At 65.4% G+C, this 56,412-nt stretch carries 50 protein-coding genes (1 of these 50 only partly in view); 25 read left to right on the forward strand and 25 right to left on the reverse strand.

Annotation, left to right across the window (positions count from 1 at the left end):
- Positions 1-198: 198 nt before the first annotated feature.
- The 7 genes from BLU17_RS06840 to phnG are packed head-to-tail and all read right to left on the reverse strand — an operon-like array spanning position 199 to position 6,169.
- Positions 199-1,332 carry an alpha-D-ribose 1-methylphosphonate 5-triphosphate diphosphatase gene (locus tag BLU17_RS06840; RefSeq protein ID WP_091995962.1) on the reverse strand — a complete coding sequence of 378 codons (1,134 nt, stop codon included), beginning with the start codon at positions 1,330-1,332 and terminating at the stop codon, positions 199-201.
- 49 nt (positions 1,333-1,381) lie between these two features.
- A complete protein-coding gene (gene phnL / locus BLU17_RS06845; protein ID WP_091996072.1) occupies positions 1,382-2,173 on the reverse strand; it encodes a phosphonate C-P lyase system protein PhnL in 792 nt (263 codons plus the stop codon).
- Positions 2,174-2,183: 10 nt separating this feature from the next.
- Positions 2,184-2,954, reverse strand: coding sequence for a phosphonate C-P lyase system protein PhnK (gene phnK, locus BLU17_RS06850; protein WP_091995963.1), 771 nt, complete (start codon positions 2,952-2,954; stop codon positions 2,184-2,186).
- A complete protein-coding gene (locus tag BLU17_RS06855) occupies positions 2,951-3,886 on the reverse strand; it encodes an alpha-D-ribose 1-methylphosphonate 5-phosphate C-P-lyase PhnJ (RefSeq protein ID WP_091995964.1) in 936 nt (311 codons plus the stop codon). The genes phnK and BLU17_RS06855 overlap by 4 nt, the downstream gene beginning before the upstream one ends.
- The gene (locus BLU17_RS06860) at positions 3,883-5,010 is read right to left on the reverse strand and encodes a carbon-phosphorus lyase complex subunit (RefSeq protein ID WP_091995965.1); all 1,128 of its coding nucleotides are present in this window, start codon (positions 5,008-5,010) and stop codon (positions 3,883-3,885) included. Before BLU17_RS06860 ends, BLU17_RS06855 begins: the two co-directional genes overlap by 4 nt.
- Positions 5,010-5,660 (reverse strand): phosphonate C-P lyase system protein PhnH, encoded by a 651-nt coding sequence (gene phnH / locus BLU17_RS06865; protein WP_245746747.1) that lies wholly within the window; start codon positions 5,658-5,660, stop codon positions 5,010-5,012. The genes BLU17_RS06860 and phnH overlap by 1 nt, the downstream gene beginning before the upstream one ends.
- Positions 5,657-6,169 (reverse strand): phosphonate C-P lyase system protein PhnG, encoded by a 513-nt coding sequence (gene phnG / locus BLU17_RS06870; RefSeq protein WP_091995966.1) that lies wholly within the window; start codon positions 6,167-6,169, stop codon positions 5,657-5,659. The genes phnH and phnG overlap by 4 nt, the downstream gene beginning before the upstream one ends.
- A 195-nt stretch (positions 6,170-6,364) precedes the next feature.
- Here phnG and phnF point away from each other — a divergent pair, with 195 nt between their 5' ends.
- The 4 genes from phnF (at position 6,365) to BLU17_RS06890 (ending at position 9,425) form a co-directional block, all read left to right on the forward strand.
- Positions 6,365-7,120: a phosphonate metabolism transcriptional regulator PhnF gene (gene phnF, locus BLU17_RS06875; protein ID WP_091995967.1), complete on the forward strand. Its 756-nt coding sequence runs from the start codon at positions 6,365-6,367 to the stop codon at positions 7,118-7,120.
- Positions 7,117-7,842, forward strand: a complete 726-nt coding sequence (locus BLU17_RS06880) for a DUF1045 domain-containing protein (protein ID WP_245746748.1) — start codon at positions 7,117-7,119, stop codon at positions 7,840-7,842. The genes phnF and BLU17_RS06880 overlap by 4 nt, the downstream gene beginning before the upstream one ends.
- Positions 7,839-8,390, forward strand: a complete 552-nt coding sequence (gene phnN / locus BLU17_RS06885; RefSeq protein ID WP_091995969.1) for a phosphonate metabolism protein/1,5-bisphosphokinase (PRPP-forming) PhnN — start codon at positions 7,839-7,841, stop codon at positions 8,388-8,390. The genes BLU17_RS06880 and phnN overlap by 4 nt, the downstream gene beginning before the upstream one ends.
- 114 nt (positions 8,391-8,504) lie before the next feature.
- Positions 8,505-9,425, forward strand: a complete 921-nt coding sequence (locus tag BLU17_RS06890) for a LysR family transcriptional regulator (protein WP_091995970.1) — start codon at positions 8,505-8,507, stop codon at positions 9,423-9,425.
- A gap of 20 nt (positions 9,426-9,445) precedes the next feature.
- On the opposite strand, the gene BLU17_RS06895 is transcribed toward BLU17_RS06890, so the two are convergent.
- The gene (locus BLU17_RS06895; protein ID WP_091995971.1) at positions 9,446-10,270 is read right to left on the reverse strand and encodes an IclR family transcriptional regulator; all 825 of its coding nucleotides are present in this window, start codon (positions 10,268-10,270) and stop codon (positions 9,446-9,448) included.
- A gap of 647 nt (positions 10,271-10,917) precedes the next feature.
- Here BLU17_RS06895 and cyoA point away from each other — a divergent pair.
- The 5 genes from cyoA to pcaF all read left to right on the forward strand — a co-directional run bounded on the left by cyoA (position 10,918) and on the right by pcaF (position 16,268).
- Complete coding sequence (gene cyoA / locus BLU17_RS06900; RefSeq protein WP_091995972.1) at positions 10,918-11,814, forward strand: ubiquinol oxidase subunit II; 897 nt, start codon at positions 10,918-10,920, stop codon at positions 11,812-11,814.
- A gap of 6 nt (positions 11,815-11,820) precedes the next feature.
- The gene (cyoB, locus tag BLU17_RS06905; protein ID WP_091995973.1) at positions 11,821-13,830 is read left to right on the forward strand and encodes a cytochrome o ubiquinol oxidase subunit I; all 2,010 of its coding nucleotides are present in this window, start codon (positions 11,821-11,823) and stop codon (positions 13,828-13,830) included.
- Positions 13,830-14,441 (forward strand): cytochrome o ubiquinol oxidase subunit III, encoded by a 612-nt coding sequence (cyoC, locus tag BLU17_RS06910; RefSeq protein WP_091995974.1) that lies wholly within the window; start codon positions 13,830-13,832, stop codon positions 14,439-14,441. The genes cyoB and cyoC overlap by 1 nt, the downstream gene beginning before the upstream one ends.
- Positions 14,442-14,762 (forward strand): cytochrome o ubiquinol oxidase subunit IV, encoded by a 321-nt coding sequence (cyoD, locus tag BLU17_RS06915; RefSeq protein WP_091995975.1) that lies wholly within the window; start codon positions 14,442-14,444, stop codon positions 14,760-14,762.
- Positions 14,763-15,065: 303 nt separating this feature from the next.
- A complete protein-coding gene (gene pcaF / locus BLU17_RS06920; protein WP_091995976.1) occupies positions 15,066-16,268 on the forward strand; it encodes a 3-oxoadipyl-CoA thiolase in 1,203 nt (400 codons plus the stop codon).
- 195 nt (positions 16,269-16,463) lie between these two features.
- Here pcaF and gabD read toward each other — a convergent pair whose 3' ends face one another.
- Both gabD and gabT read right to left on the reverse strand, forming a co-directional pair.
- Positions 16,464-17,915 (reverse strand): NADP-dependent succinate-semialdehyde dehydrogenase, encoded by a 1,452-nt coding sequence (gene gabD / locus BLU17_RS06925; RefSeq protein WP_091995977.1) that lies wholly within the window; start codon positions 17,913-17,915, stop codon positions 16,464-16,466.
- 137 nt (positions 17,916-18,052) lie between these two features.
- Positions 18,053-19,345 carry a 4-aminobutyrate--2-oxoglutarate transaminase gene (gene gabT / locus BLU17_RS06930; protein ID WP_091995978.1) on the reverse strand — a complete coding sequence of 431 codons (1,293 nt, stop codon included), beginning with the start codon at positions 19,343-19,345 and terminating at the stop codon, positions 18,053-18,055.
- A 126-nt stretch (positions 19,346-19,471) separates the two neighbouring features.
- On the opposite strand from gabT, the gene pdxR reads away from it, so the two are divergent.
- The gene (gene pdxR / locus BLU17_RS06935; RefSeq protein ID WP_091995979.1) at positions 19,472-21,085 is read left to right on the forward strand and encodes a MocR-like pyridoxine biosynthesis transcription factor PdxR; all 1,614 of its coding nucleotides are present in this window, start codon (positions 19,472-19,474) and stop codon (positions 21,083-21,085) included.
- Positions 21,086-21,095: 10 nt separating this feature from the next.
- Here pdxR and BLU17_RS06940 read toward each other — a convergent pair whose 3' ends face one another.
- The 4 genes from BLU17_RS06940 to phnC form a co-directional block, all read right to left on the reverse strand.
- The gene (locus BLU17_RS06940; protein ID WP_091995980.1) at positions 21,096-21,932 is read right to left on the reverse strand and encodes an EamA family transporter; all 837 of its coding nucleotides are present in this window, start codon (positions 21,930-21,932) and stop codon (positions 21,096-21,098) included.
- A 225-nt stretch (positions 21,933-22,157) separates the two neighbouring features.
- Complete coding sequence (gene phnE, locus BLU17_RS06945) at positions 22,158-22,991, reverse strand: phosphonate ABC transporter, permease protein PhnE (RefSeq protein ID WP_091996074.1); 834 nt, start codon at positions 22,989-22,991, stop codon at positions 22,158-22,160.
- A 50-nt stretch (positions 22,992-23,041) separates the two neighbouring features.
- Positions 23,042-24,028: a phosphonate ABC transporter substrate-binding protein gene (gene phnD / locus BLU17_RS06950; RefSeq protein ID WP_091995981.1), complete on the reverse strand. Its 987-nt coding sequence runs from the start codon at positions 24,026-24,028 to the stop codon at positions 23,042-23,044.
- Between the two features lie 59 nt (positions 24,029-24,087).
- Positions 24,088-24,915, reverse strand: coding sequence for a phosphonate ABC transporter ATP-binding protein (phnC, locus tag BLU17_RS06955; protein ID WP_091995982.1), 828 nt, complete (start codon positions 24,913-24,915; stop codon positions 24,088-24,090).
- 320 nt (positions 24,916-25,235) lie between these two features.
- Between phnC and BLU17_RS06960 the strand changes: the two genes are divergently transcribed.
- The 4 genes from BLU17_RS06960 (at position 25,236) to BLU17_RS06975 (ending at position 29,127) form a co-directional block, all read left to right on the forward strand.
- On the forward strand, positions 25,236-26,270 hold the full coding sequence (locus BLU17_RS06960; protein WP_091995983.1) for a M14 family zinc carboxypeptidase: 1,035 nt from the start codon (positions 25,236-25,238) through the stop codon (positions 26,268-26,270).
- Positions 26,267-27,040 (forward strand): alpha/beta fold hydrolase, encoded by a 774-nt coding sequence (locus BLU17_RS06965; protein WP_091995984.1) that lies wholly within the window; start codon positions 26,267-26,269, stop codon positions 27,038-27,040. Before BLU17_RS06960 ends, BLU17_RS06965 begins: the two co-directional genes overlap by 4 nt.
- A 105-nt stretch (positions 27,041-27,145) precedes the next feature.
- Positions 27,146-28,225 carry a selenide, water dikinase SelD gene (gene selD, locus BLU17_RS06970; protein ID WP_091995985.1) on the forward strand — a complete coding sequence of 360 codons (1,080 nt, stop codon included), beginning with the start codon at positions 27,146-27,148 and terminating at the stop codon, positions 28,223-28,225.
- Complete coding sequence (locus BLU17_RS06975; RefSeq protein WP_091995986.1) at positions 28,222-29,127, forward strand: cation diffusion facilitator family transporter; 906 nt, start codon at positions 28,222-28,224, stop codon at positions 29,125-29,127. Before selD ends, BLU17_RS06975 begins: the two co-directional genes overlap by 4 nt.
- A gap of 181 nt (positions 29,128-29,308) precedes the next feature.
- Here BLU17_RS06975 and BLU17_RS06980 read toward each other — a convergent pair whose 3' ends face one another.
- Both BLU17_RS06980 and BLU17_RS06985 read right to left on the reverse strand, forming a co-directional pair.
- A complete protein-coding gene (locus tag BLU17_RS06980; RefSeq protein ID WP_091996075.1) occupies positions 29,309-29,584 on the reverse strand; it encodes a DUF4148 domain-containing protein in 276 nt (91 codons plus the stop codon).
- Positions 29,585-29,770: 186 nt separating this feature from the next.
- The gene (locus tag BLU17_RS06985; protein WP_091995987.1) at positions 29,771-30,775 is read right to left on the reverse strand and encodes a LysR family transcriptional regulator; all 1,005 of its coding nucleotides are present in this window, start codon (positions 30,773-30,775) and stop codon (positions 29,771-29,773) included.
- A gap of 190 nt (positions 30,776-30,965) precedes the next feature.
- Here BLU17_RS06985 and BLU17_RS06990 point away from each other — a divergent pair, with 190 nt between their 5' ends.
- The 9 genes from BLU17_RS06990 to BLU17_RS07030 all read left to right on the forward strand — a co-directional run bounded on the left by BLU17_RS06990 (position 30,966) and on the right by BLU17_RS07030 (position 43,636).
- Positions 30,966-31,859 carry an alpha/beta hydrolase gene (locus BLU17_RS06990; protein ID WP_091995988.1) on the forward strand — a complete coding sequence of 298 codons (894 nt, stop codon included), beginning with the start codon at positions 30,966-30,968 and terminating at the stop codon, positions 31,857-31,859.
- A 69-nt stretch (positions 31,860-31,928) separates the two neighbouring features.
- Positions 31,929-33,149: an efflux RND transporter periplasmic adaptor subunit gene (locus BLU17_RS06995; protein ID WP_091995989.1), complete on the forward strand. Its 1,221-nt coding sequence runs from the start codon at positions 31,929-31,931 to the stop codon at positions 33,147-33,149.
- Between the two features lie 79 nt (positions 33,150-33,228).
- On the forward strand, positions 33,229-36,414 hold the full coding sequence (locus tag BLU17_RS07000; RefSeq protein ID WP_091995990.1) for an efflux RND transporter permease subunit: 3,186 nt from the start codon (positions 33,229-33,231) through the stop codon (positions 36,412-36,414).
- A 23-nt stretch (positions 36,415-36,437) separates the two neighbouring features.
- The gene (locus BLU17_RS07005; protein ID WP_091996076.1) at positions 36,438-37,982 is read left to right on the forward strand and encodes an efflux transporter outer membrane subunit; all 1,545 of its coding nucleotides are present in this window, start codon (positions 36,438-36,440) and stop codon (positions 37,980-37,982) included.
- Between the two features lie 415 nt (positions 37,983-38,397).
- Complete coding sequence (locus tag BLU17_RS07010) at positions 38,398-39,159, forward strand: MetQ/NlpA family ABC transporter substrate-binding protein (RefSeq protein WP_245746757.1); 762 nt, start codon at positions 38,398-38,400, stop codon at positions 39,157-39,159.
- Positions 39,160-39,207: 48 nt separating this feature from the next.
- The gene (locus BLU17_RS07015; RefSeq protein ID WP_091995992.1) at positions 39,208-40,332 is read left to right on the forward strand and encodes a methionine ABC transporter ATP-binding protein; all 1,125 of its coding nucleotides are present in this window, start codon (positions 39,208-39,210) and stop codon (positions 40,330-40,332) included.
- Positions 40,325-40,981 (forward strand): methionine ABC transporter permease, encoded by a 657-nt coding sequence (locus tag BLU17_RS07020; protein WP_091995993.1) that lies wholly within the window; start codon positions 40,325-40,327, stop codon positions 40,979-40,981. Before BLU17_RS07015 ends, BLU17_RS07020 begins: the two co-directional genes overlap by 8 nt.
- Before the next feature lie 81 nt (positions 40,982-41,062).
- Entirely contained in the window at positions 41,063-42,259 is a 1,197-nt protein-coding gene (locus tag BLU17_RS07025) for an acyl-CoA dehydrogenase family protein (RefSeq protein ID WP_091995994.1), read from the forward strand.
- Between the two features lie 51 nt (positions 42,260-42,310).
- Complete coding sequence (locus BLU17_RS07030) at positions 42,311-43,636, forward strand: Nramp family divalent metal transporter (protein ID WP_091995995.1); 1,326 nt, start codon at positions 42,311-42,313, stop codon at positions 43,634-43,636.
- Positions 43,637-43,793: 157 nt separating this feature from the next.
- Here the strand turns inward: BLU17_RS07030 and flhC are convergent, their stop codons facing one another.
- Both flhC and flhD read right to left on the reverse strand, forming a co-directional pair.
- The gene (gene flhC / locus BLU17_RS07035; RefSeq protein ID WP_091995996.1) at positions 43,794-44,399 is read right to left on the reverse strand and encodes a flagellar transcriptional regulator FlhC; all 606 of its coding nucleotides are present in this window, start codon (positions 44,397-44,399) and stop codon (positions 43,794-43,796) included.
- Between the two features lie 11 nt (positions 44,400-44,410).
- Positions 44,411-44,731 carry a flagellar transcriptional regulator FlhD gene (gene flhD, locus BLU17_RS07040; protein ID WP_028209695.1) on the reverse strand — a complete coding sequence of 107 codons (321 nt, stop codon included), beginning with the start codon at positions 44,729-44,731 and terminating at the stop codon, positions 44,411-44,413.
- Positions 44,732-45,496: 765 nt separating this feature from the next.
- Here flhD and BLU17_RS07045 point away from each other — a divergent pair.
- Entirely contained in the window at positions 45,497-45,961 is a 465-nt protein-coding gene (locus BLU17_RS07045; RefSeq protein WP_091995997.1) for a universal stress protein, read from the forward strand.
- Between the two features lie 16 nt (positions 45,962-45,977).
- Here BLU17_RS07045 and BLU17_RS07050 read toward each other — a convergent pair whose 3' ends face one another.
- Genes BLU17_RS07050 through BLU17_RS07075 form a run of 6 tightly spaced genes read right to left on the reverse strand, consistent with a single transcriptional unit; the run spans position 45,978 to position 54,870 of the window.
- Positions 45,978-47,264 (reverse strand): MFS transporter, encoded by a 1,287-nt coding sequence (locus tag BLU17_RS07050; protein WP_091995998.1) that lies wholly within the window; start codon positions 47,262-47,264, stop codon positions 45,978-45,980.
- Positions 47,265-47,297: 33 nt separating this feature from the next.
- Positions 47,298-48,086 carry a peptidylprolyl isomerase gene (locus BLU17_RS07055; protein WP_091996077.1) on the reverse strand — a complete coding sequence of 263 codons (789 nt, stop codon included), beginning with the start codon at positions 48,084-48,086 and terminating at the stop codon, positions 47,298-47,300.
- A 32-nt stretch (positions 48,087-48,118) separates the two neighbouring features.
- Positions 48,119-48,802 (reverse strand): respiratory nitrate reductase subunit gamma, encoded by a 684-nt coding sequence (gene narI, locus BLU17_RS07060; protein WP_091995999.1) that lies wholly within the window; start codon positions 48,800-48,802, stop codon positions 48,119-48,121.
- A gap of 40 nt (positions 48,803-48,842) precedes the next feature.
- The gene (gene narJ / locus BLU17_RS07065) at positions 48,843-49,541 is read right to left on the reverse strand and encodes a nitrate reductase molybdenum cofactor assembly chaperone (protein WP_091996000.1); all 699 of its coding nucleotides are present in this window, start codon (positions 49,539-49,541) and stop codon (positions 48,843-48,845) included.
- Between the two features lie 2 nt (positions 49,542-49,543).
- Positions 49,544-51,070: a nitrate reductase subunit beta gene (gene narH, locus BLU17_RS07070; protein WP_091996001.1), complete on the reverse strand. Its 1,527-nt coding sequence runs from the start codon at positions 51,068-51,070 to the stop codon at positions 49,544-49,546.
- Entirely contained in the window at positions 51,067-54,870 is a 3,804-nt protein-coding gene (locus BLU17_RS07075; RefSeq protein ID WP_091996002.1) for a nitrate reductase subunit alpha, read from the reverse strand. The genes narH and BLU17_RS07075 overlap by 4 nt, the downstream gene beginning before the upstream one ends.
- Before the next feature lie 540 nt (positions 54,871-55,410).
- On the opposite strand from BLU17_RS07075, the gene otnI reads away from it, so the two are divergent.
- Positions 55,411-56,199, forward strand: coding sequence for a 2-oxo-tetronate isomerase (gene otnI / locus BLU17_RS07080; protein WP_091996003.1), 789 nt, complete (start codon positions 55,411-55,413; stop codon positions 56,197-56,199).
- 22 nt (positions 56,200-56,221) lie between these two features.
- Here otnI and BLU17_RS07085 read toward each other — a convergent pair whose 3' ends face one another.
- Positions 56,222-56,412, reverse strand: partial view of a helix-turn-helix domain-containing protein gene (locus BLU17_RS07085; protein WP_091996004.1) — the end only. 640 nt of this gene lie beyond the right edge of the window; the window shows 191 of its 831 coding nt (coding positions 641-831); the start codon falls outside the window, past its right edge; it ends in the stop codon at positions 56,222-56,224.

The following is a 56,412-nucleotide window of genomic DNA, read 5'->3' on the forward strand; positions in this document are numbered from 1 at the left end:
GGGCGGTGCGATGCACGGCCGCAACAGTCGGACGAATGCGGGGCGGCGCAGGCGCGGCCTTCGCAATCGCGTGAAGGGAAGTTGAAATCGAATCGACGGCGCGCCGTTGGTTTGGCCCCGTGGGGCCGGCCCGGCCGGCACGCCGTTGCCGCCGCCGCCGTATCCGCCGCAATGCAGCGGATACGGCGAGCGCGGCGGCTAGACCACGCGCACGCCCGCGCGCCAGGTAGCGCGCGGCACCGGCAGCGAGTCGAGCATCGTCACGCGCACGAAGTCGGCGCGCAGGCCCGGCTCGATCGCGCCGCGGTCGTGCAGGCCCGATTTGCGGGCGGGTTCCCACGAGACCGTGGCGAGCGCGCGCGGGAGCGTCCAGTCGGCCCGGGTCACGAGGTCGAACGCCGCCGTCAAGAGGCTCGACGGCACGTAGTCGGACGAGAGGATGTCGAGCAAGTCCGCCTGCGCGAGTTCCAGCGCCGAGACGTTGCCCGAGTGCGAGCCGCCGCGCACCACGTTCGGCGCGCCCATGATCGTCGCGATGCCGCGCTTTTTTGCTTCCTCGGCGGCCACGCGCGTGGTCGGGAATTCGGCCAGCACGATGCCTTCGGCGGCGGCCTGCTCGACGTGCTCCACGAGCGTGTCGTCATGGCTCGCGAGCGGGATGCCGCGCGCGCGGCAGCGCTGGACGATTTCGAGGCGGTGCGCGTCGGCGTAGCGCTCCTGTTCGTCGGCCATTTCGGCGAGCATCGTGGCCGTCTGTTCGTCGGTCCACTTGCCGTGGCGTTCCTGGAAACGCCGCCATTGTTCGCGGTCGTGCCACTGGCGCTGGCCCGGCGTATGGTCCATCACCGAGGCGAGGCGCAGCAGCGGGTGTTCGCTGAGCGTGTCGAAGAGCTCGATCACGTCTTCGGTGGCGATTTCGCAGCGCAGGTGCAGGAAGTGCTCGGCGCGCAGCAGGTTGCGATCGGAAAAGCGCCGCAGCGCGGCGGCGCTCGCGAGCTGCACGTCGCGGCCGCGCACGCCTACGGCGAGCCGCGTGCCGATGGCGAGCGCGTCGAACACGGTCGTGATGCCGGCCGCGGCGATCTGCGCGTCATGGATGACGAACGCGGCGTCGGTGTTCCAGTGCACGCCGGGGCGTGGCGCGAGATGCTTTTCCAGGTTGTCGGTATGCAGCTCGACGAGACCCGGCAGCAGGAAGTCGCCTTCCCAGTCTTCGGCTTCCGGCGCGGCCGTCGAGCCGCGCGAGAGGTCGTGGATTTTGCCGTCCTGCACGCGCAGCGTGCCGGTGAAAACGTCGTCTCGCGTCACGATGCGAGCGTTCTTGATCAACATCGTCAGGCTCCGTATCAGATATCGGTGTTCAGGCGCGATGCACGCGCCATTACGCAGCGGCGGTGAGCGGCGCTTGCGCGCGCGGGGCGGCGAGTTCGAGCACACGTGTGGCGATGCGCTCGCGCGTGTCTTCGTCGTGGAATACGCCGACGATCGCCGCCCCGCGCTCGCGCGCTTCGCCAATCAGGCTCGCGACGACCTCGCGGTTTTCCGCGTCGAGCGAGGCCGTGGGTTCGTCGAGCAGCAGCACGCGGTGCTGCGCGATCAGGCCGCGCGCGATGTTCACCCGCTGTTGCTCGCCGCCCGAGAACGTGGCGGGCGCGAGCGGCCACAAACGGCGCGGCACGTTCAGCCTCGCGAGCAGCGTTTGCGCACGCTCGCGCGCTTCGTCCTCTTCCACGCCGCGCGAGACGAGCGGCGCGGCCACGATGTCGAGCGCGCAAACCCGTGGAATCACGCGCAAGAACTGGCTTACGTAGCCCACCACGTTGCGACGCAGACGCAGAATGTCGTGCGGGGCCGCGCCCGTGATTTCCAGGTGTTCGAGCGCTGTGCCTTCGTCGCGGATCGCGATCGTGCCGCTGCTCGCGAGATAGTTGCCGTAGAGGCAGCGCAAAAACGTGCTCTTGCCCGCGCCCGAGGGCCCGACCAGCACGATGCATTCGCCGCGTTCCACGTCGAGCGAAACGCCCGCGAGCGCTTCGATGCCGATGCCGCCCTGGCCATGCAGCGTGAAGGTCTTGCGCACGTCCTCGGCGCGCAGCATGAGCGCCGGACGCTCGACGAAGGCGCGCGTGCCTTGCTGGCCGGGCCGCGCCGCCGGTGTTGAAATGAAAGTCATGTCGATCATCCTAGACCGGCAGCACGGAAGCCACCAGCGTCTGCGTATAGGGATGCTGAGGGTCGTCCAGCACCTGGTCGGTCAGGCCCGATTCGACCACCGTGCCGCCTTGCATCACCATCAACCGGTGTGCGAGCAGGCGCGCGACGCCGATGTCGTGCGTGACGATCAGAACCGAAAGATGCAGCGTGGTCGTGAGCGTGCGCAGCAGGTCGAGCAGACGCGCCTGCACGGAAACGTCGAGACCCGCCGTGGGCTCGTCCATGAAGACGAGGCGCGGCCCCGTGACGAGATTGCGCGCGATCTGCAGGCGCTGCTGCATGCCGCCCGAAAACGCCGAAGGCAATTCGTCGATGCGCATGGCGTCCAGCTCGACGCGCTGCATCCAGTGCTGCGCCGTGTCGCGGATCTGCCCGTAGTGGCGCGCGCCTACCGCCATCAGCGGCTCGCCGATGTTGGCGCCCGCCGAGACGCCCGCACGCAGCCCGTCGCGCGGATTCTGCTGCACGAAGCCCCATTCGGCGCGCGCGAGCCGTCGCCGGCGCGGCTCGGACAGCGTGCGCAGGTCCAGCGTTTCGCCGTTCGCGCCCGTGTAGCGCAGGTCGCCCGAATCGGCTTCGGTGCGCAGGGCGAGCGTGTTGAGCAGCGTGGTCTTGCCCGAGCCCGATTCGCCGACGATGCACAGCACCTCGCCGGGATACAGGTCGAAGCTCACGTCGCGGCAGCCGTTGCGGCCGCCGTATTGCTTCGTGAGCGATCGTGCGCTTAGCAGCGGCGTCATGCTTCTTCTCCGTTCGGGCCGGTTGCGCGCGCATCGGTTTCGTCGTCTTTTGCGCGGCGCTCGCGGCAATAGTCGCTGTCCGAGCACACGAACATGCGCTTGCCCTCGTCGTCGACGATCATCTCGTCGAGAAAGCTCTCGCGCGATCCGCACAGCGCGCACGCGTGTTCCCAGCGCTGCACTTCGAACGGATGGTCGTCGAAGTCGAGGCTTTTCACCGGCGTGTACGGCGGGATCGCATAGATGCGGCGTTCCCGGCCCGCGCCGAAGAGTTGCAGCGCGGCGTTCATGTGCAGCTTGGGGTTGTCGAACTTCGGAATCGGCGAGGGCGACGTGAGATAGCGGCCGTTCACCGTCACCGGGTAATCGTAGGTCGTGGCGATGCTGCCGTGCTGCACGATGTCCTCGTAGAGCTTCACGCTGATGAGGCCGTAATCGGCGAGCGCATGCAGCTTCTTGCATTCGGTCACGCGCGGTTCGAGCCGGAACAGCGGTTCCGGCATCGGCACCTGGTAGACGAGGATCTGCTTGTCCGTGAGCGGCGTTTCGGGAATGCGGTGGCGCGTCTGGATGATCGACGCCTGCGTCGTGCGGCGCGTGGTGGCGACGCCCGTGGTGCGTGCGAAGAAGCGGCGGATGTTCACGGCGTTCGTGGTGTCGTCCGAGCCCTGGTCGATCACCTTGAGCGTGTCGTTCGCGCCGATGATGGCCGCCGTCACCTGGATGCCGCCCGTGCCCCAGCCATACGGCAACGGCATTTCCCGCGAGGCGAAGGGCACCTGGTAGCCGGGCACGGCCACGGCCTTGAGGAGCGCGCGGCGCAGCATGCGCTTGGTCTGCTCGTCGAGATAGGCGAAGTTGTAGCCGCCGGCGGCCTGCGTTTCGTGCGATGCGGCCCGGGCCGCGGCTTGCAAGGTATCGGGCGCGTTCATGCGGCCTCCTCGTTCTGCGCATCGGCGCCGGCGTCTTTCCCGTGCCCGGCTCGCAAGCGCCGCACGAGCTCGAGCTCGGCCTGGAAGTCCACATAGTGAGGCAGCTTCAGATGCTGGACGAAGCCCGAGGCTTCCACGTTGTCGCTGTGCGAGAGCATGAATTCGATGTCCTGGGTGGGCGAGGCGAGCGTCTCCCCCAGTTCCCCGGCGCGCAGCGCGCGATCGACGAGCGCCATCGCCATCGCCTTGCGCTCGGCGTGGCCGAACGTGAGGCCGTAGCCTTGCGTGAACTTCGGCGGCACGTCTTTGGCGCCGGCGAACTGGTTGATCATCTGGCATTCGGTCAACTCGATCTCGCCGATTTCGACGGCTTCGTCCAGTTCGTCAAGCGCCATTTCTACGGATACCGAACCAAACCGGATCTCGCCGGCGAACGGGTGCGAATGCGCGTAGCCGCGCTGCGTCGCGTAGCCCATCGCGAGCAGAAAGCCTTCGTCGCCGCGCGCGAGATTCTGCAGGCGCACGGTGCGGTCGGCGGGGAATGCCAGCGGTTCGCGCGAGAGGTCGCCGGGTTCGCGCAGATCGGCCGAGGGCGTTTCCTGTTCGATCAGGCCTTCCTTGTCGAGCAGCGAGAGCACGCGCGGCATCGGTTCTTCAGGCGGCATATCGGCGCTCGTGCGCGGCGCGCGGGTGGCGTTGCTCGCGTCGTCGCCGCCTTCGGCCAGCAGCGCGAAATCGAGCAGGCGCTGCGTGTAGTCGTAGGTCGCGCCGAGCACCTGGCCGCCGGGCACGTCCTTGAAGGTGGCGGAAATGCGGCGCTCGACCACCATGTTTTCGGTTTCGACCGGCTCGGTGTAGCCGAAGCGCGGCAGCGTGGTGCGATAAGCGCGCAGCAGAAAGATCGCTTCGACGAGGTCGCCCGCAGCCTGCTTGATCGCGAGCGCGGCGAGCTCTTCGTCGTAGACCGAGCCTTCGGCCATCACGCGCGCCACGGCAAGGCGCATCTGTTCGCGGATCTGCGCGACGCTCAACTCGGGCACGCGCGTATCGCCGCGGCGCGCTTCGTCGAGCAGACGCCACGACGCTTCGATCGCGCGCTCTCCTCCTTTGACGGCGACGTACATCAGTGCATCTCCACGAGCGTCGTGCGCGGCAGGCCGATCAGACTGTCGCCGCACACGAGATAGAAGTCGATGCCGCACGGAAAGTGCGGCGCGAGGGCGGCGCGTTCGCGCCAGAAGCGTTCGGGCAGGCCCACGGGCGCGATGCTGCATGTGGATTCGATGCCGGGCCCGCGCAGCGTGAGCGGCGCGCCGCCCGTGAGCGCGTCCACGCGCACGAACACGGTGGCCGACAGCTCGGGCGATTCGGGTGTCCCGCTCGCAAAGGCCTCGAGCGGCGGCAGCGCCGCGGCGTCGTGCACGTAGGCGAACGCGGCTTCATGCGGTGCCGTTGCAAGCGGCGCGCCCGCGTGAAAGCGCAGCGCGGCAGCGAGCGCCGCGTCGGGTTGAGCGAGCCATACGGGCGTCGCGTAGTCGGCGAGCGCGAGCAGCGAGGCGAAGGCGGCGAGGCCGGCGCGCGCTGCGGACGAGTCGGTGGCGGGCAGCGACGTGTCGATCACGCCGATCGTGCCGGGGCGCGCGAGCGCGTCGAGCAGCGTGCGGAACACGGCCTGGGTGTCGTGCACCGGATCGCCGAAGCCGGGGGCGAGCGCCGCGAGCAAATCGGGCGTCATCGGGCTGCTGTTGCCGTGGGCATTGCGTTCGTCGCTCATGCGTCACCTCGAACCATCGTGAAGAATTCGACCCGCGTGCTGGCGGCGTCGGCGCGCCGCGCGTCGCGGCGCGCCTCGACGCGCGCGGCGAGCGGCTCGATCAGCCGGGCATGCAACTGCGCGTGGCGCGCGGGCAATTGCAGCAGCGCATCGGCGAGCGCGGCCAGTTCGGCGCGGCGCTTGTCGCGGCCCAGATGGCAGGCCACGCCGACCGGGCCGGGCTGGCCCGCGCCGCCGGCGGCTTCGGCGCGCAGTCGCAGCGTGGCGCGCGTCACGGTCGCCTCGCCGAGGTTGAAGGCGTCGCCGGTGCCGCCAATGCGTCCGCGGACCATGGCGAGACCGGTCTGCGGCGCGCGCAGCCAGTCGAACGCGGGCTCGGGCGCGCCGGCGAGCGCCGCGTCCAGTGCCGCTTCGAGTTCGGCGCGCGGCGTGTGCGCGAGAACCGCCATCCACGCGCGCCGTGTAGCCGGCGCAGCCGCGGGAGCGGATGAGGTGGAGGAAGCGTTCATCGGAGTTCCTGTGTCGTGAACGGGGAAGAACTGAGCCTGCGAACTGCGCAATTGAACCATCTATTCATCTAAACGTCTAGACGTTTGGTGGTATGGTTGTCCAACGCGGCCGCGACGGAGGTTTTCATATTTCCATCACGCCCTGCGCACTACAATGCACAAAACGCTATTGGAACCGAGAGGAATGACAGCACCATGACATCGAACGACGAGGCGCCGTCCAGCCTGCTTGAGCGCGGCGCAGGTGTAGCGGTGTGGCGGCAGATCGAGCAGATCCTCGCGGCCGAGATCGCCGCCAAGGGCTTCGGCGAAGAAGGCCGCTTGCCGAGCGAGGGAGAACTCGCGCGCCGCTTCGACGTGAACCGCCACACGGTGCGGCGCGCGATGCTGGGTCTCGCGGCGCTCGGCCTCGTGAGCGTCGAGCAGGGCCGGGGCACGTTCGTGCAGCCCGGCGCGATCGACTACTCCATCGGCAAGCGCACGCGCTTCACCGAGAACCTGAAGCGCCATCAGCATTCCGCGGTGGGCAAGCTGCTCGCCTCGTCGCGCGGGAAGGCGGACCCCGCGGTCGCCAAGGCGCTCGGCCTGCGCGCGGGCGCGCTCGTGTACCGGCTCGAAACGCTGCACGAGTCCGAAGGCGTGCCGCTCACTTACGCGCGCAGCTGGTATCCGGCGGCGCGCTTCGCCGATCTGCCGGCCGTCATGGCGCGCGTGGACAGCACTTCGAAGGCGCTCGCCGAATACGGCGTGACCGACTACCTGCGCAAGTGGAGCCGCATCGGCAGCGTGCTGCCCGAGGCCGAGGTGGCGCGGCGCCTGAACATCAACCGTCAGCAGCCGGTGCTATGGGTGGAGAACGTCGACGTCGATCTCGACGGCGTGCCGATCAAATACGGCGTCACGCACTTCGCAGCCGATCGCGTGCAACTGATGGTGGAGCACGACCTGTGAGCGTGCCGCACGAAGACTGGAGCGAGGCCGCGCGTTTCGCGCTTTACTATGCGCCGCCGCGCGACTCGGCGTGGTGGCGGGCGGGTTGCGCGTGGCTGGGCCGCGATCCCGAAACCGGTGCCCCGCTCGCGCCGCCGCATCTGGCGGGGCTCGCACAGCCGCTCGACGCGCTCACCGTTGCGCCGCGCCGCTACGGCTGGCACGGTACGCTCGTGCCGCCGTTCCGGCTCGCGAACGGCGTGACGCCCGAGGCGCTCGTCGCTGTTGCGCAGCGGTGGGCGCTGCGGCAAGCGCGCTTCGCGGCAAACGTCGAGGCGGCGACGCTTGGCCGCTTCGTCGCATTGCGCCCGGCCGACGAAGCGGGCGAGACCGCGCTGCGCGAACTCGCCGCCAGCGCATTGCGCGCGCTCGGCGCCCTGCGCGCCGCACAAACGCCGGCTGAACTCGCGAAGCGCCTCGATGCTTCGCTCACGCCGCGTCAACGCGCATACGTTCAAGAGTGGGGCTATCCGTACGTGCTCGAAGAATTCCGTTTTCACATGACGCTCTCCGACTCGCTCGGCGACGCCCATACGTGCGCGCGACTCGTCGAGGCCTGGAACACGCAGATGCGCGATGCGCCCGCGCTGCCCGTGGAGGGCGCCGCGCTTTTCGTCGAGCCGCGGCCCGGCGCGCCGTTCGTGCTATGGCGCCGGCTGCCGTTCGCGGAGGCCCGTGCATGAAGGGCGGTCTGATCTACGTGATGGGGCCTTCGGGGGCGGGCAAGGACACGCTGCTGCGTTTCGCGCGCGAGCGGCTCGCCGGGGAGGCCGTGGTGTTCGCGCATCGCTACATCACGCGCGAAGAGAGCGGCGGCGAGAACCACATCGCGCTGACCGAACCCGAATTCGAAGCGCGCTCGCGGCGCGGCCTCTTCGCGCTCGAGTGGCGCAGCCATGCGCTGCGCTATGGCGTGGGCGTGGAGATCGACCAATGGATGGCGTCCGGTTGCACCGTCGTGGTGAACGGTTCGCGCGCCTATGCTGGCGAGGCGTTCGAACGCTACCCGTGCATGACGCTCGTGCATGTCGAGGCCGCGCAGCACGTGCTGGCCGCGCGCCTCGCCTCGCGGGCGCGGGAGACGCCCGAACAGGTGGCGGCGCGCCTTGCGCGGCGCGCGCCGTTCGAGGTGCCCCCTGGCGCGATGTTCTCCCGCATCGACAACTCGGGGCGGCTCGAGGAGGCTGGCGAGGCGTTCATCGAGGTCGTGCGCCGCGTGACGGCAGGATAGTAAGGACGCACGCCTTAACCGCCGCTTAAGGGCTCGAACTGGCTGGGGGATTTTTGGTCGGGCGCGGTCGCCGTGAGAAGATGCTGGCGACCCGCGAACTCAACGAGAATGCCCTTGGACCGTTTCCAGGAGATGCAGATTTTCACGCGCATCGTCGATCGCCGCAGCTTCACGCAGGCGGCCGAGGATCTGAACCTGCCGCGTGCAACGGTCACCAATTCGATCAAGCGTCTCGAAGCGCGCCTCGGCGTGCGGCTGCTCGAACGCACCACGCGCCAGGTGAAGCCGACGCTCGACGGCGACGCCTACTATCAACGCTGCATGCGTCTGCTCGCGGACCTTGAGGAAACTGAAGAGGCGTTTCGCGACCCCGACCCGCAAGGGCGGCTACGCGTGAACATGCAGGGCACGCTCGCGCAGTATTTCGTGGTGCCGCGGCTGCCCGACTTCCTTGCGCGCTATCCGCGCATCGAACTCTTCATGGGTTCGAGCGACCAGTTCGTCGACCTCGTGCGCGAGGGTGTGGACTGCGTGCTGCGCGCCGGCGAACTGGCCGACTCTTCGATGATCGCGCGGCGCGTGGCGCTGCTGGAGCAGGTGACCTGCGCGAGCCCCGCCTATCTCGAACGGCACGGCGATCCGGAATCGATCGAGGCGCTCGACGGCGCGGGCGAGCGAGCGCCAGGCCGCGCGGGCCACCGGGCGGTGAACTATCTTTCGCCGGCCACGGGCCGCGCGCTTCCGCTCGAATTCACGGCCCCCGATGGCGTCAAGCGCGTGACGCTGCCCGGGCCGGTGGCGGTGAACGGCGCGGAACTCTACACGGCCGGCGCGCTGGCGGGTCTGGGCATCGTGCAGGTGCCGCGCTACCGCGTGCGCGAGCAGCTCGCCAACGGCGAGCTGTGCGTCGTTCTGCCGGCGCATCCGCCTCCGCCTATGCCGGTATCCGTGCTGTACCCGCAGAACCGCCAGCTCTCGCTGCGCGTGCGCACGTTCGCCGACTGGCTCGTGCAGGTGTTCGCCGACGTCGCCTGAGCGAGAGCCGGCCTGCGTGCTCAGGTGCGTCGCGCGACCATGCCGGACACGCGCGCCGCGGCTTGCTGAAGCGGCTCGAGAAAGGTCTTCACCATCTGCTTCGCCGACGTGCGCTGCGCGTTGCCGCTGATGTTCATCGCGGCGATCACGCGGCCCTGCCGATTGCGGATCGGCGCCGAGATCGAGATGAGGCCGCCTTCCAGTTCCTGATCGACGATGGCCCAGCCCTGCTGGCGCACCTGCGCGATGATCTTCTTGAGTTCGCCGATATCGGTGACCGTGCGCGCCGTGTGCGCATAGAGCGGCGTGGAGCCGAGCGTTTCGTCGAGCGCGGCGTCGTCGAGCGACGCGAGCAGGACGCGCCCCATCGAGGTGCAGTAAGCGGGCAGGCGGCTGCCGATCGAAAGATTGATCGTCATGATCTTGTGAGTGGGCACGCGCAGCACGTAGACGATTTCGGTGCGGTCGAGCACGGCCGCCGAGCAGCTCTCGTGCACCTCCTGGGAGAGCTCTTCCATTACCGGCTCGGCGAGGTTCCAGAACGGCATCGACGTGAGGTATGCGAAGCCGAGGTCGAGAATGCGCGGGGTGAGGCGAAAGAGCCGCCCCTCGGCTTCGACGTAGCCGAGCGTCTGCAGTGTGAGGAGGATGCGGCGCGCGCCCGCGCGCGTGAGGCCGGTCGCGGCGGCGACGTCGGTGAGGGTCTGCTCGGGATGCTCGGCGTTGAACGCGCGGATCACCGAAAGCCCGCGCGCGAACGACTGCACATAGGAGTCGCCCGGCTTTTCGGGAATCTCCTGCGGTTCGGCGGAACGGTCTGGCGAGGCACGGGAAGCAGAATTCATGGGCGTGACGGTCGGTCTTGCTGCGGCGCTTGAAGAACCTATCAAGATAACGCAAGCGATCGATTTCGCCAACAAGTGGCGGGGGTGGGATCGGCGCGAATCTGGGAGAGCGCGCGCCCGCTCGAGCCTCAATCGAACGACATGACAGCTCATGCGGCATATATGCGCACGATACCAATTTGCGTTCAGTTATTGATATCAGTCAATTAAATCTAGCCCGAAAAAATTGACGAAAGGATTGGTTGTATATAGCTAATTATCGGTGTCCGGAGAAATTAAAAGAAAAAATAAAATGTGCCGGCATTCGAACGAATCGCGACACTTTCTTCCGTTTGCCCAGTCGGGTTCGTCGGCACCATCGTTCCCTCTCATCGCTTGCGCACGCCAATCCGCCGGCCCAAAATGCGCCCCGCAACGAGCATCCACGGGCATGAAAGCTTATAGAAAGATAATTGCGGCTTTCCGCCGCGCTTGCCTGGATGAGCCTGGACCCGCTAGTGATTCCTTAGCAAAGATCAAATTTTGAGATTGGTCCTTTCCGTAGAATTCGCGCTGAATACGATACGGGTGCATTTTGCGTGGCGAATTTGCGATGCAAATGTGTTGGGTGTGAGGCGTTTTTGGTGGACAACGGAAAACAGGCAAACATGAAAGACAGGAAAGCCTTTAAAAGGTGGTTAATCCCCCTCGGCGGTGGGCTGCTCGTTTCTCTTGCGGGGTGCAGCGGCAATTTTGCCGTGCTGGACCCGAAGGGCAGCGTGGGCATGGCCGAGAGATCGCTCATCGCCACGGCCACATGGGCCATGCTGCTGGTCGTGGTGCCCGTCATTATCCTGACGCTCCTGTTCGCGTGGCGCTATCGCGCCTCCAACCGCAACGCGACCTACGCGCCGAAGTGGGCCCATTCCACGGCGATCGAAGTGGTGGTCTGGGCCATTCCTGCCGCGATCATTCTCTTCCTCGCCATTCTCACGTGGCGCACCTCGCACGAGCTCGATCCGTACAAGCCGCTGGAGTCGAGCGTGAAGCCCATCAACGTCGAAGTCGTCGCGCTCGACTGGAAATGGCTCTTCATCTACCCGGACCTCGGCATCGCCTCGGTGAACCAGCTGGCAGTGCCGGTCGGCACGCCGGTCAACTTCCGCATCACGTCCGATTCGGTGATGAATTCGTTCTTCATCCCGCAGCTCGGCACGCAGGTCTACGCCATGGCGGGCATGCAAACGCGTCTGCATCTGATCGCCGACGAAGCCGGCGATTTCGATGGCCTTTCGTCGAACTACAGCGGCAAGGGCTTTTCGGACATGAAGTTCCGCACGCTCGCCACGAGCCAGAAGGACTTCGACGCGTGGGTGCAGAAGGTGAAGGCGTCATCGACGCAGCTTTCGATGGATCAGTACGCAACGGTTTCGCAGCCGCAGGAGAAAGCGCCCGTTCAGTACTTCTCGACGGTCGATCCGAAGCTCTTCAATAACATCATCGCGAAGTACAACAACGGCCACGTCACGAATTTCAGTGACCCGTCGTGTGTGACCAAGGGGTAAGCAGGCATGTTCGGCAAACTTACATTAGAGGCGATTCCGTTCGATCAGCCCATCATCATGGGCGCCGCGGCGTTCATGGCGCTGATCGTCATCGGCGTGCTCGGTTTCGTTACCGTGACCGGCAAGTGGAAGTACATCTGGACCGAGTGGCTCACGAGCGTGGACCACAAGCGCATCGGCGTGATGTACATGATCGTGGCAGTGCTCATGCTCGTGCGCGGCTTCGCCGACGCGGTCATGATGCGTATCCAGCAGGCCATGGCGTTCCATTCGCCCGGTTATCTGCCGCCGCATCACTTCGACCAGATCTTCACGGCGCACGGCGTCATCATGATCTTCTTCATGGCGATGGCGCTCATGGTCGGCTTCTTCAACCTCGTCGTGCCTCTGCAGATCGGCGCACGCGACGTGGCGTTCCCGTTCCTGAACTCGCTCTCGTTCTGGATGACGGCGATCAGCGCAATCCTCATCAACCTGTCGCTCGTGGTCGGTGAGTTCGCGAAGGTAGGCTGGCTCGCGTATCCGCCGCTCTCCGAACTGCAGTTCAGTCCGGACGTGGGGGTCGACTATTACATCTGGGCGGTTCAGCTCTCCGGTGTCGGCACCTTGATTACGGGCGTGAACTTCTTCGTCACGATCCTCAAGATGCGCGCGCCGGGCATGTCGCTCATGAAGATGCCGGTGTTCACGTGGACGGCGCTGTGCTCGAACGTGCTGATCATGGCGACGTTCCCGATCCTCACCGTCGCGGTGGCGCTGCTCGGCCTCGACCGCTACGTCGGCACGCACTTCTTCACGAACGACGCCGGCGGCAACGCCATGCTGTACCTGAACCTGATCTGGGCGTGGGGCCACCCCGAGGTGTACATCCTCGTGCTGCCTGCGTTCGGCATCTATTCGGAAGTGATGGCCACGTTCTGCAAGAAGCCGCTGTTCGGCTACAAGACGATGGTCTATGCCTCGTGTGCGATCATGGTGCTCGCGTTCCTCGTGTGGGCGCACCACTTCTTCACGATGGGCTCGGGCGCAGACGTCAACGCGTTCTTCGGCATCGCGACCATGATCATCGCCATTCCAACGGGCGTGAAGATTTTCAACTGGCTGTTCACGATGTACCGCGGCCGCGTTCACTTCACCGCGCCGGTGCTCTGGACCATCGGCTTCATGGTGACGTTCTCGATCGGCGGCATGACCGGCGTGATGATGGCGATCCCGGGCGCGGACTTCGTGCTGCACAACTCGCTCTTCCTGATTGCCCACTTCCATAACGCCATCATCGGCGGCGTGGTGTTCGGCTACCTCGCAGGCCTGCAGTACTGGTTCCCGAAGGTGTTCGGCATCAAGCCCAGCGAGAAGCTCGGCAAGGCGTCGTTCTGGTGCTGGTTCATCGGCTTCTACGTGGCCTTCGTGCCCCTCTACGTGCTCGGCTTCATGGGCGCGACGCGTCGCACGAATCACTACGACGTGCCCGAATGGCATCCGTACTTCATCGTTGCCGCGATCGGCGCAGCGATCATCGCGGTTGGTATCGTGTTCCAGGTTCTGCTGTGGGTGATGGCCTTTGTGAACCGCAACAAGGCGGAATGCAAGGACGTGACCGGCGACCCCTGGGACGGACGCACGCTCGAATGGTCGACCTCGTCGCCGCCGGCGGTTTATAACTTCGCCGTCATCCCGCACGTGGACGAGATCGACGTCTTCGCGCACATGAAGGAAGCGGGCCGCGGTCCTGGCCTCCTCGCGAAATACAGCGACATCCATATGCCGTCCAACACGTCGGCGGGCTTCTTCGTCGGCATCTTCAGCCTGGTGCTGGGCTTCGCGGCGGTGTGGCACATCACGTGGCTCGCGGTGCTCGGGTTCGTTGGCGTCGCGCTGACGGTCATCCTCAAGAGCTTCGGCAACAACGACGGTTATTACATTCCGGCCGCCAAGGTCCGCGAGATCGAGGAACGGCGCTTCGGCACCGGCGCGGCCGCGGCTAAGCGTGATCTGGTCGCCGAGGAGGCAATCTGATGTTACAGAAAACCCATGCGGCAACCCTCGCCGAAATCGATCATCACGATCACCCGCAATCGCACTCGGTATTCGGCTTCTGGATCTACCTGATGACCGACTGCGTGCTGTTCGCGGCGCTGTTCGCCACGTTCGGCGTGCTGAGCCACCAGTTCGCTGGCGGCCCCACCGGCAAGGACCTGTTCGACGTTCCGGGCGTCGCGCTCGAAACGGCCGTGCTGCTGCTCTCGAGCATCACGTACGGCTTCGCGATGCTCGGCGCGCAACAGCGCAAGAATGGTGTCGTGCTCGGCTGGCTCGCTGTCACCTTCATTCTGGGTGCGTCGTTCCTTGGGCTCGAACTGCGCGAGTTCTCGCACCTGATCGCAGACGGCGCCGGTCCGCAACGCAGCGCGTTCCTCTCGTCGTTTTTCACGCTCGTCGCGACGCACGGCCTGCACGTGTTCTTCGGTCTCCTGTGGATGCTCGTGATGATGCTCCAGGTGCTGCGCGCACCGCAGCTAGGCGACCAGGAAGTCCGCCGTCTCACGTGCCTGAGCCTCTTCTGGCACTTCCTCGACGTCGTGTGGATCTGCGTGTTTTCTTTTGTCTATCTGGGGAGCGTGCTCTAAATGGCTCATACTCATGCGGAGTCCCACGGCAGCCTTGGCAGCTATGTGGCGGGCTTCATCCTTTCGGTGCTCCTCACGGCCGGCGCGTTCGGCGTCGTGCTGCACGGCGCGCTTGACACTACCACGGCCCTGATCGTGATCGCGGTGCTCGCTTTCGTGCAGGTGGTTGTGCACCTCGTGTTCTTCCTGCATCTGAACATGTCGCCGGGGCAGGGCTGGAACGTGCTCTCGCTCGCGTACACGGTGCTGGCTGCCGCGTTCCTGATCTTCGGCACGATGTGGGTCATGCACAATGTCGGCATGCTCATGATGTCGCGTTAAGCGTCTGCTGCGCGGGCGCGCCTCGCGCGCCTGTGCATACGAAGGCCGCACGGACTCTCGTCCTGTGCGGCCTTTTTCATTTCTGGCGCATGGTCGGTACGCTTGACACCCGTCCCGCGCGACGCCTATCATGGGCGCCAAAAGTTCGTTTGTCGATCATTGGTTCGATAGTCGAACATATCGCATCGGGACGCGCGGTCGATTCCCCTTCTTTTCGCCCGCGCAGCCAGTCAATCTCAATCATCTTTGCATGGGATCGCGTGAAGCTGCTTACAGGCCGCGTGCGATCGAAAGGAGACTCACATGACGGAAGCCTTCATCTGCGACGCGATTCGCACGCCTATCGGCCGCTACGCGGGCGTCCTTGCCCATGTTCGCGCCGACGACCTCGGCGCCGTTCCCCTCAAGGCGCTGATGGAGCGCAACAAGGACGTGGACTGGACAGCGATCGACGACGTCGTCTATGGCTGTGCGAATCAGGCGGGCGAAGACAACCGGAACGTCGCGCGCATGTCGTCGCTGCTGGCGGGGCTACCGCAGGCGGTGCCGGGATCGACGGTGAACCGGCTGTGCGGCTCGGGCATGGACGCGGTGGGCATTGCCGCACGTGCGCTCAAGGCCGGCGAAACGGGGTTGATGATCGCGGGCGGCGTGGAGAGCATGAGTCGCGCGCCTTTCGTCATGGGCAAGTCCGCAAGCGCCTTTTCGCGCGACGCCGCGATCTACGACACGACAATCGGCTGGCGCTTCGTCAATCCGCTGATGAAACAGCAGTACGGCGTCGACTCGATGCCGGAAACGGCGGAGAACGTCGCCGGCGATTACAACGTGAGCCGCGCGGATCAAGATGCGTTTGCGCTGCGCAGCCAGCAGAAGGCGGCGCGCGCGCAGGCCGATGGCACGCTGGCGCAGGAAATCGTCGCTGTCACCATTGCGCAGAAGAAGGGAGATCCGGTTGTCGTTTCGCGCGACGAGCACCCGCGGGAGACGAGTCTTGATACGCTGGCAAGACTAAAGGGCGTGGTGCGGGCCGATGGATCGGTTACGGCCGGCAATGCCTCCGGTGTGAACGACGGCGCCTGTGCGCTGTTGCTTGCCAACGAGGAGAACGCGAGGCGCTTTGGGCTCGTGCCGCGTGCGCGGGTGCTCGGTGTGGCGACCGCGGGCGTCGCGCCGCGTGTGATGGGCATCGGGCCCGCGCCAGCTACCCAGAAGCTGCTTGCGCGCCTGAACATGACCATCGATCAGTTCGATGTTATCGAGTTGAACGAAGCATTTGCTTCGCAAGGGCTCGCCGTGCTGCGGATGCTCGGCGTCTCCGACGATGATCCTCGTGTCAATCCTAACGGCGGCGCTATTGCGCTCGGGCATCCGCTTGGGATGAGCGGCGCTCGGCTCGTGACTACGGCTATGTATCAACTGCATCGCACACAGGGGCGTTTCGCGCTTTGCACGATGTGTATCGGCGTGGGGCAAGGGATTGCTCTCGCCATCGAGCGGGTTTGATTGTTATTCGCTCTGAATCTCGAAAGCCTCGGGGTCGTGGTGATTCACTGCTTTTTTGAGGGGCGTGTTGCGCGATGGAGTGCTCCGCAGTGAGTGCGCGTGAAAAAGCCGGTGCATCGCGACATCGTCGCCATGCACCGGCTTTGGCTTTTCCGCGCGGGCGCCCGTGAGGACGGCCGCCCTTCGTCTTGCCGCTTACATGCCGGCCATGCACATGTACTTGATTACCACGTAGTCGTCCACGCCGTAGTGCGAGCCTTCGCGGCCAAGGCCCGACTGCTTCACGCCGCCGAACGGCGCGACTTCGTTCGAAATCAGGCCGGTGTTGATGCCCACCATGCCGTATTCGAGCGCTTCGGCCACACGCCACACGCGGCCGATGTCGCGGCTGTAAAAGTAGGCGGCGAGTCCGAACTCGGTATCGTTCGCCATCCTGATCACTTCCTCATCCGACGAGAAGCGGAACAGCGGCGCAAGGGGGCCGAAGGTTTCGTCGCGCGCGACCTTCATCGCAGGCGTGACGCCGGTGAGGATGGTCGGCTCGAAGAAGCCATGACCGAGCGCGTGGCGTTTGCCGCCCGTAAGCACCTGGGCGCCTTTGGCGAGCGCGTCCTCGATGTGCGATTCCACCTTCAGCACGGCCGCTTCGTTGATGAGCGGGCCTTGCGTCACGCCCGTCTCGGTGCCGAGGCCGACCTTGAGTTTTTCCACGGCGTCGCGCAGCTTCGCGGCGAACGTGTCGTACACGGCGTCGTGCACGTAGAACCGGTTCGTGCAGACGCAGGTCTGGCCGCTGTTGCGATACTTCGAGGCGATGGCCCCCGCAACGGCCGCGTCGATGTCGGCGTCTTCGAACACGATGAACGGGGCGTTGCCGCCCAGCTCGAGCGAGACCTTCTTGACCGTCGAGGCGCACTGGCTCATCAGCAGGCGGCCCACCGGCGTCGAGCCCGTAAACGAGAGCTTGCGCACGGTCGGATTGCTCGTGAGCTCGCCGCCGATCGCTTTCGGGTCGCCGGTCACGACGCTGAAGATGCCGCTCGGCACGCCCGCGCGCTCGGCAAGAACGGCTAGCGCGAGCGCCGAGAACGGCGTGGCTTCGGCGGGCTTGAGAACGATCGGGCAGCCTGCTGCGAGCGCGGGGCCGACCTTGCGCGTAATCATCGCGGCGGGGAAATTCCACGGCGTGATCGCGGCGCACACGCCAACGGGCTCCTTCGTCACGACGATGCGCTTGTCGTTCGCGGGCGTCGGAATCGTGTCGCCGTAAATGCGCTTGCCTTCCTCCGCGAACCATTCGAGGAACGAGGCGGCGTAGCCGATTTCGCCCTTCGCTTCGGCGAGCGGTTTGCCTTGTTCCGTGGTGAGGATCAGCGCGAGGTCGTCGGCGTTTTCCACCATCAGGTCGTGCCACTTGCGCAGGACGGCGCTGCGCTCCTTCGCGGGCTTCGCGCGCCATGCGGGCCATGCGGCGTTCGCAGCGGCGATCGCGCGGCGCGTTTCGGCCGCGCCCATGCGCGGAACGGTGCCGAGCAGCGCGCCGGTAGCCGGGTTCTTCACTTCGAGCGTGGCGCCGTCGTCGGCGCCTTGCCATTCGCCGTTGATAAAGGCGTTGTTCTGCAGCAGCGATGCGTCTTTCAGGTTCATGCCTGAACTCCAGATAGGCGTTGATTCGATTCGTTTAGAACGACGAACGGCACAGCGGCAAACGCCGGTGTGCCGCTTCGAGGATGGCCCGCGCGAAGCGGGCCAGCGGTACCTGCTAAAAGCGACGCGCCGGCGGCTTAAGCCGGTACGCCCACGGCTTCCTTGATCGACTCTTCGAGGATCGCAAGCGCTTCGTCGAACACGTTGTCCTGAATCGTCAGCGGGAACAGGAAGCGCACGACGTTCGAGTACACGCCGCACACGAGCAGCAGCAGGCCGCGGTTCAAGGCGGCGGTCTGCACGCGCCTGGTGAAGTCGGCGTCGGCTTCGCTCGTGCCCGGCTTGCAGAACTCGACCGCGTTCATCGCACCCGGGCCGCGCACGTCGGCGATTTGCGGCACTTCGGCCTTCAACGCGCTGAGCTTGGCCTTGAGCTTGTCGCCGAGCTTCGTCGCGCGCTCGCAGAGCTTTTCTTCTTCGATGATCTCGATCACCGCGTGCGCCGACGCCACCGCCAGCGGGTTGCCCGCATACGTGCCGCCGAGGCCGCCGGGCGCCGCCGCGTCCATGACTTCGGCGCGGCCCACCACGCCCGAAAGCGGCATGCCGCCCGCGAGGCTCTTGGCGGTCGTCATGAGGTCGGGCGTGACGTCGTAGTGCTCCATGGCGAACAGCTTGCCGGTACGCGCGAAACCCGTCTGCACTTCGTCGGCGATCAGGAGGATGCCGTGCGTGTCGCAGATCTTGCGCAGGCCGCGCACGAAATCGGCGGGCGCCTGGTAGAAGCCGCCTTCGCCCTGAACCGGTTCGAAGATGATCGCGGCGACGCGCTTCGGGTCGATGTCGGCCTTGAACAGCATCTCGATGTGCTTGAGCGAGTCGGCCGTGCTGATGCCGTGAATCGGGTTCGGGTACGGTGCGTGGTAGATGTCGGCCGGGAACGGGCCGAACGCGAGCTTGTACGGGGCGACCTTGCCCGTGAGCGCCATGCCCATGAGCGTGCGGCCATGGAAGCCGCCCGCGAAGGCGATGACGCCCGGACGGCCGGTATGGGCGCGCGCGATCTTGACGGCGTTTTCGACGGCTTCGGCGCCCGTCGTGAAGAACGCGGCCTTCTTGGCGAAGCTGCCCGGCGCGCGCTGGGCGACCTTCTCGGCCAGCGAGACATACGACTCGTAGGGCACGATCTGGTACGCGGTGTGCGTGAAGCGGTCGAGCTGGGCCTTGATCGCGGCGACGATCTTCGGATGGCGGTGGCCCGTATTGCACACGGCGATGCCCCCTGCGAAGTCGATGAAGCGACGGCCTTCCACATCCCACAGCTCGGCGTTTTCGGCGCGCTCGGCGTAGAAGTCGCACATCACGCCCACGCCGCGCGGGGTAATGGCGTTTTTGCGGCTCAGCAGATCGGCGTTCTTGCTCACGTTCATCTCCTTCGGGATCAGTGTCGGTTCTCGGTTGGCTGGTGGACCGGCAAGCAGTCCATGCCGCGACTATACTCACGTTTGGCTCTAAATTTCAGAGCCATTCAGTGCAATATTTAGGAGCCAATTTCGATGCGCGCGAGTGTTCTTTCCGACTGGCTGGCCCAGCGGCTCGACCGCGGGAGCGCCCAGCCGGTCTACCGGCAGTTGCACAAGCTGCTGCAGCGGGCCATCCTTTCGCGCGAGTTGCCGGCGGGCGCGCGCGTGCCGTCGTCGCGGCTGCTCGCGGCCGAACTGGGCATCGCGCGCAATACCGTCACGCAGGTCTACGAGCAATTGGTGCTCGAAGGCTATGTGACGTCGGCGACCGGGCGCGGGACCTTCGTGGCCGACACGTCGCCGGATGAAATCGTCGGGGCGGCGGAGATTGGCTCCGTGGGAACCACAAAAAAATCGGGCGATACAGGAGCCGCGGTGGCTGTCGGCTTAAGCGCAACTAACAGCGAAGTCGTGCAGGCGGCGTCCGCGGCGGACGGTCTTGCGGCGGTCGCCGCCGCCAGTCCGCCGCGCGTCACGGCGCGTGCGCTTTCCGCGCGCGGCACCCGCCTCATTGCGGGCGCGGGCGTCTCCAAGCGCCAGGGCGGCGCGTTCATGCCCGGCGTGCCCGACGTCTCGCGCTTCCCGGCGCGTGTCTGGACGCGCCTGCACAACAAGTACTGGCGCAGCCTGCGTCCCGACCTGTTGACCTACGCGCCCGGCGGCGGCCTCGCGCTGCTGCGCCACGTACTCGCCGACTATCTGCGCACCTCGCGCTCGGTGCGCTGCTCGCCGGAGCAGATCATCATCACGACGGGCATCCACCAGTCGGTGGATCTCGCCGTGCGCCTGCTCTCGGACCCCGGCGACACCATCTGGACCGAAGACCCGTGCTACTGGGGCGTGCGCAGCGTGCTGCACGTTTCCGGCCTCAACATGCGGCCGGTCGCCGTGGACAGCGAGGGCCTCGACCCCTCGCCCGCCGATTTCGCCGCGCCGCCGCCGCGGCTCATGCTCGTCACGCCTTCGCATCAATATCCGCTCGGCATGGTGATGAGCCTCGCGCGCCGCCGCATGCTGCTCGAGTACGCGCGCCAGCATCAGTGCTGGATCATCGAGGACGACTACGACAGCGAGTTCCGCTATGGCAGCCGCCCGCTCGCGTCGTTGCAGGGGCTCGATACGGCGGGGCAGGTGATTTACGTGGGGAGCTTCGGCAAGACGCTGTTTCCGGGGCTGCGCGTGGGCTATCTCGTGGCGCCCGAGTCGCTCGCGGAAAGCTTCGCGACCGCGAGCGCCGAGCTGTATCGCGAGGGGCAATTGCTGCAGCAGGCCGTGCTCGCGGAATTCATCGCCGAGGGACACTTCACCTCGCATATCCGCAAGATGCGCGCGCTCTACGGCCAGCGGCGCCAGGTGCTGCTCGACGCCGTGTCGCGCCGCTACGGCGACGCGTTGCCCGCAATGGGCGGCGACGCGGGTCTGCACGTCGTGATGCAGTTGCCCGAAGGCGGCGACGACCGCGCCGTGGCCGAGGCCGCGCTGGCGCGCAATATCGTGGTGCGGCCGCTTTCGGGGTACTACGCGTCGCGCGAGCGCGCGAACCCGGGATTGCTGATCGGCTATGCGTGCGTGCCCGACGACGAGATCGCGCCCGCGTTCGAGACGCTGGCCGAGGCCATCGATTCGACGTTGCCCGCGTTCACGTGAACGCTGCACGCTAAAGCCGGATCAGCACCGCTCCGCATGTGACGAGCGCGCAGGCCACCATGCGGCGCGCCGTGAGCTTCTCGTTCATGAAGAGCCAGCCGATCAGCACGGCGAATATCGACGAAAGCTCGCGCAACGCGGACACCATCGCGATAGGCAAGTACCGGAACGCCTCGATCACGAGGCAGTAAGCCGTGAGCGCGAGCACGCCCGCGAGCATGCCGCGCGCGACCGCCGATTTCGACGGGAACATCTGCGCCGCGCCGCCGCGCAGCTTGCAGACCACGAGAAACTGCGGGACGTTCCAGAGCAGATACACCCACATGATGTAGCTGAGCGCATTGCCCGCAAGGCGCGCGCCAAGGCCGTCGACGACCGAGTACATCGCGATGAAAAGGCCCGTGAGCAGCGCATACGGCACGCTCTCGCCCGAAAAGCGCATGCCGCGCCGGAACGCGAGCGACATGATGCCGAGCGAGACGAGCGAGACGCCCGTGGCCGCGAGCGCATGCAACTGCTCGCTCGCGAATACGAGCGCGCCGGCAAATACGAGCATGGGCGAGAGCCCGCGCGCGATAGGGTAGATCTGCCCGAAGTCGCCGCTGCGGTAGGCGCGGATCAGCGTGAAGCAGTACGCGAACTCCAGTACCGCCGATACCGCGATATACGGCCAGCTCGCCTGCGCGGGCAGCGGCAGCACGCACACGGCTATCGCGCTCACGACGAGGTACGGAATCGAGAACATGCCGAGCAGCCAGAGGCGGTCGCCCGAAAGATGAAGGAAGGCGTTCCAGCTCGCGTGCATGAGCGCCGAGAGCAGGACCAGCATGACGACGAAACTGGCCATTGCGATTGCGAATCGAGTCGGTTGGAAGACGGGCGGCCTGCTGTATGGCGTGACCGGTGACCGCAAGGGAGCGATTATTCCACCGAATGCGCACAATTGCCACAAATCGCCACAAATTGCCAGAAAAGAGGGGCGAGCGACGGGCGAGCCGGGCTTATTGGGGTTCTGGTTCGACTCGCGCGGCGGGCGGGGCGCAGAAAAAGGAGGAGACTTCAGGGGCCTGCTTCAGATCACGCGTGCACGCAGTCGCGCGGAAATGAGATCGATGGCCGTGACCACGACGATCACCATGATGAGCACGGCGCTCGTCTGCTGATAATCGAACGAACGGATTTCCTCGTACAGCACGACGCCGATGCCGCCCGCGCCGACCATGCCCACGACCATCGCCGAGCGCACGTTCGACTCGAACCGGTAGAGCGCGTACGAAATCCACAGCGGCATGACCTGGGGCAGCACGCCATAGACGATCTCGTCTAGCGGCGAGGCGCCCGTGGCGCGCACGCCTTCGACGGGGCGCGGGTCGATGGCCTCCACGGCTTCCGCGAAGAGCTTCGCGAGCACGCCAGTCGTATGGACCCACAACGCGAGCACGCCCGCGAACGGTCCGAGGCCCACGGCCACGATGAACAGCATCGCGAACACCATCTCGTTGATGGCGCGGCACGCGTCCATCAAGCGGCGCACGGGATGCAGGACCCAGGCGGGCGCGAGATTGTGCGCCGACATGAGCCCGAACGGCACCGCACAGACGATGGCGAGCGCCGTGCCCCACAACGCGACCGCGAGCGTGACCCACATTTCGTGCACGTACGTGCGCCATTCCGCGAAGTCGGGCGGGAAGAAGCCGCGCGCGAACGTGCCCATATTTGCCGAGTCGGAGAAGAGGTCGAGCGGGCGCATGTCGGCGCCGCGCCACGCCACGCCGAGCAGCACGAACACGATGGCCCAGAGCACGAGCGAGGACCAGCTGCGCTTGCCTGCGCGCGCGCTTGCCGCGACGGCCGCCGCTTGCGGCCCGGCGGCCGTCGTGGCCGAAGCCGCGGGGGCGTTTGCCATGGCTTCGCCGTGCGGCGCGAGGCGTGAACTGTCGAAATCCATCGCGCCCATTACTGCTTCGCGGACGCGTTGAGCGCGCCGATCTTTGCGTCGATGGCCGCGAGCTGGCTCTTGCGGTCGTCGTCGGAGAGATGCGTGTCGGCCGTAATCTTCTCTTTCTGCTGGAACAGCGCGACCTGGCGGATCGGCAGCAACTGGGCGTCGGTGGCGGGCGCGAAGCCGGCGTAGCCGGTGATGTCGGCCATGATCTTCTTTTCGCGCGGATCGGTCTTCGCGTAGTGATAGAAGAAGTCGCGCAGCTTCTGCTTCGTCGCTTCCGGCAGATCCTTGCGATAGACGAGCGGATCGGACGGAATGAGCGGCGACGTCCACAGCACGCGCACCTGGGCGAAGCGGTCCGGATGTTTCTGCTGGAGCGTGGCGAGCTCGATGGAGTTGTTGGTGGCGATATCCACCTTGTTGTTGACCACGGCGAGCAGGTTCGCTTCATGGCTCGACGGCAGCACCGTCTTGAAGTTCGTGGCGTTCACCGAAACGCCGTGCTGGGCGAACAGGTAATAGCCCGGAATCAGCGTGCCCGAGGTCGAGTTGGGGTCGCCCCAGCCGAGCGTGAGATCCCTGGTATTCCTGAAGACATCGTCGATGCTTTTCACGCGGCTGTTCACGTTGGTGATGAGCACCGACTTGTAGCCCGTGTCGCCGTTCGCATAGAGCACCTTCGCGAAGATCTCGCCGTTCGAGCGGTCCACGGCTTCCATCGCCGAAGCATTGCCGAAATAGCCGATCTGCACCTTGTTGAAGCGCATCGCTTCGATGATGCCCGAGTAGTCGGTGGCGAAGAACGCCTTCACGTTCAGGCCGGTCTGCTTGTTCATGTCGTCGATGAACGGTTGCCAGCGCTGCTTGAGCACCGCCGACGAATCCGTCGAGATGATGCCGAAGTTGAGGTCTTCCGCATGGGCGGTCGCGGCGCCGAGCGAGGCCACTGCGACGGTGCCGGCGGCGCACCAGGAGAGCATGGAGCGGAGCAGTTTCATGTGGGCGGTCCGTGGTGAGAGAAAAGCGTTGCGGGTTGAAAAGAGCGTGGCGTGATCGATCAGGCCGCGCGTGGCTGCGCGCCGAAGCGCTGGATAGCCGGCGCGGCGGCATCGGGTTCGAGCAATTCGCGCGCGGCGCCGCCGTAAAGCTGTTGCAGCAGCGCCGGCGTGAGCGCGGACGAAGGGCCGTCGTACACGACGCGGCCATCGCGCAGCGCAACGGTGCGCGGGCAATACTGCATGGCGATGTCCACCTGATGCAGCGAAACGACCACCGTGAGGCCGTGATCGCGGTTGAGCATGCGCAGCATGTCCATCACGCGGCGCGACGATTCGGGGTCGAGCGAGGCGATCGGTTCGTCGGCGAGAATGAGGCGCGCGCGCTGCACGAGCGCGCGTGCGAGCGCCGCGCGCTGCTGCTGGCCGCCCGAGAGATTCGCGGCGCGCTCCGCGGCCTTGTGCGCGATGCCCACTTCGCCGAGCGCCGCGAGCGAAAGCTCGCGTTCCGCGCGCGGAAAACGGCCCGTCAGGCGACGCCACAGCGGCAGTCGCGACAGCGCGCCGACCAGCACGTTCGTTTCGACCGTGAGCCGATTCACAAGATTGAACTGCTGAAACACGAAGCCGATGTCGCGGCGAATGCGGCGTACTTCGCGCACGATGCGTCCGTCCTGCTGGATAGGACGCCCAAGAATATCGATGCGCGAAGGTTGCGGGTCGGAAGGCGTGAAGCCCGCGATGTGACGCAGGAGGGTCGATTTGCCCGAGCCCGATGCGCCGATCAGCGCGACCATCTCGCCCTCGTCGATGCGCAGGTTGATCTCGTCGAGCGCCTTGCGGCTGCTGTCGAAGCTTTTCGATAAGCGTTCGATGCGTATGGCGTCCATAACAATTCGTCGCGGTGTAGTCGAGGGCTCATTCTAGGAAGCGACTGTGACGGTTGAGTGAAGGTGTCGCGACGTCTAGACGACTACACCAATCGCTTTTTTTTCTTAACTGCCGAAGGCACGCGTGATGTGACAGATACATGACGGCAAACATCTGTCATGCGCAATGTCAGGCGAAACGGCTATATTGATGGGCAGCGCACGTGCTGTCCCTGGTTTTACCGACTTATTGCCGACACAGTGACGATCGCGCAGGCAGTTGTAGACAATGCGGCCGCATACGACGGCTCCAATCCGAACGAGCGACGAATCCCGGCGCCATGCAGGCACTGAGCTTCCTACCCGAAAGCTTCGCGGAATACGAAGATCTCAAGACGATCCTCGATGCCGGCGCACGCTGGTTCGACATTCGCAGCGAGGGCGAAGTCGAAGTGCGAGGCCGCACTTTTCCGCTTTACGTGGCCGCGGTCGGTTCGCGCGATCCGGCCGCGCCCGCCATCGGGTTTTTCGGCGGCATTCACGGGCTCGAGCGCATCGGCTCGCAACTCGTGCTCGACTACATGCGCGCGCTGGTGGGCCGGCTCGCGTGGGACGAACTGCTCATGCGCCAGCTCGAGTCCGTGCGCATCGTGCTCGCGCCCATCGTCAATCCCGGCGGCATGTGGCTTGCCACGCGCGCGAATCCGAACGGCGTGGACCTCATGCGCAACGCGCCGCAGGACGCCGACGAGCGCGTGCCGTTTCTCGCTGGTGGCCAGCGCGTCGGGTCGTGGCTGCCGTGGTATCGCGGGCGGCGCGGCGCGCCCATGGAGATCGAGGCGAGGGCGCTGCTGAAGATCGTCGACGAAGAACTCACGCGCCGGCCGCTCTCGTTCGCGCTCGACTGCCATTCGGGCTATGGATGGAGCGACAGCATCTGGTTTCCGTATGCGCGCACACGCCGGCTCATGCGCCACCTGCCCGAGATGTACGTGCTCAAGACGATGTTCGAGCGCGCGCATCCGCACCACGGCTATACATTCGAGCCGCAGAGCCATCAGTATCTGCTGCACGGCGATCTCTGGGACTGCGCGTATGACCGCGCGCCTGCCGGCAACGTTTTTTTGCCGCTCACGCTCGAGTTGGGTTCGTGGCTGTGGATCAAGAAGAACCCGCGGCAGATCTTTTCGCGGCAAGGCATGTTCAACCCGGTCATGCAGCATCGCACGGCGCGCGTCTTGCGGCGCCATGCGAACCTGTTCGAGTTCCTCACGCGCGCGGCGTACTCCGCGCCGCGCTGGCTGCCCGAGGGCGTGACGCGCGAGCAGGTCCTGCAAAGCGCGATCGGGCACTGGTATCGCAGGCCGGGCGCATGAGCGGACCATGGATCCTGTTGCGCGGCCTCACGCGCGAATCGCGCCATTGGGGCGCCTTCGCCGCGCTGCTCGCCGCGCGCGACGGCGCGCTGCCCCTGGACCTGCCCGGCAACGGCACCGAAGCGTACGTGCGCTCTCCGCTCGCGGTCGATGCCTACGTGGACGTCCTGCGCATCGAAGCGCAGCGGCGCGGCGCGCGCGCGCCATACCGCGTGCTGGCGATGTCGCTGGGCGGCATGGTGGCGACCGCGTGGGCGCTGCGCTACCCCGACGAAATCGCGCGCCTCGTGCTCGTGAACACGAGCATGCGGCCGCATAGCCGTGTGCACGAGCGCTTGCGGCCCTCGGCCTGGCCCGCGCTCGTGCGCGTGGCGCGCCACTGGGACGGCCGCGAGCGCGAGAGCATCGCCGAGATGCTGATCCACGGCCTCACCTGCGCGCGCCGCGATACGCTCGCCGCCGACCTCGAGACATGGCGCGCGATCCGCGCCAGCGCGGGCGTGAGCCGCGCGAACGCGCTGCGCCAGCTAGCCGCCGCCGCGCGCTTCCGGGCGCGGGGCGCGCCGCGCTGCCCGGTGCTCGTGGTCTCGTCACGCGGCGACCGGCTCGTCGATCCGGTCTGCTCGGCGCAGCTCGCGCGTGCGTGGGGGGCGCCGCACGCCGAACATCCGTGGGCCGGGCACGATCTGCCGCATGACGATCCCCAATGGCTCGCCGACGTCGTGCATGCCGGCGACGTCGCCGCGAACGCCGCGGCCAGCCGGGCCTGAGCCGTGCTTCGAAGGCTCGGGCGCGGGGCGCGGCCCGCATCGTCCATCCGTCGATTGCCCCATAATACGAACGCTAATCCGGCACTTTCAGGACGATTTCCCGACATGAACGACAAACCCGCCATCGGCGCGGCCGTGCCGCGCCTCACGAGCCTTTCGCACGGCGGCGGCTGCGGCTGCAAGATCGCGCCGGGCGTGCTTTCCGCGCTGCTCGCGCGCAGCACGCCGCTCACCGCCGCGTTCCCGAACCTGCTGGTCGGCACCGAGACCGCCGACGACGCCGCCGTCTACAAGCTCAACGACGAACAGGCCATCGTCGCGACGACGGACTTTTTCATGCCGATCGTCGACGACCCCTACGATTTCGGCCGCATCGCCGCGACCAACGCGCTGTCCGACGTCTACGCGATGGGCGGCAAGCCGATCCTCGCGCTCGCGCTCGTGGGCATGCCCATCAACGTGCTGCCGCACGACGTGATCGCGCAGGTGCTGCGCGGCGGCGAGGACGTGTGCGCGGCGGCCGGCATTCCCGTGGCGGGCGGACATTCGATCGATTCCGTGGAGCCTATCTACGGGCTCGCGGCGCTCGGCGTGGTCCATCCCGAGCGCGTGAAGCGCAACGCGTCGGCGCGCGCGGGCGACGTGCTCGTGCTCGGCAAGCCGCTCGGCGTGGGCGTGCTTTCGGCCGCGCTCAAGAAGGAACTGCTCGACGCCGCCGGCTACGAGGCCATGGTGGCCGCCGCGACGATGCTCAACAGGCCGGGCGCGGCGCTGGCGGAACTGCCCGGCGTGCACGCCATGACCGATGTGACCGGCTTCGGCCTGCTCGGCCATACGCTCGAAATCGCACGCGGCGCCAATCTCACCGCGCGCGTGCGTTATGCCGATCTGCCATGGCTGCCGGGCGTGCAGACGTTCGTCGACGAGGGCGTATACACGGGCGCGTCGGGCCGCAACTGGGCCTCGTATGGCGACGCCGTCACGCTCGCGCCCAGCCTGCCCGAAAGCGCGCGCACGCTGCTCACCGACCCGCAAACCTCGGGCGGCCTGCTTGTCGCGTGCGCGCCCGCAAGCGTGGACGAAGTGCTGGCGATCTTCCGCGCGGAAGGCTTCGGCGACGCGCGCGTGATCGGCGAAATGACCGGCCAGTCGAGCGCAGGCCTGGCGCGCGTCGAGGCCGTATGAGCGGAGAGTCGACGAAAGCCATCTTTTACGCCCTGGCCGCGAACCTCGGCATTGCGATCTGCAAGTACGCGGCCGCGGCATTCACGGGTTCGGGGTCGATGTTCGCGGAGGCGATTCACTCCACGGCCGACTGCGGCAATCAACTGTTATTGCTCTTCGGTCTGCGCCAGTCGCGGGAGCCGGCCACGCCGCTGCACCCCATGGGTACGGGCCGCGCGATCAACTTCTATTCGCTGCTCGTAGCGCTGCTGTTGTTCTTCGTGGGCGGCGCGTTTTCGGTGTACGAGGGCGTTCACCGGCTGATCGTGCGCGAGCCGCTGCAATACGTGTACGTGGCGCTCGCCGTGCTCGGCATATCGGTGGCGCTCGAAGCGTTTTCGCTTTACGGCGCGATGCGCGAGATCCGCAAGGGCGCGCCCACGAAATCGCTGTGGCGGTGGGCGCGCGAAACGCGCGACTCCGACCTGCTCGTCGTGGCCGGCGAGGACATCGCCGCGCTCGCGGGTCTCGCCATTGCGTTCGCGGCGGTGCTGCTCACCGTCATCACGGGCAATCCCGTTTGGGATGCATGCGGTTCGATCGGCGTGGGCGTGCTGCTGATGTTGATCGCCTGGTTCATCGCGCGCGAAGTGAAGTCGATGATCGTGGGCGAATCGGCGAGTCCCGAGATGCGCCAGCAAATCGAGGCGTTTCTGCGCGCGCGTCCCGAGATTCGCAGCATCATCAGCCTCATCACCCTGCAATGGGGCAAAGAGGTGATGGTGGCGGTGCAATGCGAAATGCTCGAATACGGGCACAGCCGCACCATGGTCGAGGCGATCAACGAGATCGAAGCCGATCTGCAGGCGCGCTTTCCTGTCGTGCGCTGGGTGTTTTTCGAGCCCGATTTCGTGAACCGGTAAAACCGGCGCCCGACGGTCGCGGAACCGCCGGGCGCTTTTCTTCACGTCTGTTTCAATGCCGGAACGGCGTCCACACGGGCGTGGTGTTGTCCCAGTGGTCGAGTTCGGATGGTACGGTCGGCTTCATGTTGGACTCCTACGTTTCTCGTTTCGCAGTCGAAATGCCGATGCACGTTCGGTCTTATTCGCCAGCCTGCGCGACGTGCGCGGCGTTGTTGGCGCGGCCTTCCTGCAACGCGAGGCGTTGCGCTTGCGTGCGGCCGATCAGGCTTTGCTCGGGGTAGCTCGTCTTGTTGAGCGCGGGCAGCGTGCCGTCGCGGTACGCGGCGACGATCTCTGCCTTGACTTCAGCGCGGGTTTTCGGGGCGCTGCTATCCGATTGCGCGAAGGCCGACGCGCTGGCGGCGAGCGAGAGAACCAGCGTGGCGCCAACGGCGGTTGCGAGAGTGCGTTTCATGATCTGCTGCTCCTGGTTGTCGTATGGATGCCGCGAGCAGTGCCGCGGCGACAGGAGCAAATGTAGGCGTGCGAGCGTTCGCGATAAACGGCCGGAACGCGAAAGCAATTGTCGAGAATCCGGAACAATCGCCGCGCCGCATCCGCAAAACGCTTCGCGGATGCGGCTCGAGAGGCGGTCAGCGCATCAGGCCGCCCACTCCGAAATGATCGGCGTTTCGAGCACGGGTGCGTTTTCGCGCTCTTCGAGCGTGCGCAGCGAGCAAGCCTTGTCGAGCGAGGCGCGGCCGCTCAGGAGCGGGCAGCGGTCGAACACTTCGGCGATCCAGTCCACGAACACGCGCACTTTGGGTGACAGATGGCGGCTGTGCGGATACACGGCCGAAATCGGCATGGGCAGCGGCTTGAAATCGGGCAGCACTTCCACGAGCGCGCCCGACCTCAGATGCGGCAGCACCATGTAGCGCGGCCCCTGGATCAACCCGAAGCCTTCGAGCCCGCACGTCACATAGGCGTCGGCGTCGTTCACCGAGACCATGCTCTTGAGCTTGATCTCCACCTCCTTGCCGTCGACGAGAAAGGCCCAGTCGATCACGCGCCCCGTGCGCGACGAAAAATAGTTTACGGCGCGATGCTCGGCCAGCTCCTCGAGCGTTTGCGGCGTGCCATGGCGCTCCAGATACGAGGGCGCCGCGCACGACACGCCTTCGAACAGGCCAATGCGCCGCGCGACCAGCGACGAGTCTTGCAGCGCGCCCACGCGCACCACGCAATCCACGCCCTCCTGGAGCAGGTCGACGGGCCGGTCGCTCAACCCGAGTTGCAGGTCGATGTCCGGATAGCGCTGGTGGAATTCGCACAGCGACGGAATGACGATAAGTCTCCCGATCGAGCCTGGCATATCGATGCGCAGCTTGCCGTGCGGCTTGCGGTTGCGGTCCTGGAACGTGGTCTCGGTTTCCTCGACGTCCGCGAGAATGCGCACGCAGCGCTCGTAGTACGCCGCGCCATCCGGCGTGAGCGAAAGGCGCCGCGTCGTGCGGTGCATGAGGCGCACGCCGAGAAACGCTTCGAGATTCTGAATGATCGTCGTGACCGAGGCGCGCGGCATGTCGAGCGTTTCGGCTGCGCGCGTGAAGCTGTTGGTATCGACGACGCGGGTGAACACCTGCATGGCCTGAAGGCGGTCCATTGCCACTCTCCGAAAGTATTCGGGCGCACGCCGCGCGGCGCTTCGAATAAAAACACACGCGCGAAAAGAAGAGACAGATTGTTCAGATGCGCCGAATTGTGTTGCCGGATTATAGGCATTTATTTGCAAGTCTGCCGAACCCACAATTCGTTCCATTCGAATCTACTCTCGCGCATTGCGCCGATTTGACATGGATGTCTTTAAACGCCCGACGTCGTGGAATTCCGCTGAAGAAGCGCAGTTCGCCGAAGTCCCCGCGGCGCTCCCCAAGGCCACGCCCGCCAAGGCCGACAAGGCGCGCGTGCTACTCACGACCGACGTGACGATAGAAGGCTACGCCCAGCAAATTGCTTTGCGCCTGTACCGCCCCGAGGGCGCGAACGGCCTGCCGGTGCTGCTGTACTTCCATGGCGGCGGTTTCGTGCGAGGGTCGATCGAAGAAGCCGATGCCGCCGGGCGTTTTCTCGCAGAACGCTTACCTGCGCTCGTGGTGAGCGTGGACTATTCGCTCGCGCCGCGGCACCCGTTTCCCGCCGCGCCCGAAGACGCGCATCGCGCGGCGCTCTGGGCGCTCGCGCGGGCCCGCGCGTTCGGGGGCAATGCGAAGCGCGTGATTGCGGCGGGCCACGACGCGGGCGGCCAGATCGCCAATGTGCTCGCCTTCATGGGACGCGATCGCGGCGACGTGAAGCTCGCCGCGCAAGCGCTGTTCGCGCCGATGCTCGACCCGAGTCTCACGCGCCTCGGCGACGAAGCGCGGCTTGGTTCGGACATTACCGCAAGCGAGTGCGCGGCGTGCTATCGCGCATATCTGCCCGACGCGGCGCAGCGCATGCATCCGTACGCTGCGCCGCTCGAATCGCTGCGCCTCGCCGGGCTGCCGCCCACGCTCATCGTGACTGCGCAGAACGACGTGCTGCACATCGAAGCGGAGAAGTACGCGAGCCATCTGATCGACGCAGGCGTGCGCACACAGGTGGTGCGTTACCCAAGCGTCTCGCACGCGAATCTCGCGGCGCATCCTGCAGCACTCAGCGAAGCCGTGCGGTTTTTCCAATGCTGCTTCGACGCGGGCGCGTCGTAAAGAAAGCGCTCACGCCGCGGTGCTGCCGAACCAGTGAAGAACAATCAACCATTATTTCTGGAGTCCGACATGTCACTCTTTTCGCAATCCCGGTCACGCATCGCGCTCGCGGTCGTCGCCGTGCTCGTAGTTGCCGGACTGGGCACGCTCGCGGCGATGCGCCTCGACGCGCACGGCGCCGTTGCTGCGGAAGCGCCGCCGCCCGCGCCCGAAGTGGATGTCGCGGCCGTCTTGAATCGCACCATCACCGACTGGCAGACCTATTCGGGCCGCATGGCCGCCGTCGAGAAAGTGGAGATACGTCCGCAGGTTTCCGGCACGATCGTCTCGGTGAACTTCCGCGACGGCGTGCTTGTGAAGCAAGGCGAAACGCTGTTCGTGATCGACCCGCGCCCATACCAGGCGGCCGTCGATCAGGCCGCCGCGCAGCTCGCCGCCGCGCAGGCGCGCACGGGCTACGCGCAAAGCGACTGGGAACGCGCGCAGCGTCTCATTGGCGACAGCGCCATCGCGAAGCGCGATTACGACGAGAAGCAGAACGCCGCGCGCGAAGCGACCGCGAATCTCAAGGCGGCGCAGGCGGCGCTCGAAGCCGCGCAAATCAACCTCGGTTACACGCGCATCGTCGCGCCGGTTGCGGGTCGCGTTTCGCGTGCCGAGATCACAGTGGGCAATGTCGTTTCGGCGGGTGCGAACGCCGCGCCGCTCACGACGCTCGTTTCCGTTTCGCCCATCTACGCCGAGTTCGACGCCGACGAGCAGACCTATCTCGACTACATCAGCCGCATGAAGGACGGCTCGAAGGTGCCGGTCGAACTGGGCCTCGCGAACGAGGCGGGCTATTCGCGCACGGGCACGATCGAGTCGGTGGACAACCGCCTCGACACCACGTCGGGCACCATTCGCGTGCGCGCGCGCTTCGACAACGCCGATGGCGCGCTCGTGCCGGGTCTCTATGCGCGCATCAAGGTAGGCGGCAGCGCGCCACACCCGGCGTTGCTGGTGGACGATGCCGCCATCGGCACGGATCAGGACAAGAAGTTTGTGTACGTCGTGGACGGCAGCGGCAAGGTCGCCTACCGCAACGTGCAGACGGGCGGCCAGCAGGGCAACCTGCGCGTGATCCTGGACGGCCTCAAGGCGGGCGACCACGTGGTGGTGAACGGCACGCAGCGCGTGCGGCCCGGCGAGGCAGTGCGTTCGCACATGGTGCCCATGAACGGCGACGCCGACGCCGACTCGGCGAACACCGCGGCGAACCCGGCCGCGAAGGCAGCGAAGACGTCCTGAGGCGCGCGAGGCGCATGCTTTTGCCGCGTGCGTCTCGCAGCCGGTAAGGAACCCTAAGCGTCAAGAACACGAGCAACCCATGAACATATCGAAATTCTTCATCGACCGGCCGATCTTTGCGGGCGTGCTGTCCGTGCTGATCCTGCTGGCCGGCGTGATCGCGCTGTTCCAGTTGCCGATCTCCGAGTATCCCGAAGTCGTGCCGCCCTCGGTGGTGGTGCACGCGCAGTATCCGGGCGCGAACCCCAAGGTGATCGCCGAAGCCGTTGCCGCGCCGCTCGAAGAGCAGATCAACGGCGTCGAGAACATGCTGTACATGCAGTCGCAGGCCAATAGCGACGGCAATCTCACGCTGACGGTCACGTTTCGCCTCGGCACCGATCCCGACAAGGCCACGCAGCTCGTGCAAAACCGCGTGAACCAGGCGCTGCCGCGCCTGCCGGAAGACGTGCAGCGCCTCGGGATCACGACCATCAAGAGCTCGCCCACGCTCACGATGGTGGTGCACCTGATCTCGCCGAACAACCAGTACGACATGACCTACCTGCGCAATTACGCGCTGCTCAACGTGAAGGATCGCCTCGCGAATATCCAGGGCGTGGGCGAGGTGCAGTTGTGGGGCGCTGGCGATTACGCCATGCGTATCTGGCTCGATCCGCAGAAAGTGGCGCAGCGCAATCTCACCGCGACCGACGTGGTCAACGCCATTCGCGAGCAGAACGTACAGGTGGCGGCGGGCGTGATCGGCGCGTCGCCGAGCGTGCCCGGCACGCCGTTCCAGCTCAACGTGAATGCGCGCGGGCGTCTGCGCACGGAAAGCGAGTTCGGCAACATCATCGTCAAGACGAATCCGGACGGCGGGGTGACGTATCTGCGCGACATCGCGCGCATCGAGCTGGCGGCCTCCGAATACGGCCTGCGCTCGCTGCTCGACAACAAGCCGGCCGTTGCGCTCGCAATCAACCAGGCGCCGGGTGCGAACTCGCTCGCGATTTCGGACCAGGTGCGCGCGGCGATGAAGGAGCTCAAGCAGGACATGCCGGCGGGCGTGGATTACCGCATCGTCTACGACCCCACGCAGTTCGTGCGCTCGAGTATCGAAGCCGTCGTGCATACGCTGCTCGAAGCGATCGCGCTCGTGGTGATCGTGGTGATCGTATTCCTGCAGACGTGGCGCGCTTCGATCATTCCGCTGATCGCGGTGCCGGTGTCCATCGTCGGAACGTTTTCCCTGCTGCTGGCGTTCGGGTTCTCCATCAACGCGCTCTCGCTGTTCGGCATGGTGCTCGCCATCGGTATCGTGGTTGACGACGCGATCGTGGTGGTCGAAAACGTGGAGCGCAACATCGCAAGCGGCTTGTCGGCGCGCGACGCGACCTACAAGGCCATGCAGGAGGTGAGCGGGCCGATCATCGCGATCGCGCTCACGCTCGTCGCCGTGTTCGTGCCGCTCGCGTTCATGAGCGGCTTGACGGGCCAGTTCTACAAGCAGTTCGCGATGACGATCGCCATTTCGACGGTGATCTCGGCGTTCAACTCGCTCACGCTTTCGCCCGCGCTTTCGGCGCTGCTGCTGCGCGGCCATGGCGAGAAGGAAGATTGGCTCGCACGCGCGATGAACCTCGTGCTGGGCGGTTTCTTCCGGCGCTTCAACACGGTGTTCCATCGCGGCTCGGAGCGCTATGGGCGCGGCGTGCATGGCGTGTTGCGCCACAAGGGCGCGATGCTCGCGATCTACGCGGTGCTGATCGGCGCAACGGTGCTGATGGCGCGCGTCGTGCCGGGCGGCTTCGTGCCCGCGCAGGACAAGGAGTATCTGATCGCGTTCGCGCAACTGCCGAACGGCGCGTCGCTCGACCGCACCGAGAACGTGATTCGCGACATGAGCGCCATCGCGCTCAAGCAGCCCGGCGTCGAAAGCGCCGTGGCGTTCCCGGGTCTTTCGGTGAACGGCTTCACGAACAGCTCGAGCGCGGGCATCGTGTTCGTCACGCTCAAGCCGTTCAAAGACCGCAAGGGCAAGGCGCTTTCCGCGGGAGCGATCGCGGGTGCATTGAACCAGCAGTACGCAGCCATCAAGGACTCGTTCGTCGCCGTGTTCCCGCCGCCGCCGGTGCTCGGCCTCGGCACGCTCGGCGGCTTCAAGATGCAACTCGAGGATCACGGCGCGCTGGGTTATGAAGCGCTCAATCGCGCGACGCAGGACTTCGTGAAGCGCGCGGCGCAAACGCCGGAGCTGGGCCCGACGTTCTCGAGCTATCAGATCAACGTGCCTCAACTGAACGTCGATCTCGACCGCACCAAGGCGAAGCAGCTCGGCGTGCCGGTCACGGACGTGTTCGACACGATGCAGATCTATCTCGGCTCGCTCTACGTGAACGATTTCAACCGCTTCGGGCGCGTGTACCAGGTGCGCGTGCAGGCCGATGCGCCGTTCCGCCAGAAGGCCGACGACATCCTGCAACTGAAGACGCGTAACGCTGCGGGCGAGATGGTGCCGCTTTCGTCGCTCGTGACGGTGACGCCGACGTATGGGCCCGAAATGGTGGTGCGCTACAACGGCTATACCGCGGCCGACATCAACGGCGGGCCGGCGCCGGGCTATTCGTCGGGACAGGCGCAGGCGGCGGCCGAGCGTATTGCCGCAGAGGTGCTGCCGCGCGGCGTGAAGTTCGAATGGACCGACCTCACGTACCAGCAGATCCTGGCGGGGAACTCGGGCGTCTGGGTGTTCCCGATCAGCGTGTTGCTCGTGTTCCTCGTGCTGGCCGCGCTCTACGAGAGCCTGACGCTGCCGCTCGCGGTGATCCTGATCGTGCCGATGAGCGTGCTGTGCGCGCTGACCGGCGTGTGGCTCACGCAGGGCGACAACAATATCTTCACGCAGATCGGTCTGATGGTGCTGGTGGGCCTCGCTTCGAAGAACGCTATCCTGATCGTCGAATTCGCGCGCGAACTCGAACACGACGGACATACGCCGCTTTCCGCCGCTATCGAAGCGAGCCGGCTGCGTCTGCGCCCCATCTTGATGACGTCCATCGCGTTCATCATGGGCGTGGTCCCGCTCGTGCTCTCCAGCGGCGCGGGCTCGGAAATGCGTCATGCAATGGGCGTGGCGGTGTTCTTCGGCATGCTGGGCGTGACGGCGTTCGGGCTGTTGCTCACGCCGGTGTTCTATGTGGTGCTGCGTACGCTGGCGGGCGGCAAGATTCACGTCGCGCAAAAGGACAACGCGCGCAAGCCGAAGTCGATGGTCGACGCGTAAGGCACCGAGGGAGAATGATTAACATGACTAACGAATTTGTCCTGCGCCCGAATGGCAACGCCACGCCGCGCGGCTGGCGCGTCGCGCGAATCGCGGCCAGCGTCGCGCTGTTTGCGTGGCTCGCGGCCTGCTCGGTCGAGCCGGCCTACAAGGCGCCCGACGCGGGCGTGCCGACGGCATACAAGGAAGCGCAGCAGACGCCGGCGGGTCCGCACGACGTGGGCACGTGGACCACGGCGCAGCCCGCCGACGACGCCCATCGCGGCGAATGGTGGACCGTGTTCGGCGACCCGGCGCTCGACAAGCTCGAACAGCAGGCGCTCGAAGCGAACCAGGACCTCAAGGCGGCGGCAGCACGCGTGCAGCAGGCGCGCGCCGTGACCCAGGCCGCGCGCGCCTCGTGGTTCCCGTCGATCGATGCGGGCTTCGGTCCGACTTACGAACGCGCGTCGCCGGCTTCGCAGTATTTGCCGCAGAACGCCAGCGTGCCCTCGCAAACGCTTTGGCGCGCGCAGGCCACGGCGAGCTACGAGGTCGATCTTTTTGGCCGCGTGAGCTCGAACGTTCATGCCACGCAGGCGGACGCCCAGCAGAGCGAAGCGCTGTTCCGTTCGGTGCAGCTCGCGTTGCAGGCCGATGTCGCGCAGAACTATTTCCAGTTGCGCCAGTTCGACTCCGACATCGATCTGTATCGCCGCACGGTGGCGTTGCGCGAGGACGCGCTCAAGCTCGTGGAGCGTCGCTTCAAGGAAGGCGACATCAGCGCGCTCGACGTGGCCCAGGCGCGTAACGAACTCGCGAGCGCGCGCGCCGATGCGGTCGGGGTTGCGCGTCAGCGCGCGGCTTCCGAGCATAGCCTCGCGATTCTGCTCGGCAAGGCGCCTGCGGACTTCACATTCCCGGAAACGCCGCTTGCGCCTGTGCTCGTGCAAGTGCCGCCGGGTTTGCCTTCCACGCTGCTCGAGCGCCGTCCCGACATCGCCGCCGCCGAGCGCGCGATGGCGGCCGCAAATGCGCGCGTGGGCCTCGCGAAGTCGGCGTTCTTTCCGAAGCTCGACATCACGGGGGCGTTCGGCTACGAATCGGCCACGCTCGGCGATCTGTTCATGTGGTCGAGCCGCGCGTTCCTGCTCGGGCCATTCGCGGGCACGGCGCTTACGTTGCCGCTCTTCGACGGCGGCCGCCGCAAGGCGAACCTCGCGCAGTCCCGCGCGAAGTACGACGAAGACGTCGCGCAATACCGGCAACAGGTGCTCGTGGCGTTCCGCGAAGTCGAGGACAATCTGTCCGACCTGCGTCTGCTCGATGACCAGATTCGCGAGCAGAACGATGCGGTGAGCGCTTCCCAGCAGTCTGCGCATCTTTCTCGCACGCAGTACGAGGAAGGCGAGGTGAGCTATCTGAACGTGATCGACAGCGAGCGTACCGTGCTTGTGTCGCAATTGCAGGCGAGCCATTTGCAGGGCTCGCAGGCCGTCGCGACTGTGAATCTGATCCGCGCATTGGGAGGGGGGTGGGGCGATGCGGTGCCCGGCGGTGTTGAGCCTGCGCCGATCGCTTCGCGCTGAGCGGGTGGGTTGCTGGCTGGATTTTTTGGGGCGCTGCTCGCGATGGTGGCGCCCCGCACGGGGGCAACCCCAGGCAAACCGGCACCGTCACAAGCAACGACCAAACTGCAAAACCACCGGGGAGTGCAAACTCAACCCTAAACCCGCGCACATATCGCACTCCGCGATTTCCTTTGCGCAATCGCTTCGTAGACCCCGCCGCACGGCGCCCCTATCATCGTCTGGACCCATCTGGAGCAAACGCGGTGGGCCGCGCCCCTCCCGCGCGCGGACGTTGTCTCCGTTGGTTCCATCGCGTCGCTCCTCACTGAACGAAGTCCAATTCCATCCGAGGACCGCGATGAACCGTGCCGTGCGCGCCGTATGGCGCTCTTCCATTTTCCAGCGCTTCGGCATACTGACGGCTGCGGCCGCGATGCTCGCGGCGGCGGCGTTCAACGCGCACGCGGACACGTCCACGCTCAAGATCGGCATCGCCACCACGCCGCAAACGCCCGCGCTTCAGGAAGCGGCGCGCGAGGCGAAGGCGCAGGGCGTGGACGTGAAGATCATCGAATTCACCGACTGGAACACGCCCAACGCCGCACTGGCGAACAAGGACATCGACGTCAACTATTTCCAGCACACGCCATTTCTGGAAAACGCCGAAAAACAGGGTGGCTACAAGTTCGTCGCCGTCGCGCCGGGCACGATCATGAAGATCGGCCTCTATTCGAAGAAGGTGAAACGCTTCGAAGACCTGAAGGACGGCGCGACCGTGGCCATTGCGAACGATCCCGTCAACGGCGGGCGCGGCTTGTTGCTCCTGCAGCGTGCCGGTCTCATCAAGCTCAAGCCAGGCGTGGACTATCGCGCCACGACGCTCGACATCGTCTCCAATCCCAGACATCTCAAGATCGTGCAGCTTGAAGCGTCGCAACTCGCGCGCTCGCTCGACGACGTCGATCTCGCGCAGGGCTATCCGAGCTTCATCAAACTCGCGGGCACCATCGATCCGAACAGCGCGCTCCTCTTCGATGGGGTGGAGAACAAGGCGTTCGCGCTCCAGTTCGTCGTGCGGCCCGAAAGCGTGAATGATCCGCGCATTCGCAAGTTCATCGACATCTATCAGCATTCGCCGGCCGTGCGCAAGGAGCTCGACAAGGCCTTTGGCAACCTGTACGCGGTCGCCTGGTAAGCGGCGCAAGGTGGTGCCCGCACAACGCATGCACGAGGAGCAGCGAGGATGAAATGGTTCGGAGCGGCGCGCTTCATCGAGGCGGCCCCGATGGCGGCCGAGGCGGCGCGCACCGCCGATGCCGCGCAGCCCGCGGTGGTGTTCGAGAACGTCGGCAAGGTTTACCCGGGCGCGCAGGCCAAGGGTCCGCAGGCGGCGCTTGCCGGCGTCGATCTGCAGGTGGCGCGCGGCGAGGTGTTCGGTATCATCGGACGCAGCGGAGCGGGCAAGTCCACGCTCCTGCGGCTCGTGAACGGGCTCGAAAAACCCACGAGCGGCACCGTGCGCGTGAACGGCATCGATGTCGGCGCACTCGACGAGCGTGGGCTGGTCGCGCTGCGCCGGCGCACCGGCATGGTGTTTCAGCACTTCAATCTGCTTTCGGCGAAGACGGTGCACGACAATATCGCGTTGCCGCTGAAAATTGCCGGCGTGCCGAAGTCGGCGATCGAGGCGCGCGTGAATACGCTGCTCGATCTCGTGGGCCTGAGCGAGCGGCGCAATGCGTGGCCCGCACGCCTTTCAGGCGGCCAGAAGCAGCGCGTGGGCATTGCGCGCGCGCTCGTGCACGAGCCCGATATTTTGCTGTGCGACGAGGCGACGTCGGCGCTCGATCCGGAAACCACGCGCGCCATACTCGCGCTGCTTCGCGACATCAACCGGCGGCTTGGCGTCACCATCGTGCTCATCACGCATGAAATGGAGGTGATACGCGATGTCTGCGATACGGTCGCGGTGATCGAGCGTGGCGAGGTGGTCGAGCAGGGGCCCGTGTGGCGCGTGTTCGGCGATCCGCAACACGAAGCGACGCGCGCGCTGCTGCATACGCCGGGTCACGAACTGCCCGATGATCTGGCCCAGCGGCTCAACAGTACGCCGCAGGCGGCCGCGCGCGCACTGTTCGACGTGCGCTTCTCGGGGGATACAGCGGAAGAGCCTGAACTAGGCACGCTCGCACAGGCGTTCGGCGCGCAGGGCGTGCGCTTCGTGCATGGCGGCATCGAGCGCATTCAGGGACGCGCGCAAGGTCGGCTCATCGTCTCGGCGCCGGTGCGCACCGCTGACGAGGCCGACGCGCTTGCCGAAAGCGCGCGCCGGTACGCAAGCCGCGTGGAGGTGCTCGGCTATGTCTGATCTCTGGATTTCCGAACTGCTCGACGGCATTCGCGATACCTTGCTCATGGTCGGCGTATCGGCGATATTCGCACTCCTGATCGGTATTCCGCTCGCGCTGCTGCTGGTCACGACCACGCGCGGCGGCATTTTCGAGCGGCCCGCGCTCAACGCGGCGTTGGGCGCCGTCGTCAACGCGTTTCGCTCCACGCCCTTCATTATTCTGCTGGTCGCACTGTTGCCGCTCACGCGTTTTCTCGTGGGCACGACCATCGGCGTGTGGGCGGCCGTGGTGCCGCTTTCCATCGCGGCAATTCCGTTCTTCGCGCGCGTGGCCGAAGTGAGCCTGCGCGAAGTGGATCGCGGCCTGATCGAGGCCGCCCAGGCCATGGGCGCGCAGCGCCGTCATATCGTCTGGCACGTGCTGTTGCCCGAAGCGCTTCCCGGCATGCTGGGCGGCTTCACCATCACCGTGGTGGCGATGATCGGCTCCTCGGCCATGGCCGGCGCCGTCGGCGCGGGCGGCCTCGGCGATCTCGCGATACGCTATGGCTACCAGCGCTTCGACACGACGGTCATGGTCACTGTGATCGTGCTGCTGATCGTGATCGTCGCCGCTGTGCAGTTCACGGGCGACAGGGTCGTTCGGCGTCTTTTGCGGCGAACCTGAACGGTGCGGCCGTTCGCATGACGCGCGCAGCAGCCTCGCTGCGCGCGTCGTTTTTTTGGCATCTCATTGGGACATACGGACATGAACGAAGCACTGCGGCCCCAGGGGCGGGAGCAGGAGGAAGCGCGTCTTGCGGCGCTGCTCGAAGCGCTGCGCGCGGGCGCCGCGCTGCGCGATCTCGCGGGCGGCCACGCGGCGGCCGAAAAGCAGCGCATCGCCGACGCCGGGCTGCTCACGCTCGCGGTGCCGCGAGAATTTGGCGGGCAGTTCGGCGGCGCAGATGGCGGGTTGCGCTGGAGCGACGTCTACGCGACCATCCGCGCGATCGCGCGCGTCGACAGTGCGCTTGCGCATTTGCTCGGCTTTCAGTGTCTGCAGGTGGCGAGCGTCGAATTGTGGGGCAGCCCCGCACAGCGGGCGAACTGGCTGCAGGGCACCGTCGAGTATCGCTGGTGGTGGGGCAATGCCGTGAACCCGCTCGACACGCGGCTCATCGCGCAGCGCGACGGCGCCGGCTGGCGACTGCACGGCAAGAAGGGATTTTGTTCGGGCACCTACGGTTCCCAGATGATGACCGTGAGCGCGCACGATCCCGTTTCGGGCAACCCGGTGTTCGCGGCCGTGCCGACCACGCGTGACGGGATCACGGTGCATGACGACTGGGACCCGATCGGCCAGCGTCAGACCGATAGCGGCACGGTGTCGTTCGAGAACGTGGAAGTACGCGCCGCCGAAGTGCTGGAGCGCCCCGATACGCCGCGCGCCACGCTGCGCACGCTGATTTCTCAAGGGGTGCTGACTAACCTGTTCGTGGGGCTCGCGGAAGGCGCGCTCGAAGAAGCGCGCGACTATGTGCTCGAGAACGGTCGTCCGTGGGTGAATGCCGGCATACAGAACGTGGCCGACGACCCGTATTTGCAGCAGCGCTTTGGCGAGATGCGTGTGCAATCGCTCGCGGCGGCGGTGCTCGCGGACCGGGCGGCCAAGTTGCTCGACGAAGCATGGGGCGAAGGCGAGGCGCTTGCCGAGGGCCGGCGCGCCGAGGTCTCGCTCGCGATTTCGGAGGCGAAAATCGTCGCGCATCGCGCCGCGCTCGAAGCCGGCGAGCAACTCTTCGATGCATGCGGCGCTCGCGCCACGGGCGCGGCGCTCGCGCTCGACCGTTTCTGGCGCAACGCGCGCGTGCATACGCTGCACGATCCGCTCGACTACCGCCTGCGCGACGTGGGCCGCTACACGCTGCTGAGGGAGCTGCCGCAGCCGACGCTGTACACTTGAGGGTCCGACGCCGCACTCGTCGCGACGCGTCAACCCTTGAGGATCCAATCGTTGGAGTTCCGGCTACCGACCACGGCAACGGCGCCTTTCTGCCCCTCCGAAGTGCAGGGGACCATCGAAGTTTCGCCGCGCGCGCCGTTCTGGAAGAAGTTCTGGCAGTTCGCAGGCCCCGGCCTGCTGGTGTCGATCGGCTACATGGACCCCGGCAACTGGGCCACCGACATCGAAGCGGGCTCGCGCTACGGTTACAACCTGCTGTTCGTGGTCGTACTCTCGAGCCTCGCGGCGATCGTGCTCCAGTGCCTCTCGATGCGCCTTGGCATCGTGACGGGCCGCGATCTCGCCGCGCTTTCGCGCACGCGCTATTCGAAGCCCGTGGCGATCGGGCAGTGGGCCCTCGCCGAGATTTCCATCATCGCCTGCGACCTGGCGGAGGTGCTGGGCGGCGCGCTCGCATTCCATCTGCTGCTCGGGTGTTCGCTGATGGTGGGCGTCGTGCTCACCGCATTCGACACGCTTCTCGTGCTGGGCCTGAAGGGCAAGAACTTCCGCACGCTCGAGGCGATCATGGCCGGGCTCATCGCCACCATCGGTCTTGGGTACGTCATCGAACTCGTGCTCGTGAAGCCGCACTGGCCCTCGGTATTCGCGGGCGCGGTGCCGTCGTGGCACGCCGTCTCCTCGCCGGAGCCGCTTTATCTGGCGATCGGCATTCTTGGCGCGACCGTCATGCCGCACAATCTTTACCTGCATTCGTCGATCGTGCAGACGCGTGCCGTCAAGCGCGATCATGAGGGCCTCGCACAGGCCATCGGCCTTTCGCGTCTCGACACGATCGTCTCGCTGCTGCTCGCGCTCCTCATCAACGCGGCCATCCTCATTCTTGCCGCAGCGGCGTTTCATGCGACCGGGCACAATCAGGTCACCGAAATCGAAGACGCTTACAGGCTGCTCGCGCCCGTCGTCGGTACGGGCGCGGCGGCGGTGCTGTTCGGCATCACGCTGCTCGCCTCCGGGCAGAGTTCAACGTTTACCGGCACCGTGGCGGGCCAGGTCATCATGGAAGGCTTCCTGCAGATGAAGATTCCGTGCTACCAGCGCCGCCTGATTACGCGGCTGCTCGCGCTGATTCCCGCGGTCGCGGGCGTGGCGCTCCTCGGCAACGGCGCGGTGGGCAAGCTGCTGGTGGCAAGCCAGGTGGTGCTGAGCCTGCAACTGCCGTTCGCGCTCTGGCCGCTCATCCGCATGACGAACGATCGCGCGCTGATGGGCGAGTTCGTGAACCGGCTGCACACGCGCATGATCGCGTGGTTCCTGTTCGTCGTGATCTCGGCGGCGAACCTGTGGCTCGTCTGGCAGACCTTCGGCGGAAGCTAAACAGGGAGGGCGTGTTGCTGGCGCGCCGGAGCAACGGCGCGAAGGCGGGGGATAAAGCGGAAAAAGGAAAAGCGCTTCGCCGTCCGGTGCACTGGGGCACCGGACGGTTTCGCGTCTTGGTCTCGTGTCCGGTTGAGCCGGATCTGCTCTCCTACGCTTATGCAGCCTCGGCAATGCCATCCGGCGTTACAACTGCCGGAAGGTCGCTCTCGGTCTGCTCGGCGCCCCGTCGCGCTGCAGCCGCCTTTTTCGTCTTGCCCGCCCGCGATGGGGGCTGGCATGCGCCGCACACGACGTTGTGCTGAAGGTCGTGGCGATGCGCGACGAATTTGCCGCCGCAACGGCAGCAAGGCGTCAACTGCAGAATATCGGCATCGAAAAACCGCACCAGGGTCCACGCACGCGTGAGATCGAGCACCGGCTCGGCTCCGCTGTGGCGGCAGTGTTCCAGATATAGCCGGAACCCCTTGGTGAGCGCGTCGAGATGCGAACAACGCGCTTCGTTCTTGAGGAACAGGTAGGTGTTATAGAACAGCGAGGCGTGGATGTTGGCCAGCCACGTCATGTACCAGTCCGCCGAGAACGGCAACATCCCTTTAGGCGGCGACACGCCGCGGATCTCGCGATACAGGCGGATCATGCGGTCGCGCGAGAGCGTGAGTTCGCTTTCGAGCACCTGCATGCGCGCACCCAGCTCGATCAGCGCGATCGCGCGAAATACTTCCTGGGCGTCTTCGGTGAGGCTGCGCCGCGTGGTCGACATGGACGTCACTCTCAGGCGAATTGGCCAGCCGGCTGTCCTGCAAGCAGGATGGCCGCGTGAGTAGCCGCCACGTCGGCATGCTTGCTGGTCTGCGTGAGCGCGGACAACATCGCATGATCGTCGAAGCGGAAAAAACAGAGAAGCTGGTCGGAAGAGGCCAGCCTGACGATCTGCGCGAGCGACAGACCGCCAAGCAGATCGGCCAATTCCGACGACAGTCCCAGTCGGAACATGCCGACTGGCTTGTCCTCGCGCAGCATGCGCTGTGCGAGCATCAGATACGACAAATTAATTTCGCGGATAGATTCCAGCGTCTCGCTGCTGCGGTCCATTTCTCTAGTTTCCGAAGCCCCGAATTTAACCCCCCGGCATTTTTCGCCGTGTATCTTTTCTGGTCTTGTGGTCGATCTTTGCTCGTTGGCTCGATCTGACTCTTTGATACAGGTTGTTACAACTCGTAACAACCTTGGAGGGAATTGTATGAGGGCTTATCTCAGAAATCAATCCCTCGGATCAAAAAATAATTAGACCGTTGTGAATTATTTCCGGTAATTTTTTCTGCTAAGAGGAGCCATGCCTGCGACAAACTGACGCAGGCGATACCTGGCCACATAACCCCGCCGGAGGGCCTTGATTTCGGGCCTCGGGCGCGATCGTCGATGCATGTGCAACGACCCGGCCGGAAGGCATGAAGCGCGGCACGCACAATTAAACGTTTTGAAGATCGTTGGGTTGACAGGTAAGAAATACGCGCCCCGGAATTAATACGTGTGAGGATATATATGTAACAAGCGTTTCGACCCTGATGGCTTATAGCAGGCGAATGTGTAACCAGGATGTTACGAAGGCGCAAAGTGGATATGTCGATTGCATGGAGCCGGCGAATGGCCGTGAGTGAGCGAAGCGTTTGAGCTGCAACCATTCGGGCTTGCAACGGATTTGCGGGTGTTGGCTCGGCAACAGCCCGGAGCCCGGTTCGATGCAAGACGAATGCGCTATTTATCTCATATGATGATATAAATAGATTGGCGAGGGCGTTATTTCAGGCGCTCGGTGCGTCCAGGCGGCGCAAGCCCGGAACGCTGGGGAGACAGATCATGGCTTCGTTCAACCGCATTCTGTTGTGTTACGACGCAACGCGCGAAGGACGCCGGGCGTTGCGCGAGGGCGCCGATCTCGCGCGCGAGTGTCGCGCCCAGACGCATTTGCTGGCGGTGCTCGACCAGGCGCCGCTGCAATGGGCCACGGACATCGCGTCCGCTGTGCCGTTCGAAGCCGCTGAGGAAGCGGCGCGCGAAATCCTGCGCGACGGCGTGGCGTGCCTCCAGGAAAAGGGGCTCGCCGCGACCGGCCACTTCGTGGTCGGGCGGCCCATCGACGTGATCGCGAATTACTGCGCGGACCTTCGCGCCGATCTCATCGTGCTGGCCCATCACCGGCGCGGCCCGTTCAAGCGGTGGTGGGACGGGCGCGACGACCGCCTGCTGCTCGACCGCGTGTCGTGCAGTGTGCTCGTCGTGACGGCGCCGGACCCGGCGGAGCCGCAGGCAGCGGCGGCCTGAATCGCCGCCGGCCGGTTCACCTGCTCGGTTCGCCGAGAATCGGCGTGCGCTTGACCTCGGAGAAGTAGAGCAGGATCAGCGAGACCCAGACGATGCCGTAGAGCAGCATGAAGCAGCTCGAGCGGATCTTGAGCAGGTCGAGCAGCGCGCCGAACAGGATCGGCAGCAAAAAGCCGCCAAGGCCGCCGGCAAGGCCCACGATGCCGGTCACGATGCCCATGTTCGTGGGAAAGTCGTCGGCCACGTACTTGAACGTCGACGCCATGCCGAACGCGAACACCGCGCCGAGCACGAAGGCGATCGCGACGAAGCCGAACACCGGCATGCTGATGTGGAGCGCCGCCTGGCCGTCGATCGTGTGGATAACGAAGTCCGTGGGCGGGTAGGAAAGGACGAAGAGGCAGATCCACGCCACCCACAGGCCCCACCATGTGACCTTGTGCGCGCCCAGCTTGTCGGCGAGTACGCCGCCCACCGCGCGCAGGATCGAGCCGGGCAGCGAGAAACCGGCGGCGAAAGCGGAAGCCATCACGAGCGACATGCCGTACTCGGCCTTGAGATATTGCGGAATCCACAGCGAGAGCGCCGTGAAGCCGCCAAAGGTGATCGAGTAGTACTGGCACAGGCGCCACACGCGTTCGTCGGCCAGTACCTTGAATGAGTCGAGCAGCGAGCCGCCCGATTTGCCCGCGCCGGGGTCGCGCGCCGAGCCGAGCCAGAAAATCACGGCCGTGACGATGAGCGCGACGGCGTAGACGCGCGGCACGAAGCGCCAACCATACAGCTTCTCCAGTTGCGGCGTGACGAACAGGTTGACGGCCGCGCCCACCGTGCCCGCGCCGAAGAAGCCCATGGCGAAGCCGCGCCGGCTGGGCGGGAAAAAGCGCGCGACGTAGGGCGTGCCCACCGCGAACGAGGCGCCCACGCAGCCGAGAAAAAGGCCGATGAGCAGGAATTGCCAGAATTCATTCGCATAGCTGACGATATATACGGGCACCGCGCAGGTCACGAGCAGCGTCGTCATGACGATGCGTCCGCCGAAGCGGTCGGTCCACGCGCCGAACGGCAGGCGCATGACCGCGCCGGTCAACACGGGCGTGGCGGTGAGCAGACCGAACTCGGTGCTGTTGAGCTGAAGCTCTTCGCGCAGTTGCACGCCGAGCACGCCGAACATCATCCACACCACGAAACACACGAGAAACGCGAGCGTGCTGACGAACAGGACGGACCATGCCTTTGCGCCGACCTTATCGGGCTCTGCTGCGTTCGTCACGGGGCGCGTCGATTCGCTGCGCAGATTCATGATGCCTCCATCGTGTGAGGGTTCACATCGACTTCACTGGACAAGGGGGCTCGTCGCGGCTTCCAGTGCCGCGTTTTCGAGCGTCGCTTCCGAGGCGAGTATCGATACGTATTGCTGAATGGCCTTGTGGCGCACGCGTTCGCCGAGAAAGCGCGCGACGTCGCCGGCAACGTCTTCATAGGGCACGGGTTGTCCCGGCACGCGCTGGTCTACCCGCACCAGATGAAAGCCGAAGCGCGTACGCACGAGACGCGCCAGCACACCCGTGTCGGTGCAATCGAACAGCGCCGCCTCGAATTCCGGGACGGTGTCGCCGCGCGCGAGCTGGCCGAGGCTGCCGCCTACGCCCGCGGACGGGCAGTTCGAGAACTGGCGCGCGAGCGCCTCGAAGGTGTCGGGCGCCTGTTGCAGCTCGCGCAGCGTCTCTTCGGCCTTCTGGCGCAGCAACGCGAGCGGCACGCGGTCGGTGACGGCAAAGAGAATGTGGCTCGCGTACACGAGTTCGTTGCGCACGAAACGCGAGGCGTGTTGCGCGTAGTAGCGTTCGCAGTCCTCCGGCGTGGGCTCGGGCACGCGCAGTTCGCGCGCGAGCAGCGTATCGAGCGCGTCGTCGTCGAGTTCGGCGTGCTGCTCGATCAGGCCCAGCGCTACGGCGCGCTGGCGCAGCAGTTCGTGAACGACGAGCGCGCGCCGCGCGGCGCGCGCGGGATCGGGGTCGTCGGCATGATTGCCGCGCTCGGCCTCGATCGCCGCGAGACCGATTTCGACGTCGTTCACACGTGCGGGGAGTTCGCTCCCTTCATCATGCGGGATCGCGTTCATCATCGAGGACGCTCCTGGTGCCGGTTTGTCGATCAGCGCTTGCGCACGAGCTGGTACGGACGGATCAGATAGAACACCGAAGCAATGCCGCTCCAGATATGGACCATGCGCGTGAAAGGAGAAACGAGAAAGATCGTGAAGCCGAGCGCGATATGCGTCTGGTAGACGAGCGGCACGCCGTCGAGCAGCCCGGCGATGTTGGGACGGAACGTCACCACGCCCTTTACGTAGTCGGTGAGCTGCTCGAACATCACGCCGTCCATGTGGCGTGCCGAGAGCACGACGGTCGCGAGCCCGAGCGCGAGCTGCGCCCAGAGCATGAACACGATGACGATGTCCGACGTCTTGCTGTTGACGCGGATGCGCGTGTCGCCCAAGCGCCGCGCGATCAGGATCGTGAGCCCGACGATCGCGACGCTGCCTGCCACGCCGCCCGCCACCATCGCGAGCAACTGGTGCACGGTTGCCGAGATGAACGGCCCGACCAGCCAGTGCGGCGCGAGAAACCCGACGAAGTGACCGAGCACCACGACGAGAATGCCCCAGTGGAACAGATTGCTGCCAACGTGCAATGCGCCGCGCCGCAGCAGTTGCGACGAGTCGCTCTTCCACGTGTACTGTTCGCGGTCGAAGCGCACGAGCGAGCCGAATAGCAGCACCGCGAGACAGATGTACGGATAGATGCCGAACAGAAACTGATGGAAGTATTGGTCCATGACGGCTCCTTGCGTGCGGTATGCGAACGGCGTGCCGGTATCAGCGCGGTGCGCGCCGCGGATGGAACGCCACTGGTGCGATCGCCAGTGGCTGTCCCGCGCCCATGAAGCGCACCGGCTCGTCGGCCCAGGCTGCGTCGAGCGCCTGCAAATGGTCCTTGTCGTGCGGCTTGCCAGCGTCGTCGTCGTGCGCGGCGTCGGGTAGTTCCGCGCCGCTCGCGCCTGCGAGCGGCAACAGCGCGCCGATTGCGTACGCGTAGTGGCTGTTGCGGCGGCTCAGTTCGGCCGTGATCGACTGCAGGATCGCGGCGGTTTCGCCGAGCAAAGCGCGCGCCTCGTTTGCCTCGAGAATCGACAGGTATTCGAGGAACACGGGCAGATAGTCGGGCAACTGTCCCGGCTGCAGCAGCATGCCGTGCTTCTCGTAGGTCTGGACGAGGTCGATCATCGCCTGCCCGCGATCGCGCGATTCGCCGTGCACGTGCTCGAACAGATGCAGCGAAGTGGCGCGGCCGCGATCGAAGAGCGCGACATAGTTCTCCTGCAGCGCGAGCAGATCGTGCGAGTCGAGATAGTCGAGAAAGCGTTCGAGCTTCTCACGCGCCTCGGTGCCGAATGCGCGCTCGCCGCGCACGATCGCCCGCAGTTCGTGCAAGGCTTCGACGAGCGGCGCGTCGGGATAGTCGAGCAGCGAAGCGATCAGGCGGTACGTCACGGGTTGGGGACGAACGGCGAACATGATCAGACCTCCCGAATGGGAATCTGGCGATGACCGTTCGTCTTCGGCGCGAACAGGCTCGCTTCGGAGCGCCCGTCCGAGCAGCCGTTGCCGAACGTGAAGCCGCACGACGAACGCAAGTCGAAGGCGTTCTCGGCGTACTCGCGGTGCGTGGTGGGAATCACGAAGCGGTCTTCGTAGTTCGCGATCGCGAGATAGCGATACATCTCCTCGACCTGGGCCAGCGAGAGACCCGCTTGCGCGAGCACCTGCGGCGCGTCCACGCGATCCACATGGCGGGCGCGCATGAACGCGCGCATGGCGAGCAGGCGCTCCAGCGCGACCTGTACCGGCTTTTCGTCGCCGGCGGTGAGCAGGTTCGCAAGGTAGCGTAGCGGGATGCGCAACGAGTGCACGTCGGGCAGCCAGCCGTTCATGCCGAGTTCGCCGCTGTTGGCCGCCGCGTTGATGGGCGAAAGCGGCGGCACGTACCAGACCATCGGCAGCGTGCGGTACTCGGGGTGCAGCGGGAACGCAATGCGCCAGTCGATCGCCATCTTGTAGACGGGCGAGTGCTGCGCACCATCGATCCACGCCTGCGGAACGCCGTCGCGTGCGGCCTGCTCGATCACGGCCGGATCGAAGGGATCGAGAAACACATCGAGCTGCGCCTGATAAAGATCGGTTTCGTTGGCGACGCTTGCGGCTTCGCGAATCCGGTCGGCGTCGTAGAGCAGCACGCCGAGATAGCGGATGCGTCCCACGCAGGTCTCCGAGCACACGGTGGGCTGTCCCGCTTCGATACGCGGATAACAGAAGATGCACTTCTCGGCCTTGCCGCTGCGCCAGTTGAAGTAAATCTTCTTGTACGGGCAACCCGAAACGCACATGCGCCAGCCGCGGCACTTGTCCTGATCGATGAGCACGATGCCGTCTTCCTCGCGCTTGTAGATCGATCCGGAAGGACACGCGGCCACGCACGCCGGATTGAGGCAGTGCTCGCACAGGCGCGGCAAATACATCATGAAGGTGTTTTCGAACTGGCCGTAGATCTCCTTTTGCACGTTCTCGAAGTTATAGTCCTTCGAGCGTTTCTCGAACTCGCCGCCCAGAATCTCTTCCCAGTTCGGCCCCCACTCGATCTTCTCCATGCGCTCGCCGCTCACGAGCGAGCGCGGCCGCGCAACGGGCGTGGCCTGGGTATTGCCGGCTTCTTGCAGGTGGGCGTAATCGAAGGTGAAAGGCTCGTAATAGTCGTCGATTTCAGGCAGGTGCGGATTCGCGAAAATCTGCGCGAGCAGCCGCCACTTGCCGCCAAGGCGCGGCTCGATCTGGCCGTCGGCCTTGCGCACCCAGCCGCCGCGCCAGCGCTCCTGGTTCTCCCATTCCTTCGGATAGCCGATGCCGGGCTTCGTCTCGACGTTGTTGAACCACGCGTACTCCATGCCTTCGCGGCTCGTCCAGACGTTCTTGCAGGTGACCGAGCACGTATGGCAGCCGATGCACTTGTCGAGGTTCAGCACCATCGCGATCTGCGCGCGCACTTTCATGAGCTTTCTCCTTCGCGAACCGCTGCATTGGCTGCCGCATTGACCGGATCAGGCAACGGACCTACCGGCGTTTCTTCCGCGTCGAGCCAGTCGACGTTCTTCATCTTGCGAACGATGAGGAATTCGTCGCGGTTCGAGCCCACGGTGCCGTAGTAATTGAAGCCGTACGCCAGTTGCGCGTAGCCGCCGATCATGTGTGTGGGTTTGAGCGAAATGCGCGTGACCGAGTTGTGGATACCGCCGCGCGTGCCCGTTATTTCGGACCCCGGCGTATTCACGATCTTTTCCTGCGCGTGATACATCATCACCATGCCGCGCGGAATGCGCTGGCTCACCACGGCGCGCGCGCAAAGCGCGCCGTTCGCGTTGAAGCACTCGATCCAGTCGTTGTCGATCACGCCGATCTGCGCGGCGTCTTTCTCCGAAATCCACACGATCGGGCCGCCGCGCGAGAGCGTGAGCATCAGCAAGTTGTCGGTGTAGGTGCTGTGAATGCCCCATTTCTGGTGCGGCGTGATGAAGTTCAGGGCGATCTCTGGATTGCCGTTCGGGCGCGAGCCGGCCATTTTTTCGTAGCTGCCCGTGTCGATGGGCGGTTTGTACACGCACAACGCCTCGCCGAACGCGCGCATCCACGCGTGATCCTGATAGAGCTGCTGGCGGCCGCTCAATGTTCGCCAGGGAATCAGCTCGTGCACGTTCGTATAGCCCGCGTTGTACGACACGTGCTCCGACTCGATGCCGCTCCACGTCGGCGACGAAATGATCTTGCGCGGCTGGGACTGGATATCGCGAAAGCGGATCTTTTCGTCGGCGCGCGCTTCGGCGAGATGCGCGTGTTCGATGCCCGTGAACTTCGAGAGCGCTTCCCACGCCTTCTTTGCGACTGCTCCGTTCGTTTCGGGGGCGAGCGAGAGGATCGTCTCCGCGGCGTCGAGCGCCGTCTCGATGCGCGGGCGGCCTTTCGCGTCGCCCGCGTCGGCCGACTCGTCGCGATAGTTCAGCGCGCCGAGTTCATGGACTTCGTCCTCGGTGTTCCAGCTAATGCCCTTGCCGCCGTTGCCGAGCCGGTCCATAAGCGGCCCGAGCGACGTGAAACGGTGATACGTCTCGGGATAATTTCGCTCCAGCGTGACCACGCCCGGCATGGTCTTGCCCGGAACCGGCTCGCATTCGCCGCGCTTCCAGTCGTCTACGCCGAAGGGCTGGGCCAGCTCGCCGGCCGCGTCGTGCGCGATGGGCGAGAGCACCACGTCGCGCTCCACACCTAGATGGCCGACACTGAGTTCGGAAAAGCGCTTCGCGATGGCCTTGAAGATTTCCCAGTCGCTGCGCGCCTGCCACGCCGGGTCCACGGCGGCGGAGAGCGGATGAATGAACGGGTGCATGTCGGACGTATTCATATCGTCTTTCTCGTACCACGTGGCCGTGGGCAGCACGATGTCCGAGTACATGCAAGTGGTCGACATGCGGAAGTCGAGTGTGCAGAGCAGATCGAGCTTGCCCCTGGGCGCTTCTTCGCGCCATACGACTTCCTCGGGGCGCGGCACGCCGTCCTTCACGACTTCTTCGCCTTGAACACCGTTCGTTGTCCCGAGAAGATGCTTGAGGAAGTACTCGTGCCCCTTGCCCGACGAGCCGAGCAGGTTCGAGCGCCACACGAACAGATTGCGCGGAAAGGCGGCGGGATTGTCGGGGTCTTCGCAGGCGAGCTTGAGGCTGCCCTCCTTGAGGCGGCGCGCGACTTCGGCGCCTGCCTTCGCGGGGTCTTCGAGCGAACGGCCCAACTCTAGCGGATTGCTGTCGATCTGCGGGGCCGACGGCAGCCAGCCCATGCGCTCGGCGCGCACGTTGTAGTCGATCGGCGCACCATGAAAGTCGGCCTTGTTCGCGAGCGGCGAGAGCAGGTCGGCCGGATTCATCGGGTCGTAGCGCCACTGGTCGGTGTGGGCGTAGAAGAACGATGTCGCGTTCATGTGGCGCGGCGGCCGGTTCCAGTCGAGCGCGAAGGCGAGCGCGGTCCAGCCTGTTTGCGGACGCAACTTTTCCTGGCCGACGTAGTGCGACCAGCCGCCGCCGGACTTGCCGATGCAGCCGCACATCACGAGCATGTTGATGATGGCGCGATATGCCATGTCCATGTGGAACCAGTGGTTGATGCCCGCGCCGATGATGACCATCGAGCGGCCCTCGGTCTTGTCGGCGTTCCCGGCGAACTGGCGCGCGACGTTGACGACGTCCTCGCGCTTCACGCCCGTGATCGCCTCCTGCCAGGCCGGCGTATAGGGCACGTCGTCGTCATAGCTGCGCGCGACGTCCTTGCCGCCCAGGCCCTGGTCGAGCCCGTAATTGGCGACGAAGAGATCGTAGACGGTGGCCACGAGCCGCTCGCCCGCGGTCGTCGTCACGCGCCGCACGCCGATGCGCCGGCTCAACACGGGCCCGTGCGAGGTGTGCGGGAAATGCGGATGCGCGACGTTGCCGAAGTACGGGAAAAGCACGTCGACGACATCGTCGTGCTTTTCGACGAGCGAGAGCGCGGGCGTGAGCGGCGTGCCGCGCACACTTTCCTCGCGCAGATTCCACTTGCCGCGATCGGCGCCTTCCTGCTGGCCCCAGCGAAAGCCCACCGAGCCGAGCGGCACCGCGAATTCGTTCGTCGCGCTGTCCACGACGACGGTCTTCCACTCGGGGTTGTTGTCCTGGCCGAGCGAGCCGTCGATGTCGGAAGCGCGCAGATAGCGGTCGGGGACGTACTGGCCGTCGCGCTCGACGAGCGTCACGAGGCAGGACATGTCGGTGAAGCGGCGGCAGTAATCGGCGAAATAGGCGCTCTTGCCGGCGAGGTGATACTCCTTGAGGATCACGTGACCCATGGCGAGCGCGAGCGCGGCGTCGGTGCCTTGCTTCGGATGCAGCCAGATGTCGCCGAACTTCGCACCTTCGGCGTAGTCGGGAAAGATCGAGACGATCTTCGCGCCGCGATAACGCGCTTCCACCATGAAGTGCGCGTCCGGCGTGCGCGTCTGCGGCACGTTGGACCCCCACATCACGATGAACGAGGCGTTGTACCAGTCCGCGGATTCGGGCACGTCGGTCTGCTCGCCCCACGTTTGGGGGGAAGCCGGCGGCAGGTCGCAGTACCAGTCGTAAAACGAGAGGCACACGCCGCCGATGAGCGAGAGATAGCGCGAACCCGCCGCATACGACACCATCGACATGGCGGGAATCGGCGAGAAGCCGATCACGCGGTCGGGGCCGTGGCGCTTGATCGTGTGCACGTTCGCTGCCGCCACGATTTCGAGCACTTCGCTCCAGTCCGCGCGCACGAAGCCGCCAAGGCCGCGCCGTGTTTGATAACTTTTGCGCGCGGCCTCGTCGTCGACGATGGCCGTCCACGCGGCAACGGGGTCGAGCGTGCGGCGTTTTTCGCGCCATAGCTTGACGAGCGCGCTGCGCACGAGCGGGTATTTGAGGCGATTCGCGCTATACAGATACCACGAATACGATGCGCCGCGCGAGCAGCCGCGCGGTTCGTGGTTGGGCATGTCGGGACGTGTGCGCGGATAGTCGGTCTGCTGCGTCTCCCATGCAACGATGCCCCCCTTCACATAGATCTTCCAGGAGCACGAGCCGGTGCAATTCACGCCATGCGTGGAGCGTACGATCTTGTCGTGCTGCCAGCGCGTGCGGTACGCCTCTTCCCATTTTCGGTCTTCGTCTGTGACGGCGCCGTGTCCGTCTGCGAATTGTGTTCGTGCCGCCGTGAAGTAACGCAGACGATCCAGAAAATGACTCATGGCATCTCCAGCTTGCGCGTTGGGGACACCCATAATTTAAGAGAAGGACGGAGAAGAAGTAAAGGGGATGAATGAAATCTCTTTCGGTGTATGTGATCGGATATATCGAAATTTCGCGGAAACCGGCATCGAGAGGGAGAAGCGGAGGGTATGCAGAAAGCAAGGCGGCATCGCAGGTGTTTGGAAACAATTAACGTTTCAAAAAATTGCTTGCGATGTGAGGGATTTTCATGAATTTCTCGGAGATTGGCTGTGGTAGAGGGGTTTCTTGTTTTCTTGAGTAAATACGGAGTTCTAAATATGACGTGAATCGAATGTGAAATGAAAGTCCGATTCTCGCCCCAGAGCGGACTTATGGTTCCGAAGCGCATGACGGTGCGTGAAAATGGAAGATCGTTGCGTGCACATGAATCAAGAGGGGTGTTCAGATTCATTTCGTGATCGGGGCATAGGTTCGGTGTTCTCGCCGCGCCGATGCCTTCACACCGCAGCCCGCTTTGGCAGACAATACCGGCTAGACCGCTAACTGGAGTTGCCTCGATGCCGCGCTTCGCCGCCAATCTCACGATGATGTACAACGAGCACGCGTTTCTCGACCGGTTCGCCGCTGCGGCGCGAGACGGCTTCGAGGCCGTCGAATATCTGTTTCCGTACGAACATCCTGCTGCCGAAATCAAGGCGCGACTCGATGGCGCTTCGCTCACGCAGGCGCTCTTCAACGCGCCGCCGGGAAACTGGTCGGCGGGCGAGCGCGGCATTGCCTCGTTGCCGGGCCGCGAAGACGAATTTCGCCGTAGCATCGATACCGCGCTCGATTACGCGTGTGTGCTCGGCAATCGCAAGATCCACGTGATGGCGGGCCTCGTGGCGAGCGAGGCGTCGCGCGCGGCGCAGCGCGAGCTGTATGTGAAGCACCTCGAGTACGCGGCGCGCGCCGCGGCGGACAACGGCATCGACGTGCTGATCGAGCCGATCAACACGCGCGATATGCCGGGTTATCTGTTGAACCGCCAGGACGACGCGCACGCAATCTGTGCGCAAGTGGGCGCGCCGAATCTGCGCGTGCAGTTCGACTGCTATCACTGCCAGATCGTCGAAGGCGACCTGGCCGTGAAGCTCAGGCGCGACATCGGACGGATCGGCCACATCCAGATTGCAGGCGTGCCCGAGCGCCACGAGCCCGACAGCGGCGAACTCAATTACCCGTGGCTGCTGGCGCTGATCGACGAACTCGGCTACGACGGCTGGATCGGCTGCGAATACCGGCCGCGCGCGGGCACCTCGGCTGGCCTCGGGTGGATTCGGCCGTGGTTCGCCGCGCGCGGTTGAGCGCGCCCGGCAAGCGCGCACGTCACCGCGCTGCGTCGCGCAGCGCTTGCGCCGTTTGCGGGTCGGCGGGAAAAAAGGCCTCGATTGCAAGCTCGGAGAGCGTGATGTCGACCGGCGTGCCGAACACAGTGGTCGTGCTGTAGAACGCCAGTTCGCCGAGCGCCGTGCGCACGCGCAGCGGCACCGCGATGTGATGAGCGATCGGCTCGGTGC

Source organism: Paraburkholderia lycopersici, from assembly GCF_900096975.1.
Lineage (GTDB): Bacteria > Pseudomonadota > Gammaproteobacteria > Burkholderiales > Burkholderiaceae > Paraburkholderia > Paraburkholderia lycopersici.

Bases quoted from the DNA above. Each gene is read 5' to 3' on its own strand.
- BLU17_RS06840 (WP_091995962.1), bottom strand. From the start codon at position 1,332: ATGTTGATCAAGAACGCTCGCATCGTGACGCGAGACGACGTTTTCACC.
- phnL (WP_091996072.1), bottom strand. From the start codon at position 2,173: ATGACTTTCATTTCAACACCGGCGGCGCGGCCCGGCCAGCAAGGCACG.
- phnK (WP_091995963.1), bottom strand. From the start codon at position 2,954: ATGACGCCGCTGCTAAGCGCACGATCGCTCACGAAGCAATACGGCGGC.
- BLU17_RS06855 (WP_091995964.1), bottom strand. From the start codon at position 3,886: ATGAACGCGCCCGATACCTTGCAAGCCGCGGCCCGGGCCGCATCGCAC.
- BLU17_RS06860 (WP_091995965.1), bottom strand. From the start codon at position 5,010: ATGTACGTCGCCGTCAAAGGAGGAGAGCGCGCGATCGAAGCGTCGTGG.
- phnH (WP_245746747.1), bottom strand. From the start codon at position 5,660: ATGAGCGACGAACGCAATGCCCACGGCAACAGCAGCCCGATGACGCCC.
- phnG (WP_091995966.1), bottom strand. From the start codon at position 6,169: ATGAACGCTTCCTCCACCTCATCCGCTCCCGCGGCTGCGCCGGCTACA.
- phnF (WP_091995967.1), top strand. From the start codon at position 6,365: ATGACATCGAACGACGAGGCGCCGTCCAGCCTGCTTGAGCGCGGCGCA.
- phnN (WP_091995969.1), top strand. From the start codon at position 7,839: ATGAAGGGCGGTCTGATCTACGTGATGGGGCCTTCGGGGGCGGGCAAG.
- BLU17_RS06895 (WP_091995971.1), bottom strand. From the start codon at position 10,270: ATGAATTCTGCTTCCCGTGCCTCGCCAGACCGTTCCGCCGAACCGCAG.
- cyoA (WP_091995972.1), top strand. From the start codon at position 10,918: ATGAAAGACAGGAAAGCCTTTAAAAGGTGGTTAATCCCCCTCGGCGGT.
- cyoB (WP_091995973.1), top strand. From the start codon at position 11,821: ATGTTCGGCAAACTTACATTAGAGGCGATTCCGTTCGATCAGCCCATC.
- cyoC (WP_091995974.1), top strand. From the start codon at position 13,830: ATGTTACAGAAAACCCATGCGGCAACCCTCGCCGAAATCGATCATCAC.
- cyoD (WP_091995975.1), top strand. From the start codon at position 14,442: ATGGCTCATACTCATGCGGAGTCCCACGGCAGCCTTGGCAGCTATGTG.
- pcaF (WP_091995976.1), top strand. From the start codon at position 15,066: ATGACGGAAGCCTTCATCTGCGACGCGATTCGCACGCCTATCGGCCGC.
- gabD (WP_091995977.1), bottom strand. From the start codon at position 17,915: ATGAACCTGAAAGACGCATCGCTGCTGCAGAACAACGCCTTTATCAAC.
- gabT (WP_091995978.1), bottom strand. From the start codon at position 19,345: ATGAACGTGAGCAAGAACGCCGATCTGCTGAGCCGCAAAAACGCCATT.
- pdxR (WP_091995979.1), top strand. From the start codon at position 19,472: ATGCGCGCGAGTGTTCTTTCCGACTGGCTGGCCCAGCGGCTCGACCGC.
- BLU17_RS06940 (WP_091995980.1), bottom strand. From the start codon at position 21,932: ATGGCCAGTTTCGTCGTCATGCTGGTCCTGCTCTCGGCGCTCATGCAC.
- phnE (WP_091996074.1), bottom strand. From the start codon at position 22,991: ATGGCAAACGCCCCCGCGGCTTCGGCCACGACGGCCGCCGGGCCGCAA.
- phnD (WP_091995981.1), bottom strand. From the start codon at position 24,028: ATGAAACTGCTCCGCTCCATGCTCTCCTGGTGCGCCGCCGGCACCGTC.
- phnC (WP_091995982.1), bottom strand. From the start codon at position 24,915: ATGGACGCCATACGCATCGAACGCTTATCGAAAAGCTTCGACAGCAGC.
- BLU17_RS06960 (WP_091995983.1), top strand. From the start codon at position 25,236: ATGCAGGCACTGAGCTTCCTACCCGAAAGCTTCGCGGAATACGAAGAT.
- BLU17_RS06965 (WP_091995984.1), top strand. From the start codon at position 26,267: ATGAGCGGACCATGGATCCTGTTGCGCGGCCTCACGCGCGAATCGCGC.
- selD (WP_091995985.1), top strand. From the start codon at position 27,146: ATGAACGACAAACCCGCCATCGGCGCGGCCGTGCCGCGCCTCACGAGC.
- BLU17_RS06975 (WP_091995986.1), top strand. From the start codon at position 28,222: ATGAGCGGAGAGTCGACGAAAGCCATCTTTTACGCCCTGGCCGCGAAC.
- BLU17_RS06980 (WP_091996075.1), bottom strand. From the start codon at position 29,584: ATGAAACGCACTCTCGCAACCGCCGTTGGCGCCACGCTGGTTCTCTCG.
- BLU17_RS06985 (WP_091995987.1), bottom strand. From the start codon at position 30,775: ATGGACCGCCTTCAGGCCATGCAGGTGTTCACCCGCGTCGTCGATACC.
- BLU17_RS06990 (WP_091995988.1), top strand. From the start codon at position 30,966: ATGGATGTCTTTAAACGCCCGACGTCGTGGAATTCCGCTGAAGAAGCG.
- BLU17_RS06995 (WP_091995989.1), top strand. From the start codon at position 31,929: ATGTCACTCTTTTCGCAATCCCGGTCACGCATCGCGCTCGCGGTCGTC.
- BLU17_RS07000 (WP_091995990.1), top strand. From the start codon at position 33,229: ATGAACATATCGAAATTCTTCATCGACCGGCCGATCTTTGCGGGCGTG.
- BLU17_RS07005 (WP_091996076.1), top strand. From the start codon at position 36,438: ATGACTAACGAATTTGTCCTGCGCCCGAATGGCAACGCCACGCCGCGC.
- BLU17_RS07010 (WP_245746757.1), top strand. From the start codon at position 38,398: ATGCTCGCGGCGGCGGCGTTCAACGCGCACGCGGACACGTCCACGCTC.
- BLU17_RS07015 (WP_091995992.1), top strand. From the start codon at position 39,208: ATGAAATGGTTCGGAGCGGCGCGCTTCATCGAGGCGGCCCCGATGGCG.
- BLU17_RS07020 (WP_091995993.1), top strand. From the start codon at position 40,325: ATGTCTGATCTCTGGATTTCCGAACTGCTCGACGGCATTCGCGATACC.
- BLU17_RS07025 (WP_091995994.1), top strand. From the start codon at position 41,063: ATGAACGAAGCACTGCGGCCCCAGGGGCGGGAGCAGGAGGAAGCGCGT.
- flhC (WP_091995996.1), bottom strand. From the start codon at position 44,399: ATGTCGACCACGCGGCGCAGCCTCACCGAAGACGCCCAGGAAGTATTT.
- flhD (WP_028209695.1), bottom strand. From the start codon at position 44,731: ATGGACCGCAGCAGCGAGACGCTGGAATCTATCCGCGAAATTAATTTG.
- BLU17_RS07045 (WP_091995997.1), top strand. From the start codon at position 45,497: ATGGCTTCGTTCAACCGCATTCTGTTGTGTTACGACGCAACGCGCGAA.
- BLU17_RS07050 (WP_091995998.1), bottom strand. From the start codon at position 47,264: ATGAATCTGCGCAGCGAATCGACGCGCCCCGTGACGAACGCAGCAGAG.
- BLU17_RS07055 (WP_091996077.1), bottom strand. From the start codon at position 48,086: ATGAACGCGATCCCGCATGATGAAGGGAGCGAACTCCCCGCACGTGTG.
- narI (WP_091995999.1), bottom strand. From the start codon at position 48,802: ATGGACCAATACTTCCATCAGTTTCTGTTCGGCATCTATCCGTACATC.
- narJ (WP_091996000.1), bottom strand. From the start codon at position 49,541: ATGTTCGCCGTTCGTCCCCAACCCGTGACGTACCGCCTGATCGCTTCG.
- narH (WP_091996001.1), bottom strand. From the start codon at position 51,070: ATGAAAGTGCGCGCGCAGATCGCGATGGTGCTGAACCTCGACAAGTGC.
- BLU17_RS07075 (WP_091996002.1), bottom strand. From the start codon at position 54,870: ATGAGTCATTTTCTGGATCGTCTGCGTTACTTCACGGCGGCACGAACA.
- otnI (WP_091996003.1), top strand. From the start codon at position 55,411: ATGCCGCGCTTCGCCGCCAATCTCACGATGATGTACAACGAGCACGCG.